This is a genomic window from Actinomadura pelletieri DSM 43383 (assembly GCF_003634705.1).
Lineage (GTDB): Bacteria > Actinomycetota > Actinomycetes > Streptosporangiales > Streptosporangiaceae > Spirillospora > Spirillospora pelletieri.
The window spans coordinates 57163-114833 of record NZ_RBWU01000003.1 but is presented as its reverse complement, the minus strand read 5'-3'; the positions used below and the strand labels follow the sequence as shown (position 1 = coordinate 114833).

Genomic DNA, 57671 nt, shown 5'->3' with positions numbered 1-57671 from the left:
GCCGGGACGCGCACGTCGTCGAACGACAGTTCCCGGGTGTCGGACGCCGACCAGCCGACCTTGGAGTACTTGCGCCCGACCGTGAAGCCGGGCGTCCCGTTCGGGACGATGATCGTGGAGATCTCGCCGTCGCCGGTAAACGCGGTGACGGTCACGAACGCGGTGATGTCGGTGCCGGAGTTGGTGATGAACGCCTTCGACCCGTTGATCACCCAGGAGTCGCCGTCGAGGCGGGCGGTGGTGCGCATCCCGCCGGGCACGTCGGAGCCGCCGCCCGGCTCGGTGAGCCCGAAGGCGGCCAGCCGCTCCCCGGACGTGAGCGCCGGCAGCCACCGTTCCTTCTGCTCCGGCGACCCGAACCGGTGGATCGGCATCGCGCCGAGCGACACCCCCGCCTCCAGGGTGATCGCGACGGACGAGTCGACCCGGGCCAGTTCCTCCAGGGCCAGGCACAGCGTGAAGTAGTCGCCGCCCATGCCGCCGTGCTCTTCCGGGAACGGCAGCCCGAACAGGCCCATCTTGCCCATCGCGGCGACGATCTCGTACGGGAACTCGCCGCGCTCGTACAGGTCGCCGATCACCGGCGCGACGGTCTCGCGGGCGAACCGCTCGACCGTGCGCCGCAGCTCCTCCTGCTCCTCGTCGAGCGTGAAGTCGATCATCATGTCTCCGTTGCGGGTGAGAGGGCTTGGACCACCCGGGACGGGCTGGGCCGGCCCAGGTGGCTCGCCATCCAGCGGCTGGTGGCGACGAGCTTGTCGAGATCGACGCCGGTGTCGACGCCGAGACCGGACAGCATCCAGACGAGGTCCTCGGTCGGCAGGTTGCCGGTGGCGCTCTTCGCGAACGGGCAGCCGCCGAGGCCCCCGGCGGAGGCGTCCACGACGGTGACGCCCGCGCGGAGCGCGGCGAGGGTGTTGGCGAGGGCCTGCCCGTAGGTGTCGTGGAAGTGGACGGCGAGCCGGTCGGGGCCGATGCCCGCCGCGCCCAGCGCCTCGATGAGCGCGGTGACGTGGCCGGGCGTGCCGACGCCGATCGTGTCGCCGAGGCTGAGCTGGGAGCAGCCGAGGTCCATCATGCGGGACGCGACGGACACGACCCGCTCGATCGGCACGTCCCCCTCCCACGGGTCGCCGCACACCATCGACACGTAGGCCCGCACCCAGATCCCCTCGGCGCGGGCGCGCTCGACGACCGGCGCGAACATCGCGATCGACTCGTCCACGGTCCGGTTGAGGTTGCGGCGGGCGAACGTCTCGGTGGCGCTGCCGAAGATCGCGATCTCGGTGACGCCGTTGGCGAGCGCCCGGTCCAGGCCCTTCTCGTTCGGGACGAGCACCGAATAGCGCAGGTCGGGGGAGCGGGGCAGCACGTCCAGGAGGTCCTCGGCGTCGGCGAGCTGCGGCACCCAGCCGGGGTGGACGAAGCTGGTCGTCTCGATCGTGCGCAGCCCCGCGTCGGCCAGCCGGGTCACGAACTCGGACTTGACGTCCACCGGGACGACCGCCTTCTCGTTCTGCAGCCCGTCCCGCGGCCCCACCTCGTAGATCGTGACCTTGGCGGGAAGGCCGGGAAGAGGAACCCGCATCGTCATGCCCCCTCTTTCACGCTGATCAAGGCTCGATCACCGCCAGGACCGCGTCGAGCGCGACCTGCGCGCCCGCGCGGACCGGCAGTTTCGCCACCACGCCGGCGACCGGCGCGGTGACGGTGTGCTCCATCTTCATCGCCTCGACGACCACCAGGGCCTGTCCCTCGGCGACCCGGTCGCCCTCGGCCGCCTTGACGGCGAGGACCGTCCCCGGCATCGGACTGCGCAGCACCCCGTCCCCCGCCGCGCCGGACGCGGCGCCGCCCTCGGCGCGGACGTGCTCGCCCAGCGCCCAGGCGTGCCCGTCGCGGCCGAGCCACAGCGTGTGCCCGTCCCGGGCGACCGTGAACGAGGTCGTCCTTCCAGCGTAGGTGAGCGTGCACGGCGCGCTCAGCGACGCCGCGACCGGAGGGCCGTCGCCGACGGCGACGCGGGCGGACCCGGCCCGGCCCTGCACGCGGACCTCCACCGGGTCGCCGCCGGACGGGGTGATGATCCACGGGGTCCAGGCGTGGGCGCCGGGACGCCAGCCGTCCGGGACGTCCCACGGGTCGACGCCACCGGACTCCAGGGCCAGCATCCGCTCCAACGCGGCGGCGGCCAGGACCTCGGGCGGCACGGACGTCCCTGCGGTCAACTCGTCCAGCGAACGTTCGACGAGGCCGGTGTCCAAATCGCCGGACACGACGGACGGATGGGTGAGCAGCCGCCGCAGGAACGCCACGTTCGTCGGGACGCCCAGCAGCGTGTACGAGGCGAGCGCCCGGTCCAGGCGGTGCAGGGCCTCGGCCCGGTCGGCGCCGCGCACGATGACCTTGGCGAGCATCGGGTCGTAGGCGCCGCCGACCTCCGTGCCCACGTCCAGACCGGAGTCGACGCGGGCGTGGTCGGGCTCGTCCAGCGCCAGGACACGCCCGCCCGTGGGCAGGAAGCCGCGCGACGGGTCCTCGGCGTAGACGCGGGCCTCGATCGCGTGACCGTCCAGGGTCACCTCGTCCTGGGTGAACGGCAGTGGGTCCCCGGCGGCGACCCGGAGTTGGAGTTCGACCAGGTCGAGGCCGGTGACGAGTTCGGTCACGGGGTGCTCGACCTGGAGGCGGGTGTTCATCTCCATGAAGTAGGGCTCGTCGGGCCGGTCGGCGGAGATGATGTACTCCACCGTTCCCGCGCCCACATAGCCGACGGCCTGGGCGGCGGCGACGGCGTAGCCGCCCATCCGTTCCCGGGACGCGGCGTCCAGCAGCGGCGACGGCGCCTCCTCGATGATCTTCTGATGGCGGCGTTGCAGGCTGCATTCGCGCTCGCCGAGGTGGACGGCGTTGCCGTGCGCGTCGGCGAAGATCTGGATCTCGATGTGCCGGGGGTTCGCCACGAACCGCTCGACGAGCAGCGTGTCGTCGCCGAACGAGCCACGCGCCTCCCGCCGCGCGGACGCGACCGCGTCCGGCAGGGCGGCGGCGTCCCGGACGAGCCGCATCCCCTTCCCGCCGCCGCCCGCGGACGGTTTGAGCAGCACCGGCAGCCCGACCTCCAACGCCGCCGCCGCGAGTTCGGCGTCCGACAGGCCTGGTTCGTCCCGTCCCGGAACGACCGGGACACCGGCCGCCGCGACGGTCCGCTTCGCGCGGATCTTGTCGCCCATCACCTCGATCGCCCCGGCGGGCGGACCGACGAACACCAGCCCCGCCTCGGCGCACGCCCGCGCGAACGCGGTGTTCTCGGCGAGGAACCCGTACCCGGGGTGGACGGCCGCCGCCCCCGACTCCCGCGCCGCGCCGACCACGGCGTCGACGTCGAGGTACGACGGGACGCGCAGGGCCTCGTCCGCCTCCCGCGCATGGCGGGCCCGCGCGTCGGCGTCGGTGTGGACGGCCACCGCGCGGACCCCGAGCCGCCGCAGCGTGCGGAACACCCGGACGGCGATCTCCCCGCGGTTGGCGACCAGGACGCTGTCGAACATCACACCCTCACATCCGGAAGACGCCGTAGCCGACCGGCTCCAGCGGCGCGTTCGCGGCGACCGACAGCCCGAGGCCCAGCACACGCCGGGTGTCGAGCGGGTCGATCACGCCGTCGTCCCACAGCCGGGCCGTCGAGTAGTACGGGTTGCCCTGTGCCTCGTACCGCTCGCGGATCGGCGCCTTGAACTCCTCCTCGGCCTCGGCGGACCACTGCTCCCCGCGCGCCTCCACCTGGTCGCGGCGGACGGTCGCGAGAACGCTCGCGGCCTGCTCACCGCCCATGACGGAGATCCGCGCGTTCGGCCACATCCACAGGAAGCGCGGCGAGTACGCCCGGCCGCACATCGCGTAGTTCCCGGCGCCGAACGAGCCGCCGATCACGATGGTGAACTTCGGGACGCGGGCGCACGCGACGGCCGTGACCATCTTCGCGCCGTGCTTGGCGATGCCGCCCGCCTCGTATTCGCGTCCGACCATGAACCCGGTGATGTTCTGCAGGAACACGAGCGGGACGCTGCGCCGGTCGCACAGCTCGATGAAGTGCGCGCCCTTCTGCGCCGACTCGCTGAACAGGATGCCGTTGTTGGCGACGATCCCGACCGGATGCCCGTGGACGCGGGCGAACCCGGTGACGAGCGTCGGCCCGTACTCCTTCTTGAACTCCTGGAAGCGGCTGCCGTCCACGACGCGGGCGATGACCTCCCGCACGTCGTAGGGGGTGCGCGGGTCGGGCGGGACGACCCCGTACAGCTCCGCCGGGTCGGCCGCGGGCTCCTCCGGCGGCGCGACGTCCCAGGGGCGCGGCGCGCGCGGCCCGAGCGTGCCGACGATGTCGCGGACGATCCGCAGCGCGTGCGCGTCGTCGTCGGCGAGATGGTCGGTCACCCCGGACGTGCGGGAGTGCAGCTCGCCGCCGCCGAGTTCCTCCGCGGTCACGACCTCGCCGGTCGCCGCCTTCACCAGCGGCGGCCCGCCCAGGAAGATCGTCCCCTGGCCGCGGACGATGACGGCCTCGTCGCTCATCGCCGGGACGTACGCGCCGCCCGCCGTGCACGACCCGAGCACCGCCGCGATCTGCGGGATCCCGCGCGCCGACATCGTCGCCTGGTTGTAGAAGATCCGGCCGAAGTGCTCCCGGTCGGGGAACACGTCGTCCTGGCGAGGAAGGAACGCGCCGCCGGAGTCGACGAGGTAGACGCACGGCAGCCGGTTGTGCAGCGCCACCTCCTGCGCCCGCAGATGCTTCTTCACCGTGAGGGGGTAGTAGGTGCCGCCCTTGACCGTTGCGTCGTTGGCGACGACGACGCACTCGCGGCCGGAGATCCGCCCGACCCCGGTGATGATCCCGGCGCCGGGCGCCTCGTCGTCGTACAGGCCGTTCGCGGCCAGCGGCGACAGTTCCAGGAACGCCGAGCCCGGATCGAGGAGCGTGTCGACCCGGTCGCGGGGGAGCAGCTTGCCGCGCGCGACATGCCGCTCGCGGGCCCGCTCGGGACCGCCGCGCCCGGCCCGGTCGACGTGCTCGCGCAACTCGGCGACCAGGGCCTCGTTGTGGGCGGTGTTCGCCTTGAACGTCTCGGCCGCCGTGTCGGCGCGGGAGCCGATCGCGGGTCCGCTCATGGCCGTCCTCCCGGTTAACGGTCGTTAACAACGCCGATGTTAATGCTCGTTAACAACTCTAGTCTAGACTGGCGGGCATGACGTCCCGCCCCGCCGAGCCGATGGTCGGCCCGCCGAACCCGCGCCGGACGGAGATCCTCGGCGCCGCGGCCGAGCTGTTCGCGCGCCGCGGCTACCACGGGGTGTCCATCGGCGATCTAGGCCGGGCCGTCGGTCTCACCGGGCCCGCCCTCTACCGGCATTTCAGCGGCAAGGAGGCCGTGCTCGCCGAGATGCTCCTCGACATCAGCGAACGGCTGCTCGCCGAGGGCCTGCGCCGGGCCGCGGACCCCGACCCGGAACGGGCCCTCGACGCGCTGCTGCGCTGGCACATCGCCTTCGCCCTCGACAACCCGGCGCTGATCACCGTCCACGAGCGGGAACTGGACAACGTGCCGGAACCGCAGCGGCACCGCATCCGCCGGCTCCAGCGCGCCTATGTGGAGGAATGGGTCGCCGTCCTGCGCCGGCTGCGCCCGGCCCTCCCGGACGACCGGACCCGCGCCGCCGTCCACGCAGCCTTCGGCCTCCTCAACTCCACTCCCCGCAGCGCCACCGGCCTCGACCGCTCCACGATGAGCGCGCTCCTGCACTCCATGGCACGCGCCGCCCTCGAAGGCGCGGTGGCTCCAGAGTGAAGGGCGTCAGACCCGCAGCCGGTGGAGAGTGATCCCGCCCCCGCGCGCCACGGGCCGATAGCCCCACCCCGCGAGCCCCGGGGCGGTCATCCCCTCGCCCGATCCCGCCACGGCCGGACCGGGGTCCTCGGACACCGCCCACTCCGGGCGCAGCGCGAGCGCGGCCGGGGCGAGCTTGAAGACGCGGCAACGGCCGGTGAGCTGCGGGGCGACGTGGTTGGACGCGGCGACGTCCGCTCCGTCCGGAATGACGGCCAGTATCGCCTTCGCGGCGCCGACCCGGGACGGCACGCGGCCGTACGACGGGTCCATGAGTCGGCTGAGCGGCTGGGCCCCGATCAGGGTGGGAACGAGCGCGGCGGTGACGATCGCGATGGGCGCGACTTTCGTGATGCCGTGGGCGAGCCGGTCTGGGAGGCCGCTCTCCCGGACGCGCCGGAGCCCGTCGAGGGCGGCGACGAACACGATGGGCATCAGCACCGCGCTGTAATGGAACCCGGTCCCCCAGAGGAACGGATTGGACGTCCAGAACCGGGCGAGCAGCGTCGGGACGAGGAGCAGCGCGAGCGGGGACCGCAGGCCGAGGAAGAGTGTCGGCGCCAGGAGGGCGAGGACGGTCAGCCCCTTCGTGGCCACCGGTGTGACGAGCCTGAGCAGTGGATTATCCGAGTCCGGTTCGGTCACCCCGAAGTACTTGTAGGAATCGTCCGGGTTGAAAGCCGGAATGACCACGAGGGTCACCGCCGCCGCGACCGTGACCGCGAGGAGGACCAGAAACGCGCCGACCTTGCGTTCACCCCTGCGAAACAGGAGGACGCCCACGGCGGCGACGATGAGCGCCTGGTCCTCCTTCACCAGCAGCAGCGGGACCGCCCAGGCCGCCGCGGCGCGATCACGGCCCTCGGCGAGGAGCACGACGCAACGGGCCACCAGCGGAACGGCGAACGCGATCTCGTGGAAGTCGAAGACCGCCGCCCGCTGGAGTCCCCACGCCAGCCCGTAGCCGAGCCCGACGCACGTCCCCGCCCGCACACCGTGCCGGTCGGCCCACAACCGGGTCACCGGGACCGCCGAGAGGGCGAGCAGCGCGGACTGGACGACCAGCAGCGTGACCGGGCTCGGGAACAGCCGGTACAGCGGCCCGATCACGGCGATGACCGGATGGAAATGGTCGCCAAGCAGGTTGAATCCCGGTCCCTTCAGTTCGGCCACGGGTGCGCGGAAATGCGCGTAGCCACGGACCCCCTGTTCGAAGATTCCCAGATCGTATCCGGTGCTCTCCATGCGGCGATGCCGGTGGACCGAGAGCGTGGAATAGGCGGCGAGAAGCGTGCCCGCGACGACCCAGGAAACGCTGCGCGGTGTGATCATCTCGCCGAGAATGGCCACCCGCGGCTGAGCCGCCGCTGAATCGAGCTGAAGAGCATTTCAGCTCGATTCGGCGGTGCGCGGGCATACTGAGCCGATGCGTCTGCTGCTGATCGAGGACGAGGAAAGGCTCGCCACCGCGCTGAGCCACGGGCTCCGCGGGGAGGGGTACGCGGTCGACGTCGCCCACGACGGCCGCGAGGGGCTCGACCTCGCCCGCACCCACCCGTACTCCGCGGTCGTCCTGGACATCATGCTGCCGGGCCTCAACGGATACGCCGTCTGCGCGAACCTGCGCAAGGCGGGCAGCACGGTACCGGTGCTCATGCTCACCGCGAAGAACGGCGAGTACGACGAGGCGGAGGCGCTGGACACCGGCGCCGACGACTATCTGAGCAAACCCTTCTCCTTCGTCGTGCTCCTCGCGCGGCTGCGCGCCCTGCTGCGCCGCGGCGGCGCCGTCCGCTCCCCGGTGCTGCGGGTCGGGGACCTGTGGCTCGACCCGGCCGCCCGGCGGTGCCGCCGCGGGGACGTGGAGGTCCGGCTGACCGCCAAGGAGTTCGCGGTGCTGGAGTGCCTGGCCCGCCGCCCGGACGAGGCGGTCGCCAAGATCGACATCATCGACGAGGTATGGGACCAGGCGTTCGACGGCGACGTCAACATCGTCGAGGTGTACGTCAGGGCGCTGCGCCGCAAACTCGACGTCCCGTTCGGACGCTCGACGATCCAGACCGTGCGGGGCGCCGGCTACCGGTTGGCGGCCCGGGATGCGTGAGCGCTGGGCGCGGCTGTGGTCGGTTCGGGTCAGGGCCGCCTGCGGCGCGATGGTCGCGACCGCCTTCGTCTTCGCCCTCGGCGCCCTCGTGGCCCGAGCCGTCGTCGAGGACCAGTGGACCAAGGACGCCCGAGACCACGCGACCGACGTCGCGTTCCAGGTGACCTTCGCGCTGGAGACCGGACGAGTCCCGGTCGGCGTCCGCGACGCCTACGTCGTGGTCTCGGCCGACGGGCGGTACGCCAGGACCGGTGGCGTGTCCACGCCACCCACCGGCGAGGGACGAGGCCGGACAGGCGATCTCGAACCCGACCGGCCGGGACCGGGGTTCGTGCCCGCGGTCGGCTGGGGGCTCCGGAAGATCCGGACGCCCTCCGCCGTGGAGGCCGAGGGAACCGTCCAGACGTACGTGGTGGGGACCACGGATCCGCTGCCTCCGGCCCGGTTTCGCGAGGCCACCGGGCTGGACACGCGCTCCGCCCAGCGTCTGACCGTGTACACGCTCGTCGCCTCGGAGCGGGCGCGGACGGCCGTCATGACGCTCGACCGCCTGGTCCGCTGGGGAATGCCGGGCGCGGTGCTGTTCGTCGGACTGACCGCATGGCTGGTCACCGGTCTGGCCCTACGGCCGGTCGAGGCCATCCGCGCCAAGATGGCCGGCATCACCGCGGGCGACCTGGACCAGCGTGTTCCCGTCCCGCCGACGACGGACGTGGTCGCCGGACTCGCACGGACCACCAACGAGACGCTCGACCGGCTTGAGCGGGCCCACCTGCGCCAGCGCCGCTTCGTCGCGGACGCCTCCCACGAACTCCGCTCCCCGCTCGCCGCGCTGCGCGGCACCCTGGAGATCCCCCTGGCACGACCGGCGCGCGCCGACTGGCCCGCGGTGGCGGCGGCCGCGCTCGCCGACACCGTCCGCCTCCAGCGCCTCACCGACGACCTGCTCCTGCTGTCCGCCGAGGGACACCGTCCACGCGAGGACGCCGCCGCCGTCGATCTGGCCGACCTCGTGGAGGAGCAGATCGCCGAACGCGCCTACTCCGCGTCCGGCGCCGCGCCGGCCTTCGGCTGTGAGGTCGAACGTCCCGCGCTCGTCCGCGGCGAGGAGACGCGGCTCGCCCGCGTCGTCCGCAACCTCCTCGACAACGCCGCCAGGCACGCGCGGTCGACGGTCCACGCGACGGTCCGGCGGGACGCGGACACCGTCGTCCTGACCGTCACCGACGACGGAGCGGGCGTCCCGCCCGCCGACCGGGAACGGATCTTCGACAGGTTCGTCCGCCTGGACGACGCCCGCACCCGCGCCGACGGCGGCGCGGGCCTCGGTCTGGCCATCGTCCGTGAACTGGTCACCGCCCTCGGCGGCACGGTCCGCGTCACCGACGGCTCGACGTTCACCGTGCGGCTGCCGGATTTTACGAAATCGTTTTGTTGACGTCCGTTGCCGGCCCGGCTTCTGAAAGGGGCATCGGCACACCGGGCTGAACTCGCCGCTCTCTCGAAATATGTCCTGCACGGGGCAGCGCAATCGCCGACTCGGACCGGCCGATACACCCGGACGCGCGTTTGTGGACCGTCCACAATCTTGACTTGGTCACCACGACATAGGTCAGATAGACGTGAAGGTCATCAAGTGAGCCGCTGAACCTGGTTAAGGAGTGCCGAATGGACGTCGAAGGCGTCGGCTTCTACGAGATCGCGCAGAAAGACCCGGACCGGCCCGCCGTGCTGGCCCCAGGCGTGCCGGTGTCCTACGGGGAGTTGCACGCCGAGGTGAATCGCCTGTCCAACGCGTTCGACCCGTTGGGGCTTCAGCCCGGTGACGTGCTTGCGACCGTTCTCGGAAACCGGATCGAATTCCTCACCGTCCTGCTCGCCGCCATGCAGTCGGGCCTCTACCTCGTGCCCGTGGGTTGCGACCTGGCGGCGCCCGAGGTCGCCCATGTCCTGTCCGATTCCGGGGCCCGGGGCGTCGTGACGGAAAGCGCCCACGCCGACGTCGTGTCGGAGGCGGCGAACGCCGTGGGCGTCCCCGCCGAGGGACGGGTGAGCGCCGGGCCCGCGGACGGCTTCCGCTCGCTGGCCGGGCTGTGCGTGTCGGGCGGCGCCGAGCCGCCGGGCAAGCGGCGCACCGGCTCGATCATGCACTACACGTCGGCGGCGGCGGAACGGCCGAGGGGCGTCCGGCGACCGCTGCTCGACATCCCGCCGGAGGCCATGATCGACCTCCTGCGGCGGTCACCGGCCCGGGACCTGGACCTCGGGCCGGGCGACGACGTCCACCTGGCCGTCGCGCCGCTGTCCGACCACGCGGCCTGCGTCCACACGATGATGGCGCTGCACCTCGGCCACGCCGTCGTGATCGCCTCCCGGTTCCGGCCGGAGCACACCCTCGAACTGATCCAACGGCACGGCGTCACCTGCGCGTTCATGGACCCGGAGATGCTGCACCGGATGCTCGCGCTGCCCGACGACGTCAAGGCCCGCTACGACGTGTCGTCGCTGCGGCGGGTGTTCCACGCCGCGGCGCTCCTTCCCATGGACGCCAAGCGACGGATGCTGGACTGGTGGGGACCCGTCCTGTACGAGTACTACGGCTCCGTGGAGAGCGGCCCCCTCGCCGTCGCCACCCCGCGCGACTGGCTCGCCCGGCCCGGCACGGCCGGCCGTCCCGTCGACGGCGTCAAGATCAAGATCTTGGGCGCGGACGGCGGCGAGCTGCCGGTGGGGGAGACGGGCCTGATCCACGCCGGCGGTCACCCCGGATTCGAGTATCACGGCGACCCTGCCGCGACCGCGTCCGCGACGCGCGACGGCCTCTGGGCGCCCGGCGACCTCGGCCGCCTCGACGAGGACGGCTGGCTGTACGTCAGCGACCGCCGCACCGGCTGAACACGCCTCCCGGAACGGTCCCGACACCGTTGTCACACCGTTGTCGCCCGAACGTCGAACGCCTCCGGGCCTCGCTGCGTACAACGGCACATGAAGGACCAGAAGGTCGCCCCGCTCGACGACGTCGTCCCGTCCCCAGCCGCCCCGACGAAGACCGACCTTCCCGGTTCCGACCCGAGCTCACCGCCCACGGACGACCGCCCTGGGATCGCACGCCTCGGCGACCCGGGCGCGGTCCGGCCCTGCGCCGGCTGCGGACGGCCCGTGCCGCAGCCGGCGCACGGCGCTCCCTTCGTGCCGCGGTGCCGGGACGGCGCGGGGTGCGAACGGGCCGCCCGCGAGGACCGCGAGCGCGGTCTGGAGTCACCGGGGCTGACCGGCCAGGTCGCCTGGACCTGGGAGATGGTCGACCGGCTCGAGGGCGCGGTCTCGCGGCTCGCGGGCGCGCTCGGTTCCGAGTTGAGCGCCGCCGGGGTCGAACGGCGGGTCGCCGCGGCCCGCGCCGACGCCGCCGGGGACATCGCGATCGCGCGGCGGGAGCGCGACGCGTCACGGCGACGGGAGGAGGCCGCATGGAGGGAGGCGGCCTCCTCCCGGACCCGCGCCGACGCCGCCGAACGCGAACGCGACCGTGCCGCCGCCCGGGAGGGCGAGCTGCTCGCGTCTCTGGAGAACGCCCGCGCGGAACTGGTCGCCCTGCACCGGCGGCTGTCGGAGGCCGAGTCCCCCGTGGAGGAACGGCGCGTCGAGGTGGACGCCGCGAAACGCTCCGCCGAGGACCTGCGCGCCGCCGTCCGCGACGCCGAGGCCGAGCGCGGCCAGGCCGTCGCCGACCGCGACCAGATCCGGGCGCGGGCCCTCGAGTATGAGCGGCACAACCGGCGACTGTCCCGCGCGGCCGAGGAACTGCGCGCCGCGCTGAAGGCGGTCACCGCCGAACGTGACGCGGCCCGCGCGGAGGCCGACCGTGCGCGCCGCCGCGTCGACGCCGTGACCGTCGTCTCGGACGGACGCCGCGACGGTGGTATGCGCCCCACCGTCGACCGGGAGCCGCCGACCGGACTGCACGACCTGCCGACGAACGGCCCACCCCTGAACGGACACCGTCTGCCGCACGCCGGGTGACCCGTACACCGGCGCGACGTTCCTAGGAGGTGAGGCCCTTCCCACATTGCTCTGGCCCTGAGCCGGCCGCCGTATCGCACCGGGGTGGTACGGCGGCCGGCGTCAGCTTCGCGCGTCCAGATACGCGGCGTAGTCGAGCGCCCCGGCGTGGACGGCGGCGTGCACGGCGCGGGCGATCCTCGCGCCCCAGACGGAACGCGGCCCCGCGAACGGCTCGATCGTTCCGCCGCCGGTCGTCGCGGCGACGCAGACGGCGTCGGAGGCGGTGCCCGTGCACGGGAAGCCCGCTTCGAGGAGCGCCTGCGTCTTGGCCTCGGTCGCGGTGACGACCGCGTTCACCAGCGCCGCGTCGGTCAGCGGGACGGGGACGGCGACGACGATGTTCACGGTTCCCGGAGACCACGCGGGCGGTGTCGTGCCGTCAAGGTGGATCGGCGCCAGCTCGGGATCGGGCGTCCCGGCGGGCATGGCCGCCCAGGTCGGGACGCGCAGCCCGACCGTCGCCGACACGTTCACGCCCTCGTCGTCCCGCCGCACGGTGCGGGACACCGACGCGGCCGTGAGCATCCCGACGCCGGGCCCGTCGAGCCCGTACGCCCTCGCCAGCTCTTCCAGGTGGACGACCGGGTCCATACGCGAGTAGCCGCCCGCGACCTGCGCGTTCAGCACCCACCGGGCCGGGCCGATCCCGCCGCCCAGCATCGCGGACGAGATCATCCGATGCCCGCCACCGGCCCGCCACACCGTCGCCGCGAGCCGCTTCCCGTCCTCGTCCCGCCACACCGTCTCCACGTTCACGGACGCTCCAGCGACAGGATCGGCCGGTCCCCGGGACCGGGGGAGACGCGTACCCGCGCGTCGAAGTGCTCCTCGACGATCGAACGGGTGAGGACCTCGCCGGGCGGTCCGGCCGCGGCGACCCGTCCGCCGGACAGGAGGACCAGGGCGTCGGCGTACTGGCCCGCCAGCGTGAGGTCGTGGATGGTCGTCACCACGGTCAGCCCGTCGGAGATCCGCAGATGATCGACCAGTTCCATGACCTGCTGCTGGTGGCCGATGTCCAGGGCGGTGGTCGGCTCGTCCAGCAGCAGAACCGGCGTCTGCTGCGCCAGCGCCCGCGCCAGCACCGCCCGCTGCCGCTCACCGCCCGACAGTTGTTCCAATGGGCGCGCCGCGAACGCCGCCATGTCCAGCCGGTCGAGGACGCCCGCCGCGATGGCCCGGTCGCCTGCGCTCTCCCGCCCGAGGTGCGGGACGTAGGGGGACCGGCCGAGCAGCGTGTAGTCGAAGACCGTCATCCCCACCGGGACGTTCGGGCTCTGCGGCGCGTAGGCGATCAGCCTGGCCCGCCGTCTCGGGTTCAGCGCCCGCAGGTCGGTGTCCGCCACGGTGACGGCCCCCCGGGACGGCACCAGCCCCAGGACGGCCCGCAGCAGCGTCGACTTCCCCGCCCCGTTCGGGCCGATGACCGCCGTCCACGACCCGGCCGGGACGTCCAGCGACACGCCCTTCAGCACCGGGCGCCCGCCGAGCGCCACGTCCAGGTCCCGGATCGCGACCGTCATGTCGCCACCTGCCTGCGGCTCGCGCGCAGCACCGCGACGAAGAACGGTCCACCGACGAACGCGGTCACGACCCCCAGTGGAAGCTCCCCGGGTTCGATCACCGTCCGTGCCACGAGGTCGGCGAGCCCCAGGAAGGCGGCGCCGCCGAGCAGCGACAGCGGTAGGACGATCCGGTACGAACCGCCCGCCAGCCGTCGCACCGCGTGCGGCACCACGATCCCGACGAACCCGATCAGCCCGCTCACCGCCACCGCGGAAGCCGTCGCCAGCGACGCCGCGGCGAGCACCACCAGCCGCACCCGCGCCGCCGACAGGCCGAGCGACGCCGCCTCCTCGTCCCCGACGCTCAGCACGTCCAGCAGCCGCCCGTGCGCCAGCAGCACCGCCGTCGACACCAGCGCGTAGGGGGCGACCAGCCCGAGCTGGTGCCAGTCCGCCGTCCCGACCCCGCCGAGGATCCACGAGAAGATCCGCTGGAGCTCCTCGGCCTTCAGTTGCTGGACGAACGTCTGCACCGCCGCCAGGAACGACGACACCGCGACCCCCGCCAGCACCAGCGTCGCCCCGCTCCCGCGTCCCGCCGTGCGGCCCAGCGCGTACGACAGGAACACTCCGAAGACCGCGCCGACGAACGCCGCCAGCGGCACCCCGAACCCGGGGTCGCCGGGCACCAGCACGATCACCACGGTCGCGCCGACCCCGGCGCCGCCCGCCGCGCCGAGCAGGTACGGATCGGCGAGCGGGTTGCGGAAAACGCCCTGGTATCCGGCGCCCGCCATCGCCAGCATCCCGCCGACGAGCGCCGCCATCAACGCCCTCGGCAGCCGCAGTTGGAACAGCACGTTCTCGTCGATCACGCCGAGGCCCGAGTCGACGTCCACGAACGGCAGCCGGTCGGCCAGTGCCTTCAGCACCCCGCCGACGGGCAGCCCCGCCGACCCCACGAGGATCCCGGCCAGCAGTGTCACCGCGAGCAGCGCCACCGCCGTCCCGAGATGCGCCGCCCGCAACCTGGCCCGCCCGGCGTGGCTCACGGGCGGACGCTCCCCGACGTCATCGGACGTTCTGCACCGCGTCGCCGATCGCCTTCACGAACTCGGGCAGCCGCGGGCCCCAGCGGGAGGCGATGTCGTCGTCCAGTTCGACGACGCCCTTGTTCTTGAGCGCGCCCAGCTCGCCCCAGCCCGGACGTTTCGCGAGCGCGGCGGCGTTCTGGCCGCAGCACTTGGTGTCCGCGAGGAAGATCAGGTTCGGATCCTGCTTGACGACGTATTCGCGGGACAGCTGCGGGTATCCGCCGCTCGCCTTGTCGGCCGCGTCCGCGATGTTGCGGAGTCCGAACAGCCCGTACACCTGACCGACGAACGTCTTGGACGTGACGGAATGCAGTTGGTTGTCGAGTTCGTGGTAGTAGGTGAGACCCTTCGCCTTGGCGGACGCGGCGACCGTCTTCTGGATCTCGGCGCGCATTCCGTCCACGACCTTCGTCGCCTCCGCGGCATGCCCGGTCGCCAGCCCGAGGTCGTTGATCTCGTCGTAGGCCTCGTCCAGCTTGGTCGCCGCGGGCTCCAGCAGCACCGGGACCCCGACCTTCTCCAGGGCCTTGACGATGCCGTTGAGATCGTCGGAGACGACGACAAGGTCGGGCTTGTAGGAGATGACCGCCTCGGCGTTCGGCTTGAATCCCGAGAGCTTCGTGCGGGGCGCGTTCACCGGGAAGGTCGAATAGTCGTCCACGGCCACCACCTGCGGCCCGGCGCCGATCGCGAACAGCGTCTCGGTGTGAGTAGGTGACAGGGACACGATGCGCTTCGGGTTCGCCGGAACGGTCACCGCGCCGTTGGCGGCCTGAACGGTGACGGTCTTCGCACCGGACGGACCGTCCTTGGTATCGCCGCCGCATGCACCGGTGAACGCGACGACGGCCGCCATCACCGCGACGAAGGAACGTACGGGTCTCACTGGAGCCTCCAGGCTGGAGGGAAGCCGCGGCCCGCTCATGACGGATCGCCCTTCCACGAGGTCGACGAACGTCGGCGCGCGAGGAGGCGACCTGGCTCGGCCACAAGGGGACACCACAGTTGCGGGACAGCGCCGGATTCACACCGGACTTCGCTCCTGGCGCGCAGCACCGTAACGGTATCAGCCGCCCATTTCCGGATTTCCCCCGGTCACCTTGACGGAGTGAGTACTCACTCCATACTGTCGTCAGACATGGAGGCCACCAGCCGCCGCCGCGCCCCCGGGATGAGCCCCGAACGGCGCCGCGAAATGATCGTCCGCACCGCGTTGCCGCTCGTCGCCGAACACGGCACGGCCGTCACCACCGGCCAGATCGCCCGCGCCGCCGGAATCGGCGAAGCGACGATCTTCCGCGTGTTCGCCGACAAGAACGAACTGCTGGACGCATGCGTCGCCGAGGCGCTGCGCCCCGACCACGTCCTGGCCGAGATCGCGGAGATCCCGCTCGACCGCCCCCTGCGCGCCCGCCTCGCCGAGGTCGGCGCCGCCGTCGAGGCCTACCTCGACCGCATGGGCATGATCCTCGGCGCCCTCCGCGCCACCGGCCGCCGCGAACGCCCCGCGCCACCCACCCCCGGCGAACCCGGCCCCGCCCAACTCGACCGCGACACCGCCATGACCCGCACACGCGACGCCATCGCCGAACTGTTCGAACCCGACCGCGACCGGCTGCGCCTACCCCCCGCGCAACTGGCGAGCCTGTTCCTGGGCCTGCTGTTCGCCCGCTCCCGTCCGCACACCGGGCCCGACGCGCCGTCCATCGAGGAATACCTGGACGTCTTCCTGCACGGCGCCCTCAAGGAAGGAACCACCGAATGACGATCACCCTCAACCACACGGTCGTCACCGCCGCCGACAACGCCGAGGCCGCCCGCTTCTTCGCCACCGTCATGGACCTGCCGTACACCGGCCCACACCCGCACGCACCGCACTTCGTCCCGATTCGAGTGAACGCCTCCCTCACCCTGGACTTTCTGACCGTCCCGCATCCCCAGGGCCACCACCTGGCCTTCGATGTGGACACCGAGACGTTCAACACCACCATCGACCGCCTGAACGCCCACAGAATCCCCTACGGGAGCGACCCCGCCCACCCCGACAACGGCCGAGTCGACCACACCCCTCCAACCGGTGGCCGCAGCCTCTACTTCTCAGACCCCAGCGGCAACCTCTACGAACTCATCTCCCCCTAACAAACCCCAAGAACAGCCCTCCCCACCCCAGCCGAAGAAGTCCCACTAACCCACCACCCGCAACAACCACTCCCGAGAACGCGACGTCCCAGAACCTTTCCAGAAACGACTCCCAGGTCCGACGTACGCGCGGGGCCCATCTGCCCGGGATGAACGTCCCACTCAGGTGAGGGCAGCTCGTTCCGTGGCCGGAGTCAGGAAGCCATGCAGGCCCGCGACCCCGCCCAACACCCATTGGGGCGCCGCCGCCCGTTCGCGCCAGCACAGAATGGCGCCGGAGACGAAGTTGGGTACGGACGGGAACTCGGCGCCTCGGTCAAGGCGCCAGCGTCGGAGAACACGAGGTTCCAGAATGTCCCCTGACGCAATTCCCATGGGCCTGCGTTCGGTGTGGGGCTCGTCTGCTTGTGACGAACGTTGCGCTCGGGGGAGTGCGGCTCGCTCCGTGGCCTGGGCAGGAAAGCCGTGCGGGCCCGTCACCTCGCCCAACACCCACAATGACCATGCCACCAAGAACGCCTCCCACGTCCGGTGTACGCATGGGGCTCATTTCACTGTGATGGACGTCCCGTTGGAGGGAGGGCGGCTTGCTCTCTGGCTTCGATGAAGAAGTCGTGCAGGGCCGCTGGCCCGGTCAACAGTCGCAACGGTCGCGCCGCTCCGAACGTGACGTTCCAGAACGGTCCTTGACGCGGCTCCCACGGCCCGGCGTACGCGTAGGGCTCGTCGACGTGAGCGTCCCCTAGGGCCACGCCGTAGTTGACTTCGTCGAGACTGATTCCCACGTCGAAGTGTTCGGGCCACAGCACAGGGGTGGTCTCTGGCGCGAATCTCATGAGCGCCTCGTGTCCGCGACCGAAGGCTTCCGCGATGTACCGGGCCGCCTCCGCGTCCACGCTCAGGACCTCGTCCAACCCGACGCCGCTGCCATCGGCGTAGAGTCCTTCCGGGCCGCCCGCGTCCAGACCGGCGGCCGCAGCGAGTTCCCTACACGTTGCACCGTTCAAAGGGACTTCTCGCTCACCGGCCACCAGCTCGGCCCCGTTCACTCGCAGCTCAGGGTCCCGAACGGTGGCGAACCCGCCCGGAACGACCTTCAGCCGGATCGTTCCGCTCTCCCGGTACTGCGGTCCGGCGAGCACCAATTCGGCTACCCCGTGCAAGGAACGCCGGGTCGTTTCCAGAGCGGTCATGTTCTTCCCGTCCTCGACGGCATCGGATCATTGATCGTCGCCGGGTGCGTGCTTCTCCGCCAGTCTCCGGTCGTTCTCCGCCCACCTGCGGTGCCGGGCGGCCGACTGCAGATGCGCGTCCGCCTCGTCCGGGTGGGCGATGGCCATCCGTTCCAGCAACACCGCGGCCCGGTCATGGGCGCGCGCCGAGGAGACCATCGCCTGACGCGCGTACTCCTCGGTCTCACGCCGATGCTCCCCGAGATCGTCCGGCGGCCCGGCGGCGGGGACCGCCTCCCGGCTCCGCCGCGCCTTCAGCGGCAGCGCACGGTCTTCGCTGCCCATACCAGCCGCTCCGGCGCCCGAGACCGTCGATTAACCAGCCCTCCAGACACAATCCACTATCTACCCAGCAACCTGTTCGTTCAGCCACTTCCGCGGCGGCGGCCGCGATCACAGTGATCAGGCGCCCTCGCGACCACCCGCGCGGGCGGCCCGGACTTACCGCTCCCACGGCGATCAGAGAGTTATCCACATTCTCTCGATGCCCCTCCCGGGAAACGACCAAGATGCATGATCGAACACATGAGCGGTTTCCGCGACACCCGAAAGCGAACACCCGGCGAGTCGGTCGTCCACGTCGGGGACGGCGTCTTCTTCGTCCCGGTCAGGGGAGCGCCCCTCCACACCCGGGCCGCCGCGCTGAGCGGCCTCCTCCCACGGAACGCGGTCGTGGCACGCCGCACCGCCGCCTGGATCTGGGGCCTCGACGTCCTGCCCCCGGGTGTGACGGAGGCCGACTGGGACGTCGAACTCATCACTCCCCCCCACCTCCGGGACCCCACCCTCACCGGTTACCGCGGAACACGTGCAACTGCGCGCCGACCACGTCACGGAGAAGTCGGGCGTGCGGCTGACCTCCCTTTCACGCACGGCATTGGACTGCGCCCGCTGGCTTCCCCGCCACGAGGCGGTGGCGGCGCTCGACCAGTTCCTCCGGCGAGGGGTGACCACCGACGAACTCACCGCGATGACCCGGACCCTTCCCGGCTACCGAGGCAATAAGCGCCTACGCGAGGCCGTCCGCCTCAGCGACCGCGGCGCGGCGTCCCCCGGCGAGAGCTGGACCCGTGTGGCCGTGGTGCGATGCGGCTTCCCGCGCCCGCGCACACAAGTGCCGGTGGCAGGCCCGACAGGCCGCCGCCTCTACATCGACCTCGGCTATCCGGACCACCGCGTCGGCCTCGAATACGACGGCGAACGCCACCACACCGGCCCGAAATCCCGCGCACACGACACGAGCCGCCGGGCCTGGCTGACCAAGGAAATGGGATGGGAGATCATTCCCGTGACAAAAGAATTCCTCAGCCGCCCGGCGCCATACCTGCAGGCCCTTCTGACCGCGCTACTCCAACGGGGCTGGACCCCCGACCACGCCACCATGGACCGCATAGCCACCCGCCTGACCCACCTCACTCGCCGCCCCACGATCTAACACGGCAGCAGCCCCCAGGCCACGGCCAAGGCAACCGTGCTGGAGAACCAGCCGACCTCCTGGACGGCGCTGCCGGACGCGGTCCGGTTGGAACCGAGCACCGATGTCCCGGCCGTCGCCGTCCCGTTGCGCCGGCTCGTCGAACGGACGCCGACCGCTGGCCAACCCGACGAGCAAAGACCCGACCTCCTGATCGTGCCGACGACGATGTTCTGCAGCCAGCCGACCTACCGGCCGAAGTGTTCAACCAGACACGTTCCCACCGCGCCGCCCTACTCCGGACCGCTACCACGCCCTGTTCGGTGGACGCCCGCCCAGGCGGAACACCGAGTTCGTTTTCGGTGCCCGGCCACCTGGGGCGTTTCTCATACCGAGACAGTCACCTCCGGTCCCCGCCTCTTGCTGGAGATCAAGAGCATCGACAAGCCTGAGGAGCGGCGCGGCTTCCCGAAGAGGCGTCTGGAGATCCGTCAGATGCTGAGCTTGGTGTTCGAAGGCGGTATTCGTCAGGCCAGCGCTGGACGGAGTCGCCGCGCGATGCCGCGGGCACCGACCTGTGCGAAGTGCACCACAACGGCTGCGGCCCGGCCGCCTGGAGGCTTCCCCATGCCAAGACCGTCACCACTGGTATCCGTTGCATGTTGGAGGTCAAGAGGTTCGACAAGCCCGAGGAGCGGCGCGACTTCCCGAAGTGGCTTCAGGGGTCCTCCGGATGCCGGGTTGGTGTTCGCCAGGTCGATGATCCGGCCCGGCTGGCGTTGGTAGGAGTCGCTATGCGATGTCGCGGGCACAGGCCTGGGCGAGGTGCACCACGACGGCTATGACACGGGCCGCGTGGGCGGTTCGCAGGCGAGACCGATACCGCTGGTACCTGCTACTTGTGGAGATCAAGCGATCGACATGTCCGAGGAGCGGTGTGATTTATGAAGGGCTATCGGGAGGTCTTTCAGGTGACGGGTTGGTGTTCGCCAGGGCGATGATCCGGCCCGGCCGGAGGCGGTCGGGGCCGCTGTGCGACATCGCGGGCACCCTGTGCGGGGTGCATCGAAGGGCTACATCGTCCAGGCACGATCCGGGTTCGCATGCGGGACGGCGGTGAGGAGGCGCGTGGTCCCGGTGACGCGTTCGTGGTCACGTTCGGGCGTGACGCTTGGATCGTCGGCGACGAACCCTTTGGTGTGTTCGACTTCGCCGGAGGCATGGACGGGTACGCGAAGGTGGTGCACCCGTAACCGTGTGTGGGGCGCCCGAACGGTTTGGGAGCCCCGCACGCGCCGTCGGCCCTACTTCAGGGTGAGGGTCTGCCAGTAGAACAGCTCGCCCAACCCCTGGAAGAACGACCGGAAGTTGCCGCCGCAGCCGCCGGACGTGCCGCCGGAGACGATCCCGACGGCGAGGGTGCCGGCCTCGAGTGAGCCGCCGCTGTCGCCCGGCTGGGCGCAGGCATCGGTCTCGATCAGCTCGCCGACCGCGCCCTCCGGATAGTTCACCGTGCGTTCATAGCCGATGATGGTCCCGGTCGTGGTGCCGGTCGTCGATCCCTTCTTCTGGATCGGGGTGCCGACCTCCGGCCGTGCGAGCGCGGTGAGTTGGGCGTTGTGGTTGTAGAGCGCGGGGTTGGTCACCCGGATGGTGCCGTAGTCGTCGCCGGGGAAGCTGTTGATCTCATGGGTGCCGAGCGTCTGGCCGTCGCCGGTCGTCCAGTTCGTTGCGTTCTTCGCGCAGTGCCCGGCGGTGACGACGAACTCCGTCCCGCCGCGGACGGCGATCACCGACATCGAGCAGCGTCCGATGTTGGCGAGGATCGCGTCGCCGGGCCCGGCGATCAGACGCGGCGCCGCCGCCACCCGCCGAACCCGGACGAACTGCGCCATCGCCCGTGCGCGCTTCACGAATGCCATGGTCGCGGCGTCGTTGTCGGTCTTCGGCACGTCGATGACGACGGTGTTGGAGACGACGTCGACACCCCAGACGAGGCCCGTCGTTCCGGAGGTCCCGGCGAGCCGGTCGAGCTTGTTCTTCGTATCGGTCAGCGGCCGGATGCCGTGGGCGACGAGGCGCGCCCGCGCTCCGGCGGCCGTGACCTGACGCGCGGCGGCCGCGTCGGTGACATTGATGACGAGGTTCCCCGCGCCATCGACGTAGGAGCCCGCATGCCGGGGGCCGAGCCGTCCGGTGATCCGGTCGGCGAGCGCTGTCTGGCGGAGTGCGAGCTCCTGGCCGGGGGGCGCCACCCGGGTCTCGGCCGCCGCCTGAACGTTTCCCAACGCCGGGAGCATGATCAACGCCGTGGTGCTCAGCAGGGAAATCGTCGAGCATTTGGGGCGCATTCCACGGTTCACGTTCGTCCACCTTTCGCCGCCGGCGAGCCGGTTTGGCGTCGACGGCATTTCGGGGGTTGCGAGGGGTGCCACGACTACGAGAATGCACTGGTAGGAGCCCTGTGGTGGGGTGTGCATGTAAAGACAATTCGTGGGACTTTTTGCAACCAGGATCAAGTCGCGACTGAAATGGCGATCAGTCGGAGTGCTTTGATAATGCTTGCTTGAGGGTCGCGTGTCAGCTCAATGACCCAATCCGGCCAACGGTGTGGTATTTGGTCTACGACCAGAATTGTCCATTGTTGCCCGTCGTCGCCTCGGTGACCCCTTTTTCGGAAATCCGCATCGCCTGAAACGGCGAGCGGTAACCTTTCTCATATCCGCAACTGAAGTGTCACCGATGGTGGGATCTCGTCTGCGGGTGGGTACGCGATGATGGGTCGGTGTAGCGTTGTGCGTAAGTGTTGGGCACTTCTCGCGACGCATCATTGCCGTGGACCGAGACATGACCGAATGCGCTGACGTGGTTAGCGGTGACGCTGCTGCCAGCCCCGGTGCCGTTCGCCAGGACCGAAATTCCGTCGCGATGCCCGTTCATCGCGATCGGGTCGCTGTCGGCGCAGACCACGCTGCCGGTCCTCGAGCTGCTCAATCCCTGTCGCGTGGGCGATGGACGGGCGTGTACCTGAGACCGAGTGCCTGTTCTGAAGGATCCGCAGCGCGGGCGCCTGGGGCGGCAGGCCCATCCGCGGTCGCCATGGCTGCTGTGCCACCGGGTGAGCGAGGGCGTCGCGGAGCGTAGGAGGCCGGGCGGTGGCTGGTCGTGGGGTGGAGTTACCGCTGGTCTAGGAGGGTTGCCAGGCGTTTTGGGGATAAGGCGGTAGCTGTCCTTGAGCTGCTCAATCCCTGTCGCGTGGGCGATGGACGGGCGTGTACCTGAGACCGAGTGCCTGTTCTGAAGGATCCGCAGCGCGGGGGCCTAGGGCGGCAGGCCCATGCGCGGTCGCCATGGCTGCTGTGCCACCGGGTGAGCGAGGGCGTCGCGGAGCGTAGGAGGCCGGGCGGTGGCTGGTCGTGGGGTGGAGTTACCGCTGGTCCAGGAGGGTTGTCAGGCGCTTTGGGGCGATGAGGCGGTAGCTGTCCTCGATGAGTTCGGACATTTCGTCCCAGTCGTGGTCGACGTCGAGGCGTGCGCCCACCCATCCCTTGCTGCCGACGTACTTCGGGACGAAGAAGCGCTCGGGGGCCTCGGCGACGAGGGCCTCCTGAACGCCCGGCGCCGCCTTGAACGTCATCGAGAGTCCGTCCTCGCTGGTCATCACGAAGAGCTTGTCGCGGACTCGGAAGGCGGGCGCTGTGTGCCCTCCGAAAGGTTTTTCGGTTACCTCTGGCAACGAAAGGCAGATCTCCCTTATCTGCGATGTGACGTCCTTCTCAATCATCAGCTTTCCCTCGTTCGGTGGCCGGGACGGCATGCCGGTTTCGAGACTAACCGGCGTGGCCGACACTCCTGGCGCTGCGACCGGTGACGGCGTCCCCGTCGTCCTGCGCCGCGTAGGTCGGGGAGGCGGTGTTTGGGTGGGTTCGGGGGTGGTCGTGAGGGGACGGTTCGGCGATGAGTACGTGACGGCGACTTCTTCGGCAGCCCTACGTTCGGACGCGATTGCGTACGGCCGAGCGTCTCCTTGGAGTGCCGGCCTGTGGAACTGGGCGAACGTGGCCGGTCAGGGGAGGAGGGGCAGGGCCTCGAACGTGTGCTTTGACCAGAGTGCGCGGGACGTTTCCTCCGGGTAGGGGGCGACGTCGGGTGGGAGGTCGAGCACGCGGGTGAGGCGGCGGGACGGTTCGTACGCGGGCCACCCCGGTTCGCCGGAGGACGCGAAGGCCGTCCAGGCGGGACGGATCGTCGCCGAGAGTTCGGCGGCCGCGTCGTGGACGCCGGCGAGGAGGAGGTCGGCGATGCCCCCGGTGAGGTTGCCCCACACCAGCGGGACGTCCAGCACATGGCAGGCGCCGAGTTCGGGAGCCTGCCAGGTCAGTTCGTACAGGTGGGCACGGCCGCCCGCGGCGGCGTGCGCCTCGGCGAGGTGCGCGCTCGGCATGCGGAACAGCCAGTCGCCCCGGACGCGTTCGAACAGCGTCTCCGGGGAGGCGTCCGGAAAGGCGTTCCGGTAGGCCGAGGGGTCCGGGGCGAAGAGACGCACCGCCATGGACGCCTGCTCGTCGGTGATCCGACCGAGGAGGCCGGACATGGCGGTGAAGAACCGGAACTCGTCACGGTTGTGCCCGACGATCAGTGGGATGTCGCGGGCGACTCCGGTGGCGAGCTCCTCCCACGGGGTTCCGGGCAGCACGTCGCCGTCCACGACCGGGGAGAAGGGAACCGAGGTGTGGGGGACCAGTCCCCAGCGGGTCCGTCCGGCCATGGTGTTGGCGACCGCGTCCATCGCCTTGGCGAGGCGGTCGGGGGCGACCGCGGCGAGGTCTTGCCGGACGGGGCGGGCGCCCGCCTCCGCGGAGATCGCGGCGCCGATGTCGTCGGCGAGCGCCCGGGAGAAGTAGGTGCCGGGGACGCTCTGCGCGATGGCCCGGTGGAACAGCCCGGACGCGCGCGGCATCACGAGGAGCGCGGCGATCGATCCGGCGCCCGCGGACTCGCCGAAGACGGTGACGGCATCCGGGTCACCGCCGAACGCCGCGATGTTGTCCTGAACCCAGGTCAACGCCGCGATCTGGTCGAGCAGGCCGCGGTTGGCGGGGGCGTCCTCGATCTGCCCGAACCCCTCCATGCCCACGCGGTAGTTGAGCGTCACCACGACGACGCCGCCCTCCCGGGACAGGAGGGCGCCGTCGTAGGCGGGTTCGGCGGAGTGCCCGAAAAGGTAGGCGCCGCCGTGGATCCACACCATGACCGGGAGGGACGCCGACGGGTCCGGCGTCCAGACGTTGCAGGTCAGCCAGTCGTCACCGGACGCCTGCTCTGTGGGGAGCCCGAACGCGGCCGACTGCGGTGGGGGAGGGCCGAACGCGGTGCACGTGCGGACGCCGTCCCACGGCTCGGGCGGTTCGGGCGCGGCGAAACGGAGCGCGCCCACGGGCGGACGAGCGAACGGGATCCCGCGGAAGACGGCGAGGCCGTCCTCCCGGACACCGCGCACCGCGCCGGAGGTGGTGACCGCCTCGACGTTCATGCCGTGGTGACGATCGCTCATGGCGGGATCCTTCCGGTGGAGAGAGGTGGCGTGAAGGCCCTTCCGTCCAATGGAAACCGCCGGACGAAAGACACGCTGAAACCGGGACGGATTTCCGCGTCGGGATCTTCGCGCAGGTCTACGCTGTCCGTTACATATCAGATCAGTGGAGGACGTGTCGCATGAACCGCAGCGAACTGGTCAGGGCCGTGGCGGAACGCGCGGGAAGCGACGAGGCGGACGCCCGCCGGCACGTGGACGCCGTTGTCGAGACCGTGATGGAACGGGTGTCCGCCGGGGAGCGTGTCACCATCACCGGATTCGGGACGTTCGACCGGCTGGCCCGGTCGGCCCGGAGCGCGCGCAACCCGCGTACCGGCCTGCCGATCGAGGTTCCCGCCGCCGAGGTGCCCCGGTTCCGATCCGGGCAGACGTTCCGGAACCGCGTCGCCGCGAATGTCCCCGCCGAACCGGCGGCCGTGGCGGCGTCCGCCGCGCCCGAAACGACGGTGAGCGTCGTGGTGGAGCCCGCGCCCGACAAGAAGCCGAAGCGCGCCAAGAACAGCGCGAAGAAGGCCAAGAAGGGTGCGGAACCGAAGAAGGCGCCGAAGAAGACCAAGGCGGAGGTCGTCTCCGCGAAGAAGCAGTCGGGCAAGGGCAAAGGCAAGGGCAAGGCCCGCGCCAAGGCCGCCAAGTAACGCCGCGCCCGTCCTACGGGTCCCGGACGGAGACGTGGGTGACGCCGGGGACGGCTCGGGCGAGGACGTCGGCGACCCGTCGCGCGGACCGGTCGGCGCGGCCGCGCAGTTCGACGGCGCCGTCGCGCACCGACACGTCCCAGTGGGCGCCCTCCGGCCCGTACTCGGCGATCGCGGCCAGCACGTCGTCGCGGATGCGGGCGTCGTCGCGGGCCAGGACGGCGATGAGGTCGCGGCGGCTGACGATGCCGACGATGTCGTGACCGTCCAGCACCGGCACGCTCCGGATCCGCCTCTTCATCATCGTCTCGGCGAGGACGGCGACGTCGGTGTTGGGCCGGGCGATCTCCACGTCGCGGGTCATGACCTCGTCCACCCGGCGCGGCGACGGGTTCCCCGTGGTCGCGACGGGCCGGACGAACGCCCTCGGATCGCGTTCGAGCACGCCCTGAAGCAGGTCCATCTCACTGACGATGCCCGCCAGGAGCCCCGACTCGTCCACGACGGGCAGGGCGGTGACGTCGTGCTCGTGAAGGACCCTGATGGCCTGCCGGACGGTGGCCGACGGCGGAATCGTCACGACGGGCGAGGTCATGGCCTCCCGGACCAGCATGGCGTGTCTCTCCTTCCGGTGAGGACGCCCTTTCACCTACCCGGGCGGTGCCGCTCTGACCCTCGCGTGGGCGGTCTTCGACCGTCAGAACAAAGTCGGCGGGCCCACCGGCTCCTGCTCGGGCAGGGGTTCGACCTCCGGAAGCCGTTCCCTGACCTCGTCGTGGAAGCGGCGGGCGAGCGTCAGCGCCTCGGCGTTGTCCGGTGTGTGGACGAAGAAGGTCGGTGAACGCCCCTCGCGGAGCCAGTCGACGACTCTTCCGACCCAGAAACGCCAGCCTTCGACCGTCTGCGTCGTGTCGTCGCGTCCGATGTACCGGACGATGGGACGGTCGGTGAGCGCCTCCGAACGGCGCGGCACACGCGGTTTCTTCGTCCACGCGTCCCGTTCGGCGTCGCTGCTCGGCCGCCCCTGGAAGAAGACGGTCGTGTCGAACGGCACCCACTCGGCTCCCGCCGCTCCGAGAACCCGTTCGAGGTCGAGGGCGCTCCCCGCGTCCTCGAAGAACGCCCGGTGACGCACTTCCACGGCGTACCGGTGCTCCGCCGGAAGACGCCGCAGGAACCCGGCGAGCGCCCCGAGATCCGCCGGGCCGAACGACCCCGGAAGCTGCACCCACAGCGCGTGAGCCCGTGGTCCGAGCGGCTCCATCGCGGTGAGGAACGTCCGGAGTTCCTCGTCGAAGTCCGCGAGCCGCCGCTCATGCGTGATCGCCTTCGGGAGCTTCACGACGAACCGGAAGTCGGGCCCCGTCTGCTCCGCCCACGACTCCACCGTGCTCCTCGACGGCGTCGCGTAGAAGGTCGTGTTGCCCTCCACCGCGTTGCACCAGCTCGCGTAGGCGCGCAGGCGCTCCCCGGACTGCGGTAGGAAACGCCCCTGCCATGGCGGATGGGCCCACATCGCGCACCCCACATGAAGCCGCATGAAACCCGACGCTACCGAACCCGCTTGAACTTCGTCCGGTTGCGCGCCGTATCTCCACGCACAGACCGGACCTTGGAGGACCCATGACGCGCCGTAACGCCAAAACCCGTACGCGCACCGTGGTCACGTGGACCGCGGTGCTCGCCGGATCCGCAGGTTTGGTGGCGGGCTCGATGTACGCGGTTCGGATGCCGGAACGGTCCGGCCAGCAGGCCACGCTCGCCGGACAACGGGCGACGAACAGACCGCCCGGCGCCCTCGCCGCCGCGCTGGTCGACCGGCTCGGTTCCCGCACCGCGGGCGCCTACCTCGACTCGTCCGGCAGGCCCGTCGTCACCGTTACCAACGCCACCGACGCGACCATGGTCCGCGCGGCGGGCGCCGTACCGAAGACGTTGACGAGAAGCCCCGCGACGCTGAAGCGGATCACCGAATCCCTTCGCGCGTCGACCACCGGCATACCGGGCACCGGCTGGGCCGTCGACCCCGCCACGGCCGGGGTGACCGTCTGGACGGACGGGTCCGTCACCGGCGCCCGGATGGCCGCCGTCCGCCGCACGGCCCGGCAGTTGGGCCCGGCGGTCCGCATGGTCCGTCTCCCCGGCCGCCTCCGCACTCTCGCGCTCGGCGGCGACGCGATCTTCGGTCAGGGCGCCCGATGCTCGCTCGGCTTCAACGTCGAACGCGGTGGAGAGGACTTCTTCCTCACCGCCGGACATTGCGGCAACGTCGTCCAGACGTGGACCGCCGACCAGCAGGGCGCCCGGCCCCTCGGCACCACCGTGCAGAGCAGCTTCCCCGGCGACGACTTCGCGCTCGTCCGCGCGGAGGAAGCCGGGGAGGGCGCCGTCAACCTGTACAACGGCCAGTCGCAGGAGATCACCGAGGCCGGGGACGCCGTCGTGGGGCAGCGGGTGACGCGCAGCGGCAGCACCACCGGCGTAAGCACCGGCACCGTCACCGCGACCAACGCGACGGTGAACTACCCGGAGGGCACCGTCACCGGGGCGATCCAGACGACCGTGTGCGCGGAACCGGGCGACAGCGGCGGATCGTTGTTCAGCGGGAGCACCGCCCTGGGCCTCACCTCGGGCGGCTCGGGCGACTGCCAGAGCGGCGGCGTCACCTTCTTCCAACCGGTGACCGAACCCCTCCAGCTCTTCGGCGCCGAGGTCGGCTGACGAAGAGCCGCCCCCGTCACCCACAAGGCGAGACTCTTTCTGCCGTCTCCCGGCGCTCATGACTCCCGCACCCGATCGTCTTCCTACTCCCAGACTTCCCAGTACGACCTCGTCGAGACCCCGGCGGAGGCGCGCGCAGGCGTGGTGCGGATCGTCTCGACCGTGGTCGTCCCCAAGGACACCTCTCGCTCGACAAGGCGAGAGTGGCCTCATCCGTCGAGGCCACCCATTCGGGCTTACGGCCCTGATACCGAGTTCTGGCCCAAGGGGTGGCCGGTCCTGGCGGGCCCGTGTCACTCGGGGGCGAAGGTGTATCGGCTGTTCTCTTCGTCCCAGATCAGTGCGTGGCCGTCGACGTGGGCGTCCCAGTCGGCATCCGGCAGGGCGGATCTGAGTCGTCCGAGCGTGGAGCGCATGTAGTGCTCCAACTGCTCGAACATGAACGGGGCTCCGCACTGGCCATGAGAGATCTTGCTGGAGCCGTCCAGGATCACCCCCTGGTCGTTGGACGCGTCCCCGTAGAAACCGAAGCCCTCACAGACCTCCTTCGCGTCCGTGACAGACGCAGGCACGGTTCCGTCGTCCTTCCAGCCCGGCAGGCGTTGGTTCAGTCGGTCGAGCAGTTCCCGGTTCTCCTCCTCCACGATCTCGGCGACCCGATCCCGCTCGCGCTCGTTGAGATCACGCTCACGGCGCGCGGTGTAGTAGAGCGAAACCCCCATGCCCATGCCTCCTTGCCCACGACGCCTCCAGGCCCGCCATGCCGAACAAACCCGGATGACCTCGGCGAAAGCCCGGCGCAACGCCCCAACTATCGCAGGCAGCCTCAGGCCTGACGCCTCTTTCCCGCGAGCAACACGATTGTTCTGTTCCCAGCCCAGATCCGGCTCGTAGTGCTCGGTACGCGTTTCCACAGGCGACGGGCGAAGACCATTCCATACAGTATGGTACGGTCAGCTGCATACCAAACGGTATGGCATGGAAGCGGGACGGCGGCGATGGCGAGCAAACAAGACTGGCTGGACGCGGGTCTGGCGATCCTGGCCGAGTACGGCGCTCCGGGGCTGACGATCGAACGGCTCACCGAGCGGCTCGGACTGAGCAAAGGGTCGTTCTACCACCACTTCAAGGGCATGGCCGGGTATCGCACGGCGCTGCTCGACCGGATCGCCGACCAGACCACCCACCGGTTCATCGACCTGGTCGAGCGCGAACCCGGGCGGACCGCGCGTGAGCGGCTGCGCTTGCTGACCGATCTGGTGTCCGCCGAGGCGCAGAGCCCCGCCCTGGAGATCGCCGTCCGCGCCTGGGCCCAACAGAATCCCGAGGTCCGCGCCGCCCAGGAACGTATCGACCACACCCGCACCGAATACCTGCGCGGTCTGTGGATGGAGATGACCGGCGACCCCGACGAGGCCGCCCGCATGTCTTGGCTGCTGTACCTGATCGTGATCGGCGCCGACCACATCGTCCCGCCGATCGCTCCACCGCAACTGCGCGATCTCTTCCACACCGCCATCGGACTGGCCGATCGATCGGACGACCGCCCGGAAGGAAACCGGACATGAAGTCACTGACCCCTTGGGTGCCCCGCGCCATCTTCTTCATCGCCCTCGTCCACACCCTCTACGCCTTCGCGACGATGGCCGATGCCTGGGGCGACGTGCTGGACGCGGGGTTCGTCGACGGCATCGACGGCGTCCCCGAACGAGAATCCGCCCTGTGGTTCTTCTACGCGGGCGTCGGCTTGTTCGCCCTGGGCTCTTTCGCCCGGCACGCCATCCGGACGACCGGCGCGCTCCCGGCCTCGGTCTCGATCTACCTCGTCTTCATAGGCGCCACATTGACGGTCCTCGACCCGCTGTCAGGCGGCGTACTGGTCCTGGCCTGCGGCATCGCGACCTACCTGACCACCCGCTCCGGCAGGATTCCGACCACCTCGAACCCTGACCCCGAACGGCGCACGCAAATGGGTCACAGATGACCAGGGCACAGACGGCGGCATGCGGCCGTCCTTGACGAAGGCGCTCACCCCGACGAGGGATCAGGGTGAGCGCTTCCCGCATTCCATGGTCCAGCAGTGAGGGATACGACTTCGGCCGGTTCGTCGTGGCCATGTTCGAGGCAAGTCCGATCAAGGCGCAGACCGACCAAGCACTCCGACGATTACCGGCAAATGGCGGCTTGGGATCGCGTCCCACCTCGAGAGACGAGTCTGGCGTCGCTTCCCGAGGAGGGACGAGTGCCGGTCCCGCTGGTGTCACCGCGCGGCCACCAGGCGGAAGCCTGACGCGACTGACTGTTCCGAGTCCGGGACGAACTTTCTGCGTGGGCGGGGCACTTACTTTCGTCAGGTTCGTGGGTGGTCTATCGAGGGATGTGCGGCGGCGAGGGTGACGTCAGACTCCTGAGCATGACGCAGGAGAGAGCCGCCGTGCGGACCGCCGGCCTGAAGAAGAGATATGGATCGGGCGACGCCGCGGTCACCGCGCTCGCCGGCGTGGACGTCGCTTTCGGCAGGCAGCAGTTCACCGCGATCATGGGGCCGTCCGGCTCGGGTAAATCGACGTTGATGCACTGCGTCGCGGGCCTGGACAAGCCGACCGAAGGTGAGGTCTGGATCGGCGAGACCAAGCTGTCCGGGCTGAAGGACGACCAGCTCACCGATCTGCGCCGGGAGAAGGTCGGATTCCTGTTCCAGGCGTACAACCTGCTGCCGACCCTGACCGCGCTGGAGAACATCACGCTGCCGTTCGACCTGGCGGGGCGGCGCCCGGATCAGGGGGTCGTCGACCGGGTCGTGGACACCCTCGGGCTGCGCGCCCGGCTCGACCATCGTCCGACCCAGTTATCCGGCGGGCAGCAGCAGCGGGTGGCGTGCGCGCGTGCGCTGGTCACGCAGCCGGAGGGCGTCATCGCCGATGAGCCGACCGGTGCGCTGGACTCCAACTCCTCGACCGAGGTGCTGCGGTTCCTCAGGATGAGCGTGGACGAGTTGGGCCAGACCGTGGTGATGGTGACGCACGAGCCGTCCGCCGCCGCCTACGCCGACCGCGTGCTGTTCCTCGCCGACGGCCGCATCGTCGACGAGATGCAGGCGCCCACCGCCGAGTCCGTCCTCGACCGGATGAAGGTGCTGGAGAGCGTGGGCGGCTGATGCTCAAGAGCGTCCTGCGCGATCTTCTCGCGCACAAGGCCCGAGTGGCGATGACCCTGGTGGCGATCGTGCTCGGGGTGACGGCGACCGTCGCCGCCTGGGTGGTGAGCGACTCGGTCGCCGCCACGCTGGCGGCCAAGGAGCAGCGGTCCGGGGTGGCGGCGGAGGTGCGCAGCCCGGGAAACCAGCCGGCCCTCGGCCCGCAGGACCGCGACGGGCTGGCCCGGCTGCCCGGCGTCGCGCGCGCCGACGGGGTGATCGTCGGACGTGCCGGGCTCGTCGGCCCGGACGGCAAGCTCGTCAAGGCCGAGACGGTACCCGACCACGCCGGGACGAACTGGGTCGGCACCGGACGGTTCGACCTCAAGGACGGCAGGGCCCCCACCCGTCAGGGTGAGGTCGCCCTCAACCGCGACGTGGCCGAGAAGACGGACTTCAAGGTCGGCGACACCGTCACGGTGATGCTCGCGGACGGCCGCTCCGACCGGGCCGTCGTCACCGGCGTCTTCACCTACCGCAACCTCGGCCCCACGGTGGACGAGGACACCCAGACGCCCGCCGACCGGGTGCCCTCGGTCGCCTACGACGACGCGACCGCGCAGCGGCTCCTCGGCGGCGCGTTCCACCGCGTCGAGCTGATCGCGCGGCCGGGCGCCGACCAGAAGGCGATCGCGACGGCGGCGCGCGCCGCCGTCCCCGGCAACCATGCCGTCGCCACCGGCCGGGAGCTGGCCGAGGACGCCGAGAAGCAGGTCGACAAGGAGGCCGGTGACCTCCGCCTGACCATGCTGCCGTTCGCGGCCATCACACTGATGGTCGGCATGTTCGTCATCGCCAACACCTTCGGCATGCTGATCAAACAGCGGACCAGGCAGTACGCGCTGCTACGGGCCGTCGGCGCCAAGCGACGGCAGGTCCGCTTCTCGCTGATCGTCGAAGCCACGGTGCTCGGGCTGATCGGCGGCACACTGGGCGCCTTGCTGGGCGCCGCGCTGGGCCCGCTGGTGCTCGGCGTCATGCAGACCGACGAGGACCTGCGCTACGTCGTCAGCCCCACCGCCATCCTGCTCGGCTACGGCGTCGCCGTCCTGGTGTCGGTGCTGGCGGCCTACGGGTCGGCCCGGCGCGCGGCGGCGGTCCCGCCGGTGGCCGCGCTTCGGGTGGACGGCGCCATCCCCCGCGAGACGAAACGGACCCGCGTCATCGCGGGACTGGGCGCGCTCGCCATCGGGTCGGCGATGGTCCTCGCGACCGCGTCCCCCGGCGGCTCGACCCAGGCGCGGATCGTGGGCATGGCGGGCGCCGTCCTGGCCACCGTCGGGGTGCTGCTGCTCGCCCCGGTGATCGCCGAGAGTCTGCTCGGCCCGTTCGTCCGGCTCGCGGCCCGGCGCGGCGGCGCGGCCGTCCGGATGGGGGTGCGCAACGCCGCGCGGGACCCCGGCCGCACCGCGGGCACGGCATCCGCGATCACCATCGGGCTGGGGCTGGTCTGCGCGTTCGCCACGCTCAGCGCGACCTTCGCCGCGCTGGTCGGCTCGACCACCCGCGCCAACACCCCGGCCGGGACCGTGGTGCTGCAGTCGGCGGCGGGCGGCGAGTCCGTGCTCACCCAGGCGGAGATGACCAAGGTCGGGTCGCTGCCCGGCGTGACCGCGGTGGCGGGCAGCCGCGACATGGTCGTCAAGATGCGCTTCTCGGGCAAGGAGACGCAGCGGAAGATCTCCGCGATCGAGCCGGCCGCGCTGCACACCGTGCTGTCGCCGAAGATGACCAAGGGCGTCCCCGACCTCACCAAGGGCGCGGTCATCTCCCGCAACCAGGCCGACATGCTCGGGCTGAAGCTCGGCGACCAGATCACGCTGCTGCCGGGCGCGGGGTACTCGGTCGACACCCGGGTGGTCGGCGTCTACGACGCCACCGAGCTGCAGGCGAGCCTGTTCGTCGACGTCGCCGCGCTGCCCGCGCCGCTGCGCGCCGGCATCACCACGCTCTACGCCGCCGGCCCCGATCCGGGAGCCGTCCGGCAGACGATCGAGACGGCCTACAAGGGACGGCCGGACGTCTCCGTCACCGACCGCGACGGGCTCGCCCAGCAGGGGCTGGACGAGCAGCAGATCGCGTTCACGCTGATGTACGCGATGTTCGGGGTCGCGATCGTCGTGGCGGCCTTCGGGGTCGTCAACACCCTGGTGCTGTCGGTGATGGAACGCACCCGGGAGATCGGCGTCGTCCGGGCGGTGGGGGCGAGACGGTCGCTGGTGCGCTCGACCGTCGCCGTGGAGAGCATCGTCATCTGCCTGTTCGGCGCCGTGCTGGGCGTCCTGGTCGGCATCGCGATGGGCGCGGTGCTCCAGCATGTCGCGCTCGGGCAGCGGCTGTGGGACATCACCGTCCCGGTCGGGACGATCGCGCTGGCGATCGGCGGCCTCACCGTGATCGGGATCGTCGCCGCGCTGTGGCCCGCCCGGCGGGCCTCCAACACCGACGTCCTGGCGGCCATCGCCACCGAATGACGATCGGTCCGCAAGCTCGGCCCGCCCGGCACGACACCCCCCGGGCGGGCCGATCCGCGCGACACGGGAGCAACAATGATCACTCTCGACGGGCTGACCAAGCGCTACGGCGACCGGACCGCCGTCGACGACCTCTCGGTGGAGATCTCGCCGGGGAAGGTCACCGGCTTCCTCGGCCCCAACGGCGCCGGCAAGTCCACGACCATGCGGATGATCGTCGGCCATGACCATCCCACCGCGGGACGGGCGCTGGTCAACGGGGTGCCCTACGCCGCGTTGAGGTACCCGCTGCGCGAGGTCGGCGCGCTGCTGGACGCCAAGGCGCTGCACCCGGGCCGCAGCGCGCGCCAGCACCTGCGCGTCATGGCGCGCAGCAATGGCATCCCTCGCCGCCGCGTCGACGAGGTGATCGGCATGGTGGGGCTGGACAAGGTCGCGGCGCGCCGCGCCGGCACGTTCTCGCTGGGCATGAGCCAGCGGCTCGGCATCGCCGGGGCGCTGCTCGGCGACCCGGAGGTCCTCATCTTCGACGAGCCGGTGAACGGGCTCGACCTCGAAGGGGTGCGCTGGGTGCGCGAGATGGCCCGCTCGCTGGCCGCCGAGGGCCGGACCGTCTTCATCTCCAGCCACCTGCTGAGCGAGATGCAGCTGACCGCCGACCACCTCGTGGTCATCGGGGAGGGCAGGCTCATCGCCGACGAGCCCATGACGACGCTGGTGGGCGCCGGCGTGTCCGCGGGCGTGCGGATCCGCAGCCCGGAGCCCGGCGGCCTGCGGGCGCTGCGGCACCGGTTCCTGGATCTTGGCCGGACCGTCGAGGAGACAGCGCCGGACTGCCTGACCGTGTACGGCACGACCGCGGAGGAGGCCGGTGACCTCGCCTTCGACCTGGGAGTCCGGCTGCACGAACTCCGCGTGGAGGCGTCCACCCTCGAGGAGGCCTATCTCGACCTGACCGCGGGACGCGCGGAGTACACCACCGCCCGCCCGCCCGGCGGCACCGGCGACGAGGAGAGGACGGGTCCATGACGGCGGACGTGGGCTCGTCGGCACGGGGCACGCGGCGGCCGGCGCTCGGCCCGCCGGGCGGCGGCGGGTTCGCCGGGGCGGTCGGCGCGGAATGGCTCAAGCTCTGGACGGTACGTTCCACCTGGGCGTGCCTTCTCAGCGCGATCGTCCTGCAGATCGGCTACGCCGTCATCGTGGGCGTGGCCTCGCGTTCCCCGGAGCGGGGGAGCGCGTCGGACGTGTCGAGCCTGACGGCCCCGGAGACGGCGGTCGGCGGGATCCTGTACATGGCGCAGTTCGCGATCGTCGCGCTCGCCGCGCTGAGCATCACGAGCGAGTACACGACGGGCGCCATCGGCTCGTCGCTGCTGTGCGTCCCGGTCCGCGGCCGGCTGCTGGCCGCCAAGAGCCTGGTCGTCTCCCTCACGTTCTTCGCCGCCGGCGTCCCGATCGCCCTGCTGGGTATGGTCGCGGTGGCGATGACGATGGGATCTTCAGAGGCGCGGGCCACCGGCGGCGACGTCGTGGTGTTCGCGCTCGCCATCGGCGCCTATCTCGCCCTCGTGGCGGTCCTGGTCATCGGGGCGGGGGCCGTCATGCGGAGCCTCGCCGGTACGCTGACCGCGGTGGCGGTGATCATGCTGGTGGTGCCGGTCGGGCTGATGCTCACCAAGGCGGACGCCCTCGTCGCGGCGGCGAACGGCCTCCCGGGCCCCGCGGGGCTCCATCTCATGTACGGCGGCACCGGCCCGTACGGGCGGGGTGCGGCGTGTCTGGTGCTCGCGGGCTGGGCCGCGCTGGTCCAGGCCGCCGGGTACGTGGTGCTCCGGATCCGCGATGCGTGACGCGGGCGGCGCGGCGCCCCGGCGTGCCGCGGACCCGTCTCTCGCGAAGGGGACATCATCCGTGCGGCTGGCGAAGACCGTTCTCCCCGGGCTGCTTCTCGTGCTGCTCGCTCTGGTCGAGAACACGCTGTGGGGCAGGGCCGGGGTCGGCCCGTGGCAACTGGCCGGCACCGCCGTCCCCGCGGGCGTCGCGGTGTGCCTGCGCCACCGCGTCCCGACGGCGGCGCTGTTCGGCGTGGCGACGGTCATCGTCGTCCTGTCGCTGACGACCCCGTCGGGGGAGACCACGCCGATCCTGCTGTGCTACCTGCTCGCGCTGGCGCTGATGGCCTACCACGCCGGATACACCGGCGTCACCCGCCAGGTCCCGTGGCGGCTGCCGGTGATCCTGGCCGGGATGATGCTGGCCGGTTCCGCCGGCACCGCCGTGCTGGCGCATGCCGGCGCCGACGCCTGGATGTTCGGCGCCGCGATCGTCGTGATCTTCGGGCTGGTGCCCGCGCTGCTCGGCCGCGACCGGAGCCGGCAGCGGCAGCTGGTGCGGGCCGGCTGGAACCAGGTGGCGCAGCTCGAACGGGAGCAGCGCATCATCGCGCAGGAGACGAGGCTGCGCGAACGCGCGCGCATCGCGCAGGACATGCACGATTCGCTCGGTCATGAGCTGAGCCTCATCGCGCTGCGGGTGGGCGGCCTGGAGGTCTCGCCGGACTTCGACGAACGGCACCGCACGGTGTTCGGCGAGCTGCGGTGGGCGGTCATGGCCGCCACCGAGCGGCTGGCCGAGATCGTCGGGGTGCTGGGCGACGACTCCGAGCCGGAGGCGGGCGACCCGGTGCACGGCGATGTCCGGGAGCTGGTGGACCGCGCGCGGGACTCCGGCATGGAGATCGACCTGCGCGTGGACGGCGAGGAGCATCGGCCGCCGCTCATGGTGGAGCGGGCGGCCTTCCGGGTGCTCCAGGAGGCGCTCACCAACGCCGCCAAGCACGCGCCCGGCGCCCCCGTCACGGTCGCGGTCGACCATTCCGCGACCGAGACGGTCGTGACCGTCCGCAACGAGCGCCCGGCCGGGGCGGCCCGTCCGGCGTGCGGGAGCGGCGGGCAGCGCGGGCTGATCGGGCTCCGGGAACGCTCGCGGCTGCTCGGCGGCACGCTCGAGGCGGGGGAACGCGGCGGCGTGTACGAGGTCAGGGCCCGCCTGCCGCACGCCAAGAACCGGGGAGCGCCGCACATCGAACCCCATGCCGAGCCGTACGTCGAAACGCGTGCCGCAGAAGAGCCGAACGGCGGTTGAGGGACGCCGCCCACCCGCCGACCCGCCGCCGACCCGCGCGGCCTGGACGCGGCGGCGACCCCCCGACGGCCCGCACCCGCAGGTCCCGCCGAAGTGACTCCGTAGGTCATAACAAAGTGGTGCAGTCGCCTTCTCCGGCGTTGCCGCCGCCCTTTCGTTGCTTGTATCCGAGCCGGGTGACCACGTCGTCCCAATGAGTCGCATCGCGACGGACGGCGGTGGTGATGCGTCCACCGCGCGGGCCGGTGACTCCGGTGTCACGACCTGCGGCGTACCGACCTGGCGTGGATGGCCGATGCGGGCGTCCCGGTGCATGTGCTCCGCAAGATCTGCCGGGCACGGATCTCTCAGTACGACACAGCGGTAACTGCACCCGGATGTCGCGTCGATCAGCGTGGCCGGGGGACCGTGAGTGTGCGGCTGAGGGCCTGTAGGTCCCCGGGCGGTCCCCGGTCCGGGTCGTCTAGATCATGACGGCTACGGCCACCACGAACACAAAGCCCCGTTGATCCCGGATTACTCCGTGATCGACAGGGCTTCCTGCTTCTGTCGGGACGGCGGGATTTGAACCCACGACCCCTTGACCCCCAGTCAAGTGCGCTACCAAACTGCGCCACGTCCCGGTGCCCGTCGGAGCGGGCCTGATTACTGTAGCGCAGTCGGTGGAGTCGTGTGTAACGAGTTGGCGGGGGGTCGGGGCGTCGGGGTGGTGGTGTGATGCGGGTCACAAGGTGGGCCATGGATGTCTTTGCGGACGGTCACCGGAAGCGGTCGAGTCGGGGGTTAACGGAAAGGTCGGGCAAAGAGCTGGGCTGTTTACGAGCTTTGGGGCGAATGGTCCTTCGTTCCCGTATGTAGCTTTTCTCCCGAGGCAGCAGCGCCGGAACGGGGGACAGGGTTGGCGGATGCCGAGGGCGCCTGGGCGCAGCCCGGGGCGCATGTCGCGGACCTGGAGGACCTGCGGGACGCCGCGCACGACCGTGCGGTCCTCGCCGAGGCGAGGGTCGTGTTGGCCCGGCGGCTCGGGGTCGCGCCGGGGGAGGCGCTGCAGCATCTGATCTGGCTCGCGCGTGATCTGGACATGGAGCTGGTCGAGGCGGCGTCGCTGCTGGTGAAGGGCGGGAGCGCCGGGTCGGTGGGGGCCGTGGCGGCCGGGCGGCGGGCGCCGCGGGCCGAGGGGACGGCGGAGCGGCAGACCGTCCTGTCGGAGGCCGAGGACGTGCTGCGCCGGGTCACGGCGGAGGACACGGCGGGGGACGAGGAGATCCTCGCCGGGCTGCCCGACGATCCGGTGGCGCGGGCGGTGCTCGACGGGGCGCTCGACTCGTCCGCCCATCTGGTGCCGGTGAGGCATGACGGTGAAGTCGCCGACTTCCTGTTCGCCGATCTCAACGAGGTCGCCCGGGACATGTTCGGGCGCGGGCGGGAGGAGTTGACCGGTCGGCGGCTGCTGCGGACGGATCCGGGCGCCGTGCTGAGCGGGCTTTTCGACGCGTATGTGGAGGTGCTGGAGACCGGTCGGGGGTTGGAGCGTCCCTCGTTCCAGTACACGACCGCGCAGCGGGGGTTGTCCCGGTCGTCCCGGATGAGTGTGCGGTGTGTTCCGGTGCCTACCGGGGTTTGCGTGACCTGGCGTTACCACTATCGGGAGGACAGGATCGCGCGGCGGCTGGAGCGGGTGGAGCGGCTCGCGCTGATCGGGTTCGGGGAGTGGGACCTCGCCACGGGTGAGGCGGACTGGACGCCGCAGATGCTCGCCAACTACGGGCTCGGGCCGGACGAGGTGCCGCCGATGCCGCACGACCTGCCGAAGGTGGTGGCGGACGACGACCTTCCGCTGGTGGAGGAGGCCGTCCAGACGATGTTCTCGCGGCGGGAGCCGGTGGAGGCCGAGCACCGGGTGATCGGGCGTGACGGGACGGCGCGGCATCTGTGGGTGTTCGCCGAGCCGGTGCTGGGCGAGTCCGGGCTGCCGGTGTCGATCAACATCGTGTCGCAGGACATCACACGGCGGCGGGGCGTGGAGCGGGCGCTGGCGGAGACGCGGCGGCAGATGTTGAAACAGCAGGAGCAGGCGGCGCAGGAGCGGCGGGTGGCCGTGACGCTGCGGCAGGCGATCCTGCCGGACGAGGCGGAGCATCTGCCGGGGCTGCGCACGGCGCTGCGCAGCCTGGCGGCGGAGAGCACCGCGCGGATCGGCGGCGACTGGTTCGCGACCCGTGCGCTGCCGGACGGGCACGCGATGTTCGCCATCGGGGACGCGGCCGGGCACGGTCTGCCCGCGGCGGCGTCGATGGCGCGCACCCGCAACGGGCTGCTGGGCCTGACGACCACGGGGGAGCGGCCGGGCAAGCTCGTGGGCTGGCTGAACGACCTGGTGAGCAGCATGGACCCGCCGGCGACGGGCACGGCCGTCGTGGGCCGGTTCGACCCGCGTGGGCGCGTCCTGGAGTGGACGTGCGCGGGCCATCTCCCGCCGATCCTGATCAGGGAGGGGCGGGCGGAGCCGCTGGAGGTCGTCCGCGACCCGATGCTCGGCGCGCTGCCGGGCTGGGAGTACACGACGATCACGACCGCGCTCAACCGGGGCGACATGCTCTTCCTGTACACCGATGGTCTGGTGGAGCGCAGGGACGCGGACCTGGACGAGCGGATCGGGCGCCTCACCGGCATCCTGCAGGACTGCTCCGTGGAGCCCGAGCGGATGCTGAGCGACGTCCTGGCCCGGATGGAGCACGACCGGGCGGCGGACGACACCACGCTCTTCGCCCTGTACGTGGAGTGACCAACGCCACATCGGGCCGTTGAGGGTCGCGGTGTGCGGCCTGGTCCTGTGGGCGGTGTGGCTTCCGACTGGGTGTGTTGAGGTTCTTTACCATTTGGGCGATGACGGGTAAGCCCTGGTGGCAAAGGGGTTGCGGGCCAGTTCGCTAAAGATCGGGAATCGACCCGGGGCTTACGGTGTTGGTGCTTCCTTGAGAGGGCTTTGAGCGGGCAAGACAGAGTTTTGTGCCGGATTTGCTTTCTTCGTCCTAGTTGGTACCTTCTACGTGAATCACCGCAGCGCGTCCCATGCGTTGCCGCCGGTCGTGTCGAACACGGCCGAGGATCGCGGAGCGGAATCCGCCCGCGATGCGCGCCCGACGATGCGCGCGATCACATCGAGATCAGTCAGTGAGATCCATCCAGACGGCACCGCCGCGCGGTGCGAGGCCGAGTCCGTCACGGTCCATCTGAGACCGGAACGGAGCCGGGGACCCAGGTTCCAGGGGTGAATCGGCGCGACAGTTCGCGCCGTAGGGCTGCTTCCATGCCCGAATCCGTCAGCTAACCCGGTAGGCGTCATGGGAGACAAGGAGATTCCCTGCATGACCGGTCGTTTCGATCGACTTTCCCTGAAGAACTTCACGTCCGAGGACAAGGCCGTCGGCGCCGCCGTCGGTGTGGTCCTCGCCGGGGCCGTCGGGCTGGCGATGATCAACCCGCTGGCCGGGGGCGACGCCGTGGCCGAGAGCCCGGCCCAGGCCGCCGCCGCCGGGAAGGCCGGCGTCGCGGGCGCCGGGAAGGCCGCCGGGGCCGAGGCCACCATGACGCTGGCCGAGGCCCGCGCGCAGGGCTTCAAGGTGCCCCCGCACGCGGTCAAGCCCTCCGAGGTGATCGACCTCGCCGAGAAGCAGGTCGGCATCGCAGAGGGCAAGGGCGGCATGACCAAGTTCCACAAGTGGTACGTGTCGACCCCGCACGCCAAGGCGACCGCCGAACGCGACGGAGGCTTCCCTGTCCGTGCCTACAACGGCGCGCAGTGGTGCAACATGTTCGTCTCGTGGCTCGGCGCCCAGACCGGTGTGAAGAACATGGGCTGGGACGCCTACACCGTCAAGCACGCCACCTGGTTCAAGGAGACCGACCGCTGGGGCGAGAAGCCCAAGCCCGGCGCGGTGGTGTTCTTCGACTGGAAGAACGGCTCCCGCGGTGACATCGGCGACATCGACCACGTCGGCATCGTCGTCAAGGACAACGGCGACGGCACCGTCCGCACCATCGAGGGCAACACGGACAACGCGGTCAAGAAGAAGGTCCGCGACAAGTCCCAGATCGTCGGCTACGGCTACCCGGACTACGCGTCCTGACCCTGCCACGATCTCGAAGGCGCCCGGCGAACTCGCCGGGCGCCTTCGGGCGTTCCAGGCGGATGTAACCCATGTCTCCGCCGAAGGCGGGTAATGCCAAGCATTGACAGCCTTTGATTGCTCGTGGACCTCGACGCGGCGTTCCTGGATAGGAATCCGTGCACGTGTCGCAGGAACCGGAGCCGTGGGGGGAGGGCCATGGGGGCGCGCCCGGACGTCAGCGTCGTCGTGATCGCCTACAACGACGCGCGGCGGCTGCCACGGGCCGTCGCCTCGGCGCTGGCGCAGTCCCTCGGCGGTGTCGAGACGGTGATCGTGGACGACGCCAGCACCGACGGAACGGCCGAGGTCGCCGACCGGCTCGCCGCCGCGCATCCGGGACGGGTCAGGGCCGTTCACCTCCCGGAGAACTCGGGCGGCTGCGGACGGCCCCGCAACGCGGGGATCGACGCGTCCACCGGCCGGTACGTGATGTTCCTCGACAGCGACGACCTCCTGGACCGGCACGCCTGCCTCAACCTGCTCGCCGCCGCCGAGGACGCCGGCGCCGACCTGGCGTCCGGACTGTGCGAACGGATCTTCCTGGACGTGCCCGAGGGCGGGCGGGGCCGCGTCCGACCCTGGTTCCCGTGGCTCTACCGGCGCAGGGCCGTGTACGGGCCACTGGAGCAGAACCCCAACCTCCTCTACGACACGCTGTCGACCAACAAGCTGTACCGGCGGAACTTCCTGGACGAGCACGCCCTGCGGTTCGTCGAGGACCTGCACTACGAGGACCTGCTGTTCACCGCCGAGGCCTACCTGGTCGCCCGGCGGACGGCGCTGATCCCGCATCGGGTGTACAACTGGCTCGTCCGGGAGCGGGCATCGGCGCCGTCCATCTCCGACCGGCGCGCCGATCCGGCCGGCTTCGCCGATCGACTGGAGATCCACCGTCGTATCGACATGCTGTTCGCCTTGGACGGCGCGCACGGCCTCGGGCGCGTCAAGGACGTCAAGTTCGTCAACCACGACCTGGCGATCCACCTGCGCGAGTTGCGCGGCGTCGCCGCCGGCCGGCGGGAACGCCTGCTCGACCTGGCGGCCGGATACCTGACCGAACTGGATCCGCGGGCGTTCGAGGAGGCCAACCCGCTGGCCGCGATCGCCGCGTACCTGCTCCGCGAGGGGGACCACGCGGGCGCCATCGCGGCCGCCGAGTACGAACGACAGAGCCTCTCGCCCGAGCTTCGCGCACGGCTCGTGGAGCGGAACGGACGGGTCTTCTGGGGCACGGACCGTCCCCGCGGGGCGCTCGGGCGCCGCGTCCTGGACGTCACCGGCTTCGGCTTCCACCTGCGAACCCTCAAAGAACTGCGAGCGGCGAACACGGTGACCCGGCTGGAGACGCGCGGCGGACACGTCCACATGGCCGGTCAAGTGCTGAACCCGCTCGGCCGGATCGGCCCGGACGCCGACCTCACCGGGACGCTGGAGTTCCGTGACCGGCGCCGCCGCGTCCCGGCGGGACGGGTCCGCGTCAGGATCCGGCACGAGGGCGACCGGCTGGGCTGGCACACCGAGTTCGACCCGAGACGGCGCATCCGGCCCGTCGGGTTCATCGACCCGATCTGGGACGTGCGGCTCCGGGTCCGGGCGGACGGCGAGGAGATGGTCACCCGGCCCGGCGAGGGCGACGGGTCGCCGCCGCTGGGCGGTGTCGCGCTGCCGGTCCGGCCCCGGCTGACGCGGCTGGCCGCCGACCGGCTCCGCTCCTATGTCACCGGCGGCGGCCATCTGGCGTTCGCGTTGGAGACGAGCACGCCGTGGGCGCGGCTCGCGGGCGCCGCCGCGCGCCGGGCCGCGCGTTCCCCGGCGGGACGACCCGTCCTGCGCTGGCTACGGTGGGCGCGGCGGACGGAGACGGCCGCGCGGCGCGCCATGACGTCCCGCCAGACCAAGACGGCCGTGTTCAACCATGTGCTGACGCGGCTGCCCGTCCGGCCGGACCAGGTGGTCTTCGAGAGTCACCTGGGGAAGTGGTACGCCGGTAACCCCAAGTACATCTACCGGGAACTGCGCCGATCCGGCCGGGCCGTGCGGGCGGTTTGGGCGTACACGTCGTCCGCCAAGGGGTTTCCGAAGGACGCCAAGCTGGTCCGGCGCGGCTCGTGGCCGTACTACCTCGCGCTCGCGCGGGCCCGGTTCTGGGTCGACGACCAGGGCTTTCCTGAGGGGCTCCGCAAACGGCGCGAGACCACCTACGTGCAGACCTGGCACGGGTCGGCGTTCAAGCTGATGGGGCACGACCAGCCGCGGCTCAAGCGCGCCTCGGTCGCCGAACGGGCAAGGCTGCGGCGGAAGGTGGAGCGCTTCGACTGCTTCCTCGTCCGGTCCGCGCACGACGTCGAGACGCTGTGCGCCGGGCTCGGCGTCCGCGCCGAGCCGCTCCCGGCCGGATATCCCCGCAACGACCCGCTGATCAACGGTGTGGACGGCGATCCGGAGTTGGCCGCCGAGATCGACGGGCTCCGCCGGACGCTCGGCCTGGACGACGGGCGCCGCGCCGTCCTGTACGCGCCGACGTTCACGACCGGGCCGAAGGGACGCCCGATCAAGACGCTGGCGCCGCCCATCGACCCCGACACGTTCGCGCGGGAGCTGGGGGAGGAGTTCGTGCTCCTCGTCCGGCCGCACTACCTGTGCCGCGCCGATCTTCCACCGGGCGCCCGCGCGGTCATGCGGGACGTCGGGGACGTGCCCGACGTCACCCCGCTGCTCCTGCTCGCCGACGCGCTGGTCACCGACCACTCCTCGATCATGTTCGACTTCGCCCTGCTCGACCGGCCGATCGTCCTGCACGTCCCGGACGGAAGGGACCGCACCACCGGATACTTCGACCTCGAACGGCACGCTCCCGGTCCCGTCACGCGCACCGAGGACGAGTTGGTCGCCGCGCTCGCCGCCCTGGACGACGCGGACACCGCCCACGCCGCCCGGCGCCGCGCGTTCGCCGCGCGCTTCGGCGAGCATGACCGCGGCACCGCCGCCCGAACAGTGGTGGACCGCTTCTTCCCCGCCGCGCCGCCGAGCCACAGGGAGGAACGCCATGGCCGCGCCGCGTGACGTCTTCATCGTGTGCAACGACGTCGACGACATGGGCGGGCTGCAACGCTGGGCGCACCATCTGGCACGGCTGCTGGCGAGGCGCGGCGACCGGGTCACGCTCGTCGGGATCACGCCGGGAACGGCGCCGCACCACCACGGCCGGGACGGCTCCTACGCCGTCGAGGTGCTGCACCGGGTCTGGCGGTCCCCGCCGATGGCCTGGCGCCCGCGAACGCTCCGGCAGCGCCTGAACGTGGCCGCCCGCGCCCGTGACCGGCGGCGGACGGCGGCCCAGCGGCGCGGCGCCGCCCGGCTGTCGCGGCTGTTCGCCGCCGCCCGACCCGGCGCCGTGGTGATCGCGGCGCAGGTGTGGGCGATGGAGTGGGTGCGGCTGGCCGACACCACCGGGCTGCGGACCATCGGCATGAGCCACGAGTCGTTCGCGGCCACCCGGGCGTCGTCGCGCTACCGGCGGGTCAGGGAGAACTACGCGGACGCCGACCGGATGCTCGTCCTCACCGCCGAGGACGCCGACGCCTGGGCCAGGGACGGCATGACCAACGTCGACTACATCCCGAACGCGCTGCACGTGACACCGGACGTCCATCCCACGCTCGACCTGCCGGTCGTGGCGTGCGTCGGTCGCCTGTCCTACGAGAAGGGCGTGGACCTGCTGCTGGAGGCCTGGGAGCGGGTCGCCGCGCGGCGTCCGGGGTGGCGGCTGCACGTCTACGGCGGCGGGCCCGAGGAGGAGCGGCTGCGAGCGCAGGCCGAAGCGGCGGGCCTGTCCGGTTCGGTGGAGTTCAGGGGCGTGGTGACCGAGGTCGAGGAGGCGCTCGTCGAGGCGTCGATCTTCGCGTTGCCGTCGCGGGCCGAGGGTTTCCCGATGTCGGTGCTGGAGGCCATGGCGTACGGGCTGCCGACGGTGGCGTCGGACTGCGCTCCGGGGGTCCGGGCGCTGGTCGGCGAGCGGGGCGGTGTCCTGGTCGAACCCGGTGACGTCCGCGCGTTCGCCCGCGAACTCGAACGCCTCATCGACGACCCGGACCTGCGCCGCGCCCTCGGCGCCGAGGCGCGCGCCGCGGTGCTGAGGTATCACCCGGACGTGGTCCTCGCCCGCTGGGACCGCCTGTTCGACCTCCTGCACCGCGCCCGGCCGTCCGAGCGGGCCGCGCCCGGCGCGCGGAACCGGCCGGCGACACCCCGGCACACGCGACCCGAGACCGAACCCGCCGTGCGGAGCGACTCCTTCTGACGACCGCTGCGCGAGGCCCGGGGTCGACGCCTGGGCAGGCCGCAGGGCCGCCGCGCCCGGCATACCGGCGATATCGTGTCGGCATGGCAAGCCCCACGTCCGGTCGTCGACACGAGGAACTCCGCGACTTCCTGCGGACACGCCGCGCCCGCCTCACCCCCGCCGACGTCGGGATGCCCGACGGCGGCCGGCGCCGCACCCCGGGACTGCGCCGGGAAGAGGCCGCCGTGCTCGCCGGGGTGGGCGTGTCCTGGTACACGTGGCTGGAGCAGGGACGCGACATCAAGGTGTCCGGGGACGTGCTGGACGCGATCGCCCGCGCCCTGCGGCTGGACGAGGCCGAACGCGTCCACCTGTACCTGCTCGCGGGCCTGAACCCGCCTCCCGCCGAGGCGGAGCCGATCGCGCAGGTCACCCCCGAGTTGCAGCGGCTTCTGGACGCCTGGTCACCCCGCCCCGCCTACATCAGGGACCGGTACTGGAACCTGATCGCCTACAACGACATGGCCCGCGAGGTGTTCGGCTACGTCGACACCGACCACAACTGCCTGGTCATCTTCTTCACCAGCGTCCGGTACCGCGGCCTGCACCCGCACTGGTCCGCCGTCGCCCGCGACATCGTCGGACGGTTCCGCGCCGAGGCGGCCCGCTACCCCGAGGACCCGGAGTTCGCCCGGATCGCCGACGACCTCATGGCCGTCAGCCCCGAGTTCGCGGAGCTGTGGCAGCGGCACGAGGTCAGCGCCGGGACGCAGGCGGTGAAGGCGATCCGGCATCCGGTGGCCGGTGACCTGATCTTCGACTCGACGGTGCTGCCGATCCAGGACCGTCCCGGGCAGGGCCTCGTCCTGTACAACCCGCGCCCGGGGACCGGGACGTTGGGGCGCCTCGAACGGTTGGCGACCCGGCCGGGCCTCGCCGCCGCCGGCTGACCCGGGGGAAGGACCACCGCCAAGGGTGGTGGTGCCAGACCCAGGATGAGCCGACACTGCCGTCCCCCGTCCGCGACGGGCACGATCATCCGCATGACACACGACATGCGATTCGCGGGCAAGACGGCTTTGATCACCGGCGGAACGAGCGGCATGGGACTGGCCGCCGCGCGAAGGCTGCTGGACGAGGGCGCGTCCGTCGTCATCACCGGGCGTGACCAGGCCCGCCTGGACTCCGCCGCCAAGGAACTCGGCGGCGACCGGGTTCTCGCCGTGCGCGCCGACGTGGCGAACCTCTCCGATCTGGACGCCCTGATGGAGGCCGTCAAGGAACGGCTCGGCCACCTGGACGTGCTCTTCGCCAACGCGGGGATCGCCGTGTTCGGGCCGGCGGCGGAGACGACCGAGGCCGAGTTCGACCATGCCGTGAACGTCAACTTCAAGGGCGTGTACTTCAGCGTCCAGAAGGCGCTGCCGCTGCTGACCGTTGACGCCGCGATCGTCGTCAACGCGTCGTGGACGCTGCACCGCGGCCTGCCCGTCGCCTCGGTGTACTCGGCGACGAAGGCGGCCGTGCAGAGCCTGACCCGAACACTGGCCGCGGAACTGGGCCCGCGCGGGATCCGCGTCAACTCGGTCAGCCCCGGTTACATCGACACGCCCATGTACCGCGGCGCCGTCCCCGAGGACGAGGTGGACGCGATCCGCGCGCAGATCGCGTCCGGCCGGATCGGTACCGCGGCGGAGGTGGCGGGCGTGGTCGCGTTCCTCGCCTCGGCGGACGCCGCCTATGTCAACGGCCAGGACCTCGTCATCGACGGCGGCCTCGTCGCCGCCGTCGCCGGAGCGTCCCGCCTCGAGACGGCGGCGGTTTGAGACACCGGAACCGTTGAGACACCGGAACCAAGGAAGAGGGGGCGCAGATGAGAACACGTGAGTTCGCGGGCACGCCGGTCGGCGCGGTCGGTCTCGGCTGCATGGGGATGAGCTGGGCCTACTCCGAGTCCGAGCGTGACGACGACATGTCGGTCGCGCTGATCCGGGAGGCGCTGGACCTCGGCGTCACCTTCCTGGACACCGCGCAGCCCTACGGCGACGGCCACAACGAGACGCTTCTCGGCCGCGCGCTGGTCGGGCGGCGGGACGAGGCGGTCGTCGCCACCAAGACGGGCCTCGTGGTCGCGGACCTCGCGACCAGGGAGCTTGCCAGGCGGGGCACGCCCGAGCACGTCAAGGCGTCCGCCGAAGACAGCCTGCGCCGCCTGCGCACCGACGTGATCGACCTGTACTACCTGCACCGTGTCGATCCGGAGGTGCCGCTCGCGGACACGTGGGGCGCGATGGCCGAGCTGGTCGCCGAGGGGAAGGTCCGCGGGCTGGGCCTGTCGGAGGTCAGCGTGGCCCAGGCCGCCCGGGCGCACGCGATCCACCCGGTCGCCGCCGTCCAGTCCGAGCTGTCGCTGTGGACGCGGGACGCGTTGGGCGCCCCCGGCGGTGTCGCCGGCCGGCTCCCCGGCGACGACCCGGCCGCGGCGGAGGGAGCGGGCGACGTGGTCGCGTGGTGCGCCGCCAACGGCGCGGCGTTCGTGCCGTTCTCGCCGCTCGGACGGGGTTTCCTCACCGGGACCTTCACCGCCGCCGACTTCGAGGACACCGACTTCCGTGGCGGCAGCCCGCGTTTCCAGGAGGAGGCGCTGAGGGCGAACCTGCGCATCGTGGACGTCGTCCGCGGCGTCGCGGAACGGCACGGCGCGACCCCGGCGCAGGTCGCCATCGCCTGGACGCTCGCGCAGGGCGACCACGTCCTCCCGATCCCCGGCACCAAGAAGTCCCGCTACCTGCGTGACAACGCGGGCGCCGCCGAACTGGACCTCACCCCCGACGACCTGATCGAGCTGGACGGGATCCCGGCGGCCGTCGGTGAACGCTACTGATCTACCGGAAGGACCCGCCGGGCGGTGCTCGCCGCCCGGCGGGCGACGCCGCCCGGCCGACGTCGCCGTCCCCGGGGCCGTTCACGCTCCATGAGACGCGGAATGCCGCCGGGGGCGGTGGCGTTTCTCCAGGGGTCCGCCGGAAAATGAATCGCGTCCGGCGGGCCGCTCCGGCTACGGTGCGGAGGTTTGCAGGGTGGGCGGGGGCCTGGACCCTATCCTTGTCGAAGGTTATGAGGACGAGTGTGAGATCGCCGCTCGCCGACGTACGGGCGCGGCTGCCGCAGTTGATGCTGCGCGACCAGCATCGGTTGCGCCGCAGGATCGACGGCGCCCAGAAGATGCGGGACGCCGCGCGCCGCGCCAGGGCCGTCGAGGAGATCACCGCCGATGTCGACGCGGCCGAGCGGCGCGTCGAGCGGCGGCGCCTCGCCGTGCCCGCGATCACCTATCCGGAGCAGCTTCCGGTCGCGCAGAAGAAGGACGACATCCTCGCCGCGATCCGCGACCACCAGGTCGTGATCGTCGCGGGGGAGACGGGCTCCGGCAAGACCACGCAGATCCCGAAGATCTGTCTTGAGCTGGGGCGCGGCGTCCTCGGCTCGATCGGGCACACACAGCCGCGCCGGCTCGCCGCCCGTACCGTCGCCGACCGCATCGCCGAGGAACTCGGCACCGAACTCGGCGACACCGTCGGCTACAAGGTCCGCTTCACCGACCGGTCGAGCGACGACACGCTCGTCAAGCTGATGACGGACGGCATCCTGCTCGCCGAGATCCAGACCGACCGGCTGCTGCGCCAGTACGACACGCTCATCATCGACGAGGCGCACGAGCGCAGCCTGAACATCGACTTCCTTCTCGGCTACATCAGGGAGATCCTGCCGCGCCGCCCCGACCTCAAAGTGATCATCACATCGGCGACCATCGACCCGGAGCGGTTCTCCGCGCACTTCAAGGGGTTCGGCGGACCGTCCGCCGACGGGCCGGACGAGGGCGCGCCGATCGTGGAGGTGTCGGGGCGCACGTATCCGGTGGAGGTCCGGTACCGCCCGGTGATCGATCCGGAGGACCCGTCCGCCGACCCCGACCGCGACCCGATCCAGGCGATCCTGGACGCCGTGGACGAGCTGGGCCGCGAGGCCCCCGGCGACGTCCTGGTGTTCCTCAGCGGCGAACGGGAGATCCGCGACACCGCCGACGCGCTGACCAAGCACTTCACCCGGCGGCGGGAGAACGCCGAGGTCCTGCCGCTGTACGCGCGGCTCTCGTCCGCCGAACAGCACCGCGTGTTCCAGCCGCACCGGGGCCGCCGGATCGTGCTGGCCACGAACGTCGCCGAGACGTCCCTGACCGTCCCCGGCATCAAGTACGTCGTCGACCCGGGCACCGCCCGCATCTCCCGCTACAGCCACCGGCTCAAGGTGCAGCGGCTCCCGATCGAACCGGTCTCGCAGGCGTCGGCGAACCAGCGCAAGGGACGCTGTGGCCGCGTGTCCGAGGGCGTGTGCATCCGGCTGTACTCGGAGGAGGACTTCGAGTCCCGTCCCGAGTTCACCGACCCGGAGATCCTGCGCACGAACCTCGCGTCCGTCATCCTGCAGATGACGTCGCTGGGCCTCGGCGACATCGCCGCGTTCCCGTTCGTCGAGCCGCCGGACCGCCGCAACGTCAAGGCGGGCGTCGACCTGCTCCACGAACTCGGCGCCATCGACCCGTCCCAGAAGGACCCGCGCAAACGCCTCACCCCGCTCGGCCGCCGCCTCGCGCAGCTGCCCGTCGACCCGCGGCTCGGCCGGATGATCCTGGAGGCCGACCGGAACGGCTGCGTCCGCGAGGTGCTGATCATCACGGCGGCGCTGTCCATCCAGGACCCGCGCGAGCGTCCCGCCGAGCACCAGCAGGCCGCCGACGAGAAGCACCGAAGGTTCGCCGACCCCACGTCCGACTTCCTGGCGTACCTGAACCTGTGGAACTACCTGCGCGAGCGGCAGAAGGAACTGTCGGGCAGCGCGTTCCGGCGCATGTGCAAGAACGAGTTCCTGCACTTCCTGCGCGTCCGTGAATGGCAGGACCTGCACGGACAGTTGAAACAGGTCGCCAAGTCCCTCGGCGTCACGCTCAACACCACCGCCGCCGCGCCCGACCGCGTCCACATGTCGCTGCTCGCGGGCCTGCTGTCGCACATCGGCCTCGCCGACGCCGACAAGAAGGACAGGCAGCGCCGCGGCCAGGAGTACCTCGGCGCGCGCGGCGCGAGGTTCGCCGTGTTCCCCGGATCGGCGCTGTTCAAGAAGCCGCCGCGCTGGGTGATGTCGGCGGAACTGGTCGAGACGTCCCGGCTGTGGGGACGCGTCAACGCCAAGATCGAACCCGAGTGGATCGAGCCGCTCGCCGGGCACCTCGTCAAACGCAACCACAGCGAACCGCACTGGTCGAAGAAGCAGGCCGCGGTCATGGCGCACGAGAAGGTCACCCTGTACGGGGTGCCGATCGTCGCGGACCGTCGCGTCAACTACGGCGGCATCGACCCGGTGCTGGCCCGCGAGCTGTTCATCCGGCACGCGCTCGTCGAGGGCGACTGGGACACCCACCACCGCTTCTTCCACGAGAACCGCGCGCTGCTGGACGAGGTCGAGGAACTGGAGCACCGCGCCCGCCGCCGCGACATCCTCGTCGACGACGAGACCCTCTTCGACTTCTACGACGAACGCGTCCCCGAGGACGTCGTCTCCGGACGGCACTTCGACGCCTGGTGGAAGAAGGCCCGGCACGCCGACCCCGACCTGCTCGGGTTCGAGAAGTCGATGCTCATCAACGAGACGGCGGGCAACGTCAGCGAGTCCGACTACCCGGACCTGTGGAAGCAGGGCCCGCTGCGGCTGCGCCTCACCTACCAGTTCGAACCGGGGACCGACGCCGACGGCGTGACCGTGCACGTCCCGGTGCAGATCCTCAACCAGGTCCGGCGGGACGGGTTCGAATGGCAGGTTCCGGGGCTGCGCGCCGAACTGGTCACCGAGCTGATCCGGTCACTGCCGAAACAGTTGCGCGTCAACTTCGTCCCCGCGCCCGACTACGCCCGCAAGGTCCTCGACCGTGTCGCGCCCCGCACCGAGCCGCTGCTGGACGCCCTGGAACGTGAGCTGACCGCCATGTCGGGCGTCGCGGTGGCGCGGGAGGCGTGGGACCTGTCCCGGTTGCCCGCCCACCTGCGCATCACGTTCCGCGTCGTCGACGAGAAGGGCCGCGCCCTCGGCGAGGGCACCGACCTCGACGAGTTGAAGCGCCGCCTCGCGGGCAAGGTACGCGGAACGCTGTCGGAGGCGGCGTCCACCATCGAATGCTCCGGCCTCACCGACTGGACGATCGGCGCGCTGCCCCGCACCTACGAGAGCACCCGGTCCGGTTACGACGTCAAGGCGTATCCGGCGCTCACCGACGACGGCGACAGCGTCTCCGTCCGCATGTACGAGACGGAGGCCGAGCAGGCCCGCGCGATGTGGCTCGGCACCCGGCGCCTGATCCTGCTGAACGCCCCGTCCCCGGTGAAACTCATCCAGAGCCGCCTCACCAACCAGGGCAAACTCGCGCTCAGTCACAACCCGCACGGCTCCGTCCCCGCCCTGTTCGACGACTGTGTCACCGCCGCCGCGGACCGGCTCATCGCCGAGTCCGGTGGCCCCGCCTGGGACGGGGACGCCTTCCGCGCCCTGTACGACCGCGTCCGGGCCGACCTGCACGACGCGACCGCCGAGATCGTCGCCGTGGTCGAACGCGTCCTCGCCGAGGCGCACGAGGTGGACCGGCGGCTGCGCGGTACCACGAGCCTCACGCTCGTCCCGGCGTTGACCGACGTCCGGGGGCGGCTCGCCGCGCTCATCCACCCCGGTTTCGTCACGGCGACCGGGTGGGCGCGGCTGACCGACCTTCCCCGCTACCTGCGTGCTCTACAGATCAGGCTCGACAAGCTCCCCGAGAACCCGGGACGCGACCGGATGCTCACCCACCAGGTCGACGCCCTGACCGAGGAGTACCAGCAGACGCTGCGGCGCCTGCATCCGTCGCGCCGCGAGGACGAGCCCGCGCAGCGGATCCGCTGGATGCTGGAGGAGTTGCGGGTGAGCCTGTTCGCCCAGCAACTCGGGACGCGCTACCCCGTCTCCGACAAACGCATTCGCAAGGCGATGGCCGAACTCTAGACGCCGATGCGCGCCGCCGACGGGCGCCCCCGCGGTCGCCACATGTACCTCACAACACGCTGCGGTAACACTGATCAGTGCGTATGGTTCATTCCATGCCTAATAGCGAAGAGCGCGACAATAGCGGCCCCGTGGGGGCGGCCGCGGCTCCCCAGAGCGCGGTCTCCGAAGGCGCTGGGGACGGGGGCGCCGAGACCACCGGCACGGAGTCCACCGGTACCGCCGGGACGGCCCTCGCCCGGGTGGGCGATCCGGTCACCGTGTGGCCGTGTGCGAACTGCGGACGTCCCGTCCCGCAACCCGTGGGCGCCGTCCGCGCCGTCCGGTACTGCCAGGACAACGACGGCGCCTGCGCCCGCGAGGCGCGCGACCGCCGCGACCGTGGACGCGACGCGCCGGGCCTCACCGGCCAGGTCGCCTCCGCCTGGGAGATGGTCGAACGGCTGGAGAAGGCCGCCGACCTGCTCGCCGACTCGCTGACGTCCGAGCTCAGCGTCGCCGGGGTCGAGCGGCGCGTCGCCGAGGTGCGGGCCGAGGCCGCCCGTGAACTCGCCATCGCGCAGAGCGAACGCGACGCGTCCCAGCGCAAGGCACAGGAGGCGTGGCAGGAGGCGACCGCCGCCCGGCAGCGCGCCGAGACCGCGGAGCGGAACGCCGCCCACGCCCGCGAGGAGGCCAAGGTCGCCACCGCGAAACGCGACGCCGCGCAGCAGGCCTGGGAGGAGGCCCACCAGGTCGCGCAGCAGTCGATGTCCGCGAAGCTGGCCGCCGAGAGCGAACGCGACCGGGTCGCGGCCCGCGAGACCGAGCTGCTCGCCGCGCTGGAGAGCACCCGCGCCGAACTCGTCGCGGTGCACGCCAAGCTCGCCGAGGCGGAGGGCGCCGTCGAGTCGCAGCGCGTCGAGGCCGCCGTCGCCAAGCAGGGCGCCGAGGACCTGCGCAACGCGATGCGCGACACCGAGGCGCAGCGACAGCGCGCCCTGCAGGCCACCAGCAAGGCCGAGGCCGAGCGCGCCGCCGCGCTGCGCGCCCAGTCCGAGGCGGAGGCGGAGGTCGTCCGCGCGGTCGCCCGCGCCGAGGAGGCCGTGAAGGAACGCGACGCCGCCCAGGCCCAGGCGCGGGCCGCCGTCGCCGAACGTGACGACCTCACCGTGAAGCTCAACGACCAGGCGGTGCAGTTGCGGCAGCTGTCCCAGTCGGTCGCCGAGCAGCAGGCCGCGCTGACCGCCCTCGCCGAGGAACGCGACGCCGCGCGCGCCGAGGCCGACCGCGCCCGCCGCCAGATCGACCAGTTCACCCACAACACGCTGTCGTCGAACATCCCGCCGGGCGGGCGGATGCCCGGCGGCGGCACGCCCGTACCGCCGAGCGCGCTACCGCCGGTCCCGCCCGCGATCAGTGGAGCGCTCCCGGCCACCTCGCAGGCGCCGAGCAGCCCCCCGGCCCCGTTCGGCGCGCCCGTCCCCGAACTCACGTCGGGCGCCTCGACGGACGGCGTCGATCCGCTCAAGCCGTCGACCCACGTTCGGCCGATCAACGGCGTGGAACGCGAAGACCCCCTGTTCACCGGTCCCTGAGCGGACGGGCAGCGCGGTCAGCCGCCGAACCGCTCCGGGTCGTCGATCTCGATCCATATCTGTTCGGCGCGGCCGAGCAGCCGCCCGTCCGCCCCGTACAGCGCCGTCGCCGCGTGCAGCTTGCGTCCCTCGCGGCTGCGCGCGAGACCCATCACGACGCACCGTTCACCCGCGCTCGGCACGTCCATCACCTGTCCGGTCATCGTGCCGAGCACGGCGGGACGGCCCGCCACGTCGAACGACCAGCCGCCCGGACAGTCCAACGCCGCCCACACCAGTTCCCGCTCGGGCACCCGTTCCGGCACCCAGGGCGTGGCGACCGTGCCCTCGGCGACGGGCCCCGGTTCGAGGCGCAGCCCGTCGCCCGGCTCCCGCAACGGTCCGCACACGAAACAACGCGGAAAGGGATGGTTTCCGATCGTCCGGAACTTCTCCGCCGCGTCCACGGCCTCCTCAAACGAGACCGGGGCGATCGGCGGTACCACGATCGCTCCCGCGAGGGCCTCGGCGATCAGCGTCTCCCCGTCCCAGAGCCGCACATGGTGCCCGCGCTCGTCCTCCGCCGTGACGGTCAACTCGGTGTCCAGCGGCGGCGGCCGCCGCAGCGTCACCGTCACCGTGTCGATCGGCACCCGCCCCGCGAGACGTCCCGCGACATATCCACCGTTCCCCGAGCCGTCCGGCCCGTGAAACCGTCTCTCAATGATCATTCCTGCTTCCCCCGTCCGCCACACCGAAACGGGATGATCCTAATGAGCCCACCCGACAGTGTTGACCCAGGGGGGCGACCCTCCTGGAACCCCTCGTTGCGAGCAGGTCGATCCTCACGCCACGGTGCGGGCTTCCGTGACCGTACGGGGTGCGTCGTGGCGCTGCGGCCGACCTGCTCGACGGTTCGCGCTGGGGTTCGGTCCCGGGATAGAGGTTGTGACCCGTCCAAGGGCTCAGAGCACTCTGGAGGGTTGGGGGCGGCCGGGGCGGGTCGTGAAGAAGACGGACAGGGAGCCCTGGAGGCGCGCTCGGACGGTCCTCTCGTCGACGGGGCCGCCTTCGGGGACGGGGGTGAGGTCGAGGGCCCGGTCGATGAGCAGGTCGATGTTGCGGTCGGCGACCAGCACGGAGCAGGTGTCGCACGCGTACCACGGGTAGAGCATGTTCAGGACGGCGACGGCGGTGTCGTCGTCCGACAGGTGCGTGGTGTCGAGCTCGACCTCGAACATGTCGGTGTCCTCGGGGTCGAGCGTGGGGTAGTAGAGCCAGCCCGGGCCGGGGGCCGCGCAGAAGTCGCAGGTCTGGTCCTGCGGGGCGGGTTCGCCGACGGCCAGTTCCAGCTCGTGGTCCCATGGCTCGACCCGCCGGTTGTGGCGGTAGCCGACCCCGTCGAGCGACCCTTCACGGTTGTGGGTGACGTCGTGCACCTCGCCGCCGCAACGGGCGCACATGAAGCCGATGTCCTCCATGTCCCTCCCCCTGATCCTGAGGCACCGGCTCTCACAGTATCCGGCCGGGACCCCGCGTCGAACCGGGAAGCGATCTTCAACGCGGGGAAGATCCTTCGCCGGGGACGCGGTGTCGGGCCAGATGCGCGAGGACCGACTGGTTGGCCTCCCAGCCGTCCGGGAACTTCACCGGCACGCCGAGGTGCACCGGTTCGGCGGACGGGTGCGCGTCCAGCAGTTCGGGGATACCGGCCCGCGCGACCACGATGCACGCGTGCCGGTGCCGTGACGTCAGCACGCACAGCCGCCCCGACTCCAGGTGGAACGCGGTCGCGTCGCGGCGCCCCGACAGCGGATGCAGGACGACCGTCACGTCGTACTCGCGGCCCTGGAGCCGGTTCGCCGTGTCGACGGTGATGCCGTCGCCGTGCGGGCCGAGGGCGGCGCGGATCGCGGTGACCTGGTCGCGGTGGGCGGCGCCGATGGCGACGCGCGAGGCGTCCACCGGGCTCGTGCCGTGCTCGGAGTGCGCGACGGGGCCGCGCTGCAGCAGCCGGACCGCGAGCGCGGCCGTCGCGCGGACGGCCTCGGCGTCGGTGCGCAGCGTGTGCCGGGCGGGCAGCTCGTAGAGGGCCCAGCCGGTGGCCGCGGCCTCGTCGACGGCCCGGTCGTAGGTGGTGCCCATGCCGCCGGCCTGCAACTCCAGCCGCCGGTCGCCCTCGCCCGTCCCGGCGCGGAACCCGGTGAACGGGTAGAACGCGTCCGACACGACCGGCGCCGCCGACGCGGGCAACCGCCAGGACACGGGCAGCCGGTGGACGGGCAGGTCGGGGTTGTGGGCCAGCAGGACGGACACCGCGCTGCGCATCGGGTCCCAGGAGAGTCCCGCCCAGCGTTCGACCTCGACCGTGGAGAACGGGTCGAGCTGCCCGGGGTCGCCGACGAACAGCGCCCGTTCGAACCGGCCCGCGATGCGCAGCAGCATGTCGGAGCGCATCTGGTACGCCTCGTCCACGATCGCCCACGGCCAGGACCCGTCCGCGAGCGTCGCCCATTTCGCGGCCGTGGCGATCACGATGGTGTGCTCGGCGAGATCGTCGGCCTTCTGCGCGACCCGCACCGCCGGATGGGCCAGGACCCGCTCGGACGCGACGTACCCCGACGCCGACAGCCGTCCGAGCGTGATGCCGGGGTGCCGTCCGGCGATCCGGTCGATGAGGTCGTCCACCTGCTCGTTGGTCTGCGCGACGATCATCAGCCGTGCACCGGCCTCGGCGAGGTGCGCGGCGGCGCGGACCACCAGCGTCGACTTGCCCGCGCCCGGCGGGGAGTCGACGACCACCCCACGGTGCCCGCCGCCGAGGTCGGCGAGAACGTCCTCCACGGCCCGCGCGGCCTCCCGCGCCGGGTCGGGCCCGGCCGCCGACGTCACCGGCGCCGGGCGGCCGTTCGCGTGTTCGGTCACGACCATTCCTCGTCGGCGTCGTCGTCGGTCGGCACGTATTCGTCGGGCGGCCCGCCGTGCGTCCACGGCGTGTCCTCGCGGTCGGGGAACTTCGCGGCGCCGAACGACCCGTCCGTCAGGGAGGTGAAGCACACGCGGTCGCCGACCTCGGGCACGGCGCCCGGTTCGGGGGTGAGTTTGCGGCCCATCCCGCCGGTCAGTTCGAGCAGCACGCCGCCCTCTCCCAATTCCACGATCCTCCCTTTGAGCGCCGGACGCGCCGCGTTGCACACGGTCGTCCCGACGTCGAGCCGCACCGGGTCCGCCGTCGAGACGCGCAGGTGCGGGCGGAGCCTCGGGCGTTTGCCCGTCTCGTCCAGGCGGGTCGGGTCGCATTCGGTGACGACGCCGCCGAACGCCTGGCCCGCCAGCCGGTGCTCGGCCATCACGAGGGGATCGTCGAA

48 protein-coding genes, 1 tRNA gene and 1 riboswitch (2 of these 50 only partly in view) are annotated in these 57671 nt (G+C 71.5%); of the genes, 27 read left to right on the top strand and 22 right to left on the bottom strand.

Annotation, left to right across the window (positions count from 1 at the left end; genetic code table 11):
- The 4 genes in view from BZB76_RS13705 to BZB76_RS13690 are tightly spaced (at most 25 nt apart) and all read right to left on the bottom strand, a layout consistent with a single transcriptional unit that may run on beyond the window.
- Nucleotides 1-662: the 5' portion of an acyl-CoA dehydrogenase family protein gene (locus BZB76_RS13705; protein ID WP_121434766.1), read on the bottom strand. Its footprint begins 487 nt before the window's first position; only the first 662 of its 1149 coding nucleotides appear in the window; it begins with the start codon at nt 660-662; the stop codon falls past the left edge of the window.
- Nucleotides 662-1588, bottom strand: coding sequence for a hydroxymethylglutaryl-CoA lyase (locus BZB76_RS13700; RefSeq protein ID WP_121435461.1), 927 nt, complete (start codon nt 1586-1588; stop codon nt 662-664). The genes BZB76_RS13705 and BZB76_RS13700 overlap by 1 nt, the downstream gene beginning before the upstream one ends.
- A gap of 25 nt (nt 1589-1613) precedes the next feature.
- Nucleotides 1614-3551, bottom strand: a complete 1938-nt coding sequence (locus tag BZB76_RS13695; protein WP_121434765.1) for an acetyl/propionyl/methylcrotonyl-CoA carboxylase subunit alpha — start codon at nt 3549-3551, stop codon at nt 1614-1616.
- 7 nt (nt 3552-3558) lie between these two features.
- Nucleotides 3559-5172, bottom strand: coding sequence for a carboxyl transferase domain-containing protein (locus tag BZB76_RS13690; protein ID WP_121434764.1), 1614 nt, complete (start codon nt 5170-5172; stop codon nt 3559-3561).
- 77 nt (nt 5173-5249) lie between these two features.
- On the opposite strand from BZB76_RS13690, the gene BZB76_RS13685 reads away from it, so the two are divergent.
- Nucleotides 5250-5849 (top strand): SACE_7040 family transcriptional regulator, encoded by a 600-nt coding sequence (locus BZB76_RS13685; RefSeq protein WP_246006936.1) that lies wholly within the window; start codon nt 5250-5252, stop codon nt 5847-5849.
- A 6-nt stretch (nt 5850-5855) separates the two neighbouring features.
- On the opposite strand, the gene BZB76_RS13680 is transcribed toward BZB76_RS13685, so the two are convergent.
- Entirely contained in the window at nt 5856-7220 is a 1365-nt protein-coding gene (locus BZB76_RS13680; protein ID WP_147449430.1) for a DUF2079 domain-containing protein, read from the bottom strand.
- 94 nt (nt 7221-7314) lie between these two features.
- Here BZB76_RS13680 and BZB76_RS13675 point away from each other — a divergent pair, with 94 nt between their 5' ends.
- The 4 genes from BZB76_RS13675 (at nt 7315) to BZB76_RS13660 (ending at nt 12012) form a co-directional block, all read left to right on the top strand.
- Nucleotides 7315-7992, top strand: coding sequence for a response regulator transcription factor (locus tag BZB76_RS13675; RefSeq protein WP_121434761.1), 678 nt, complete (start codon nt 7315-7317; stop codon nt 7990-7992).
- The gene (locus BZB76_RS13670; protein ID WP_121434760.1) at nt 7985-9430 is read left to right on the top strand and encodes a sensor histidine kinase; all 1446 of its coding nucleotides are present in this window, start codon (nt 7985-7987) and stop codon (nt 9428-9430) included. Before BZB76_RS13675 ends, BZB76_RS13670 begins: the two co-directional genes overlap by 8 nt.
- Nucleotides 9431-9660: 230 nt before the next feature.
- Nucleotides 9661-10887: an AMP-binding protein gene (locus BZB76_RS13665; protein ID WP_121434759.1), complete on the top strand. Its 1227-nt coding sequence runs from the start codon at nt 9661-9663 to the stop codon at nt 10885-10887.
- A gap of 90 nt (nt 10888-10977) precedes the next feature.
- Nucleotides 10978-12012, top strand: coding sequence for a hypothetical protein (locus BZB76_RS13660; protein WP_121434758.1), 1035 nt, complete (start codon nt 10978-10980; stop codon nt 12010-12012).
- Nucleotides 12013-12114: 102 nt separating this feature from the next.
- On the opposite strand, the gene BZB76_RS13655 is transcribed toward BZB76_RS13660, so the two are convergent.
- From BZB76_RS13655 to BZB76_RS13640, 4 genes are read right to left on the bottom strand one after another with little or no spacing between them, the layout of a single operon-like run.
- A complete protein-coding gene (locus BZB76_RS13655) occupies nt 12115-12804 on the bottom strand; it encodes an adenosylcobinamide amidohydrolase (RefSeq protein WP_420534787.1) in 690 nt (229 codons plus the stop codon).
- Between the two features lie 2 nt (nt 12805-12806).
- Nucleotides 12807-13577 carry an ABC transporter ATP-binding protein gene (locus BZB76_RS13650; RefSeq protein ID WP_121434757.1) on the bottom strand — a complete coding sequence of 257 codons (771 nt, stop codon included), beginning with the start codon at nt 13575-13577 and terminating at the stop codon, nt 12807-12809.
- Complete coding sequence (locus tag BZB76_RS13645) at nt 13574-14611, bottom strand: FecCD family ABC transporter permease (RefSeq protein ID WP_121434756.1); 1038 nt, start codon at nt 14609-14611, stop codon at nt 13574-13576. The genes BZB76_RS13650 and BZB76_RS13645 overlap by 4 nt, the downstream gene beginning before the upstream one ends.
- Nucleotides 14612-14630: 19 nt before the next feature.
- Nucleotides 14631-15539, bottom strand: coding sequence for an ABC transporter substrate-binding protein (locus BZB76_RS13640; protein ID WP_121434755.1), 909 nt, complete (start codon nt 15537-15539; stop codon nt 14631-14633).
- 252 nt (nt 15540-15791) lie between these two features.
- On the opposite strand from BZB76_RS13640, the gene BZB76_RS13635 reads away from it, so the two are divergent.
- Nucleotides 15792-16418 carry a TetR/AcrR family transcriptional regulator gene (locus tag BZB76_RS13635; protein WP_246006934.1) on the top strand — a complete coding sequence of 209 codons (627 nt, stop codon included), beginning with the start codon at nt 15792-15794 and terminating at the stop codon, nt 16416-16418.
- Nucleotides 16415-16792: a VOC family protein gene (locus BZB76_RS13630; protein ID WP_121434754.1), complete on the top strand. Its 378-nt coding sequence runs from the start codon at nt 16415-16417 to the stop codon at nt 16790-16792. Before BZB76_RS13635 ends, BZB76_RS13630 begins: the two co-directional genes overlap by 4 nt.
- A gap of 551 nt (nt 16793-17343) precedes the next feature.
- Here BZB76_RS13630 and BZB76_RS13625 read toward each other — a convergent pair.
- Both BZB76_RS13625 and BZB76_RS13620 read right to left on the bottom strand, forming a co-directional pair.
- On the bottom strand, nt 17344-17937 hold the full coding sequence (locus BZB76_RS13625) for a hypothetical protein (RefSeq protein ID WP_211343007.1): 594 nt from the start codon (nt 17935-17937) through the stop codon (nt 17344-17346).
- Between the two features lie 75 nt (nt 17938-18012).
- Nucleotides 18013-18309 carry a hypothetical protein gene (locus tag BZB76_RS13620; RefSeq protein WP_121434752.1) on the bottom strand — a complete coding sequence of 99 codons (297 nt, stop codon included), beginning with the start codon at nt 18307-18309 and terminating at the stop codon, nt 18013-18015.
- Nucleotides 18310-18832: 523 nt separating this feature from the next.
- Here BZB76_RS13620 and BZB76_RS13615 point away from each other — a divergent pair.
- The gene (locus BZB76_RS13615; RefSeq protein WP_121434751.1) at nt 18833-19459 is read left to right on the top strand and encodes a hypothetical protein; all 627 of its coding nucleotides are present in this window, start codon (nt 18833-18835) and stop codon (nt 19457-19459) included.
- 1082 nt (nt 19460-20541) lie between these two features.
- Nucleotides 20542-20691 (top strand): cupin domain-containing protein, encoded by a 150-nt coding sequence (locus BZB76_RS34765; protein ID WP_170180628.1) that lies wholly within the window; start codon nt 20542-20544, stop codon nt 20689-20691.
- 51 nt (nt 20692-20742) lie between these two features.
- Here BZB76_RS34765 and BZB76_RS13610 read toward each other — a convergent pair whose 3' ends face one another.
- The 3 genes from BZB76_RS13610 to BZB76_RS13600 form a co-directional block, all read right to left on the bottom strand.
- Entirely contained in the window at nt 20743-21801 is a 1059-nt protein-coding gene (locus BZB76_RS13610; protein WP_170180627.1) for a S1 family peptidase, read from the bottom strand.
- Nucleotides 21802-22865: 1064 nt separating this feature from the next.
- A complete protein-coding gene (locus BZB76_RS13605; RefSeq protein WP_121434749.1) occupies nt 22866-23222 on the bottom strand; it encodes an MmcQ/YjbR family DNA-binding protein in 357 nt (118 codons plus the stop codon).
- Between the two features lie 282 nt (nt 23223-23504).
- Nucleotides 23505-24992: a carboxylesterase/lipase family protein gene (locus BZB76_RS13600; protein ID WP_211343006.1), complete on the bottom strand. Its 1488-nt coding sequence runs from the start codon at nt 24990-24992 to the stop codon at nt 23505-23507.
- 161 nt (nt 24993-25153) lie between these two features.
- Here BZB76_RS13600 and BZB76_RS13595 point away from each other — a divergent pair, with 161 nt between their 5' ends.
- On the top strand, nt 25154-25669 hold the full coding sequence (locus tag BZB76_RS13595; protein ID WP_121434747.1) for an HU family DNA-binding protein: 516 nt from the start codon (nt 25154-25156) through the stop codon (nt 25667-25669).
- 13 nt (nt 25670-25682) lie between these two features.
- Here BZB76_RS13595 and BZB76_RS13590 read toward each other — a convergent pair whose 3' ends face one another.
- Together BZB76_RS13590 and BZB76_RS13585 are read right to left on the bottom strand one after the other, a co-directional pair.
- On the bottom strand, nt 25683-26282 hold the full coding sequence (locus BZB76_RS13590) for a CBS domain-containing protein (protein ID WP_121434746.1): 600 nt from the start codon (nt 26280-26282) through the stop codon (nt 25683-25685).
- A gap of 84 nt (nt 26283-26366) precedes the next feature.
- The gene (locus tag BZB76_RS13585; RefSeq protein WP_121434745.1) at nt 26367-27209 is read right to left on the bottom strand and encodes a DUF72 domain-containing protein; all 843 of its coding nucleotides are present in this window, start codon (nt 27207-27209) and stop codon (nt 26367-26369) included.
- An 83-nt stretch (nt 27210-27292) separates the two neighbouring features.
- Between BZB76_RS13585 and BZB76_RS13580 the strand changes: the two genes are divergently transcribed.
- Complete coding sequence (locus BZB76_RS13580) at nt 27293-28390, top strand: S1 family peptidase (protein ID WP_121434744.1); 1098 nt, start codon at nt 27293-27295, stop codon at nt 28388-28390.
- A gap of 293 nt (nt 28391-28683) precedes the next feature.
- Here BZB76_RS13580 and BZB76_RS13575 read toward each other — a convergent pair whose 3' ends face one another.
- Entirely contained in the window at nt 28684-29112 is a 429-nt protein-coding gene (locus BZB76_RS13575; protein ID WP_121434743.1) for a hypothetical protein, read from the bottom strand.
- A 276-nt stretch (nt 29113-29388) separates the two neighbouring features.
- On the opposite strand from BZB76_RS13575, the gene BZB76_RS13570 reads away from it, so the two are divergent.
- The 7 genes from BZB76_RS13570 to BZB76_RS13540 all read left to right on the top strand — a co-directional run bounded on the left by BZB76_RS13570 (nt 29389) and on the right by BZB76_RS13540 (nt 37207).
- On the top strand, nt 29389-29958 hold the full coding sequence (locus tag BZB76_RS13570; protein WP_121434742.1) for a TetR/AcrR family transcriptional regulator: 570 nt from the start codon (nt 29389-29391) through the stop codon (nt 29956-29958).
- Nucleotides 29955-30374, top strand: a complete 420-nt coding sequence (locus BZB76_RS13565; RefSeq protein WP_121434741.1) for a DUF6463 family protein — start codon at nt 29955-29957, stop codon at nt 30372-30374. Before BZB76_RS13570 ends, BZB76_RS13565 begins: the two co-directional genes overlap by 4 nt.
- Before the next feature lie 429 nt (nt 30375-30803).
- The gene (locus BZB76_RS13560) at nt 30804-31547 is read left to right on the top strand and encodes an ABC transporter ATP-binding protein (protein WP_121435458.1); all 744 of its coding nucleotides are present in this window, start codon (nt 30804-30806) and stop codon (nt 31545-31547) included.
- On the top strand, nt 31547-34060 hold the full coding sequence (locus BZB76_RS13555) for an ABC transporter permease (protein WP_121434740.1): 2514 nt from the start codon (nt 31547-31549) through the stop codon (nt 34058-34060). Before BZB76_RS13560 ends, BZB76_RS13555 begins: the two co-directional genes overlap by 1 nt.
- A 75-nt stretch (nt 34061-34135) precedes the next feature.
- Nucleotides 34136-35089, top strand: a complete 954-nt coding sequence (locus BZB76_RS13550) for an ATP-binding cassette domain-containing protein (RefSeq protein ID WP_121434739.1) — start codon at nt 34136-34138, stop codon at nt 35087-35089.
- On the top strand, nt 35086-35913 hold the full coding sequence (locus BZB76_RS13545) for an ABC transporter permease (protein WP_121434738.1): 828 nt from the start codon (nt 35086-35088) through the stop codon (nt 35911-35913). Before BZB76_RS13550 ends, BZB76_RS13545 begins: the two co-directional genes overlap by 4 nt.
- 61 nt (nt 35914-35974) lie before the next feature.
- A complete protein-coding gene (locus BZB76_RS13540) occupies nt 35975-37207 on the top strand; it encodes a sensor histidine kinase (RefSeq protein ID WP_121434737.1) in 1233 nt (410 codons plus the stop codon).
- A 549-nt stretch (nt 37208-37756) separates the two neighbouring features.
- On the opposite strand, the gene BZB76_RS13525 is transcribed toward BZB76_RS13540, so the two are convergent.
- Nucleotides 37757-37830: transfer RNA gene (locus tag BZB76_RS13525), tRNA-Pro, on the bottom strand.
- A 275-nt stretch (nt 37831-38105) separates the two neighbouring features.
- On the opposite strand from BZB76_RS13525, the gene BZB76_RS13520 reads away from it, so the two are divergent.
- From BZB76_RS13520 to BZB76_RS13480, 9 genes are all read left to right on the top strand, one after another.
- Nucleotides 38106-39992 carry a SpoIIE family protein phosphatase gene (locus tag BZB76_RS13520; protein ID WP_121434736.1) on the top strand — a complete coding sequence of 629 codons (1887 nt, stop codon included), beginning with the start codon at nt 38106-38108 and terminating at the stop codon, nt 39990-39992.
- 438 nt (nt 39993-40430) lie between these two features.
- Nucleotides 40431-40563: riboswitch (cyclic di-AMP (ydaO/yuaA leader) on the top strand.
- A 12-nt stretch (nt 40564-40575) separates the two neighbouring features.
- Entirely contained in the window at nt 40576-41337 is a 762-nt protein-coding gene (locus tag BZB76_RS13515) for a CHAP domain-containing protein (RefSeq protein ID WP_246006933.1), read from the top strand.
- 198 nt (nt 41338-41535) lie between these two features.
- Nucleotides 41536-44442, top strand: coding sequence for a bifunctional glycosyltransferase/CDP-glycerol:glycerophosphate glycerophosphotransferase (locus BZB76_RS13510; protein ID WP_121434734.1), 2907 nt, complete (start codon nt 41536-41538; stop codon nt 44440-44442).
- On the top strand, nt 44426-45679 hold the full coding sequence (locus BZB76_RS13505) for a glycosyltransferase (protein WP_121434733.1): 1254 nt from the start codon (nt 44426-44428) through the stop codon (nt 45677-45679). Before BZB76_RS13510 ends, BZB76_RS13505 begins: the two co-directional genes overlap by 17 nt.
- A gap of 83 nt (nt 45680-45762) precedes the next feature.
- Nucleotides 45763-46611 (top strand): helix-turn-helix transcriptional regulator, encoded by an 849-nt coding sequence (locus BZB76_RS13500; protein WP_121434732.1) that lies wholly within the window; start codon nt 45763-45765, stop codon nt 46609-46611.
- A gap of 93 nt (nt 46612-46704) precedes the next feature.
- Entirely contained in the window at nt 46705-47487 is a 783-nt protein-coding gene (locus BZB76_RS13495) for a glucose 1-dehydrogenase (RefSeq protein ID WP_121435457.1), read from the top strand.
- A 47-nt stretch (nt 47488-47534) separates the two neighbouring features.
- Nucleotides 47535-48545, top strand: coding sequence for an aldo/keto reductase (locus BZB76_RS13490; protein WP_121434731.1), 1011 nt, complete (start codon nt 47535-47537; stop codon nt 48543-48545).
- A gap of 233 nt (nt 48546-48778) precedes the next feature.
- On the top strand, nt 48779-52747 hold the full coding sequence (hrpA, locus tag BZB76_RS13485) for an ATP-dependent RNA helicase HrpA (RefSeq protein WP_121434730.1): 3969 nt from the start codon (nt 48779-48781) through the stop codon (nt 52745-52747).
- 95 nt (nt 52748-52842) lie between these two features.
- Nucleotides 52843-54324: a coiled-coil domain-containing protein gene (locus BZB76_RS13480; protein ID WP_121434729.1), complete on the top strand. Its 1482-nt coding sequence runs from the start codon at nt 52843-52845 to the stop codon at nt 54322-54324.
- Between the two features lie 17 nt (nt 54325-54341).
- Here BZB76_RS13480 and BZB76_RS13475 read toward each other — a convergent pair whose 3' ends face one another.
- From BZB76_RS13475 to BZB76_RS13460, 4 genes are all read right to left on the bottom strand, one after another.
- Nucleotides 54342-55034, bottom strand: a complete 693-nt coding sequence (locus BZB76_RS13475) for a hypothetical protein (protein WP_121434728.1) — start codon at nt 55032-55034, stop codon at nt 54342-54344.
- Between the two features lie 234 nt (nt 55035-55268).
- Nucleotides 55269-55784, bottom strand: coding sequence for a hypothetical protein (locus BZB76_RS13470; protein WP_121434727.1), 516 nt, complete (start codon nt 55782-55784; stop codon nt 55269-55271).
- A gap of 76 nt (nt 55785-55860) precedes the next feature.
- On the bottom strand, nt 55861-57228 hold the full coding sequence (locus BZB76_RS13465; protein ID WP_246006932.1) for an AAA family ATPase: 1368 nt from the start codon (nt 57226-57228) through the stop codon (nt 55861-55863).
- On the bottom strand, nt 57225-57671 hold the 3' portion of the coding sequence (locus BZB76_RS13460; RefSeq protein ID WP_121434725.1) for a hypothetical protein. Its footprint extends 1026 nt past the window's final position; the window shows 447 of its 1473 coding nt (coding positions 1027-1473); the start codon falls outside the window, past its right edge; the stop codon is at nt 57225-57227. The genes BZB76_RS13465 and BZB76_RS13460 overlap by 4 nt, the downstream gene beginning before the upstream one ends.

What these genes read in the sequence shown, in the direction of transcription:
- BZB76_RS13700 (WP_121435461.1), bottom strand. Translation starts at nt 1,588, where the DNA reads ATGCGGGTTCCTCTTCCCGGCCTTCCCGCCAAGGTCACGATCTACGAG.
- BZB76_RS13695 (WP_121434765.1), bottom strand. Translation starts at nt 3,551, where the DNA reads ATGTTCGACAGCGTCCTGGTCGCCAACCGCGGGGAGATCGCCGTCCGG.
- BZB76_RS13690 (WP_121434764.1), bottom strand. Translation starts at nt 5,172, where the DNA reads ATGAGCGGACCCGCGATCGGCTCCCGCGCCGACACGGCGGCCGAGACG.
- BZB76_RS13685 (WP_246006936.1), top strand. Translation starts at nt 5,250, where the DNA reads ATGACGTCCCGCCCCGCCGAGCCGATGGTCGGCCCGCCGAACCCGCGC.
- BZB76_RS13680 (WP_147449430.1), bottom strand. Translation starts at nt 7,220, where the DNA reads ATGATCACACCGCGCAGCGTTTCCTGGGTCGTCGCGGGCACGCTTCTC.
- BZB76_RS13675 (WP_121434761.1), top strand. Translation starts at nt 7,315, where the DNA reads ATGCGTCTGCTGCTGATCGAGGACGAGGAAAGGCTCGCCACCGCGCTG.
- BZB76_RS13670 (WP_121434760.1), top strand. Translation starts at nt 7,985, where the DNA reads ATGCGTGAGCGCTGGGCGCGGCTGTGGTCGGTTCGGGTCAGGGCCGCC.
- BZB76_RS13665 (WP_121434759.1), top strand. Translation starts at nt 9,661, where the DNA reads ATGGACGTCGAAGGCGTCGGCTTCTACGAGATCGCGCAGAAAGACCCG.
- BZB76_RS13660 (WP_121434758.1), top strand. Translation starts at nt 10,978, where the DNA reads ATGAAGGACCAGAAGGTCGCCCCGCTCGACGACGTCGTCCCGTCCCCA.
- BZB76_RS13650 (WP_121434757.1), bottom strand. Translation starts at nt 13,577, where the DNA reads ATGACGGTCGCGATCCGGGACCTGGACGTGGCGCTCGGCGGGCGCCCG.
- BZB76_RS13635 (WP_246006934.1), top strand. Translation starts at nt 15,792, where the DNA reads ATGGAGGCCACCAGCCGCCGCCGCGCCCCCGGGATGAGCCCCGAACGG.
- BZB76_RS13630 (WP_121434754.1), top strand. Translation starts at nt 16,415, where the DNA reads ATGACGATCACCCTCAACCACACGGTCGTCACCGCCGCCGACAACGCC.
- BZB76_RS13620 (WP_121434752.1), bottom strand. Translation starts at nt 18,309, where the DNA reads ATGGGCAGCGAAGACCGTGCGCTGCCGCTGAAGGCGCGGCGGAGCCGG.
- BZB76_RS34765 (WP_170180628.1), top strand. Translation starts at nt 20,542, where the DNA reads ATGCGGGACGGCGGTGAGGAGGCGCGTGGTCCCGGTGACGCGTTCGTG.
- BZB76_RS13605 (WP_121434749.1), bottom strand. Translation starts at nt 23,222, where the DNA reads ATGATTGAGAAGGACGTCACATCGCAGATAAGGGAGATCTGCCTTTCG.
- BZB76_RS13600 (WP_211343006.1), bottom strand. Translation starts at nt 24,992, where the DNA reads ATGAGCGATCGTCACCACGGCATGAACGTCGAGGCGGTCACCACCTCC.
- BZB76_RS13595 (WP_121434747.1), top strand. Translation starts at nt 25,154, where the DNA reads ATGAACCGCAGCGAACTGGTCAGGGCCGTGGCGGAACGCGCGGGAAGC.
- BZB76_RS13590 (WP_121434746.1), bottom strand. Translation starts at nt 26,282, where the DNA reads ATGCTGGTCCGGGAGGCCATGACCTCGCCCGTCGTGACGATTCCGCCG.
- BZB76_RS13585 (WP_121434745.1), bottom strand. Translation starts at nt 27,209, where the DNA reads ATGCGGCTTCATGTGGGGTGCGCGATGTGGGCCCATCCGCCATGGCAG.
- BZB76_RS13580 (WP_121434744.1), top strand. Translation starts at nt 27,293, where the DNA reads ATGACGCGCCGTAACGCCAAAACCCGTACGCGCACCGTGGTCACGTGG.
- BZB76_RS13575 (WP_121434743.1), bottom strand. Translation starts at nt 29,112, where the DNA reads ATGGGGGTTTCGCTCTACTACACCGCGCGCCGTGAGCGTGATCTCAAC.
- BZB76_RS13570 (WP_121434742.1), top strand. Translation starts at nt 29,389, where the DNA reads ATGGCGAGCAAACAAGACTGGCTGGACGCGGGTCTGGCGATCCTGGCC.
- BZB76_RS13565 (WP_121434741.1), top strand. Translation starts at nt 29,955, where the DNA reads ATGAAGTCACTGACCCCTTGGGTGCCCCGCGCCATCTTCTTCATCGCC.
- BZB76_RS13560 (WP_121435458.1), top strand. Translation starts at nt 30,804, where the DNA reads ATGACGCAGGAGAGAGCCGCCGTGCGGACCGCCGGCCTGAAGAAGAGA.
- BZB76_RS13555 (WP_121434740.1), top strand. Translation starts at nt 31,547, where the DNA reads ATGCTCAAGAGCGTCCTGCGCGATCTTCTCGCGCACAAGGCCCGAGTG.
- BZB76_RS13550 (WP_121434739.1), top strand. Translation starts at nt 34,136, where the DNA reads ATGATCACTCTCGACGGGCTGACCAAGCGCTACGGCGACCGGACCGCC.
- BZB76_RS13545 (WP_121434738.1), top strand. Translation starts at nt 35,086, where the DNA reads ATGACGGCGGACGTGGGCTCGTCGGCACGGGGCACGCGGCGGCCGGCG.
- BZB76_RS13515 (WP_246006933.1), top strand. Translation starts at nt 40,576, where the DNA reads ATGACCGGTCGTTTCGATCGACTTTCCCTGAAGAACTTCACGTCCGAG.
- BZB76_RS13510 (WP_121434734.1), top strand. Translation starts at nt 41,536, where the DNA reads ATGGGGGCGCGCCCGGACGTCAGCGTCGTCGTGATCGCCTACAACGAC.
- BZB76_RS13505 (WP_121434733.1), top strand. Translation starts at nt 44,426, where the DNA reads ATGGCCGCGCCGCGTGACGTCTTCATCGTGTGCAACGACGTCGACGAC.
- BZB76_RS13500 (WP_121434732.1), top strand. Translation starts at nt 45,763, where the DNA reads ATGGCAAGCCCCACGTCCGGTCGTCGACACGAGGAACTCCGCGACTTC.
- BZB76_RS13495 (WP_121435457.1), top strand. Translation starts at nt 46,705, where the DNA reads ATGACACACGACATGCGATTCGCGGGCAAGACGGCTTTGATCACCGGC.
- BZB76_RS13490 (WP_121434731.1), top strand. Translation starts at nt 47,535, where the DNA reads ATGAGAACACGTGAGTTCGCGGGCACGCCGGTCGGCGCGGTCGGTCTC.
- hrpA (WP_121434730.1), top strand. Translation starts at nt 48,779, where the DNA reads ATGAGGACGAGTGTGAGATCGCCGCTCGCCGACGTACGGGCGCGGCTG.
- BZB76_RS13480 (WP_121434729.1), top strand. Translation starts at nt 52,843, where the DNA reads ATGCCTAATAGCGAAGAGCGCGACAATAGCGGCCCCGTGGGGGCGGCC.
- BZB76_RS13475 (WP_121434728.1), bottom strand. Translation starts at nt 55,034, where the DNA reads ATGATCATTGAGAGACGGTTTCACGGGCCGGACGGCTCGGGGAACGGT.
- BZB76_RS13470 (WP_121434727.1), bottom strand. Translation starts at nt 55,784, where the DNA reads ATGGAGGACATCGGCTTCATGTGCGCCCGTTGCGGCGGCGAGGTGCAC.